This window comes from Solimonas variicoloris DSM 15731 (genome assembly GCF_000382285.1).
GTDB classification, from domain to species: Bacteria; Pseudomonadota; Gammaproteobacteria; order Nevskiales; family Nevskiaceae; genus Solimonas; species Solimonas variicoloris.
Genome location: NZ_KB907936.1, coordinates 56099 through 103265, shown reverse-complemented (window position 1 = coordinate 103265; position 47167 = coordinate 56099). Strand labels below are relative to the sequence as shown.

The window sequence follows — 47167 nt, the reverse complement described above, 5'->3', positions numbered from 1 at the left end:
TTCCTACGACAACGCGCTGGCCGAGACGATCAACGGGCTGTACAAGGCCGAGGTGATTCACCGGCGCTCGTGGAGGAACCTCGAAGCGGTCGAACTGGCCACGCTGGATTGGGTGGACTGGTTCAACCACAAGCGACTGCTAGGGCCGATCGGGAACATCCCGCCAGCGGAAGCCGAAGAGGCTTACTATCGGCAACAGGCCGCGCTGCCGCTGGCAGCGTGACTCAAACCAAACAGCCTCCGGAATTTCCGGGGCGGTTCAAACGGCTTCTGCATCCACATATTTCATACTCGAAGAGCCGGAACTTTACCTTCACCCCCAAGCACAGCGCGCACTATTCGATTCGCTGATATCCTTATCTGAGTCGAAGAATCAGGTGGTCATGTGTACCCATGCAAGCGCACTGATCGATGTCGAGCGCTACAAGTCTATCTGCATCGTCAAAAAGGATTCAGACGTAATCGGCACCCAAGTTTGCCAATGCACTGACGACATCTTTACGGGAGATAAGAGGAAGGACTTCAATCTCTCCTATTGGATCAATCCAGACAGAAGTGAACTCTTCTTCGCAAAGCGAGTGCTGCTGGTTGAAGGCCCTACAGATAAGACCCTGATTCCTCTGTTAGCCAAGCAGCTCGGTGTTTTTCGATTCGATCACACGCTTGTCGACTGCGGTTCAAAGGACAACATTCCCCTTTACTGTCAGCTCCTCAACAAATTCAGAATCCCTTACATAGCCATTTACGACAAAGATCATCAGGCAGCCAAAGGCGATGACGGAAAAGCATCAGCGGCCAAGAGTAGCAGCCTCATTGAGGCAGCAATCGATAAAGGAATTGGCACCAGTGTCGTCTTTGTGAACGATATTGAAGAAGAGGTCGGAATGATTGCGGGAGAAAAGAACAAACCATTTGTCGCGCTTACGCATATCGCGGCTCCCGGCTTTACGATCACTGCCGACCTAGCGGCGAAAATTACCTCGATGTACCAATGATGCGAAGCCCAACCCGTCATTCCACCGGACCTGCGCGAAAAGCCGCGCAGGTCCGGTGAATTCAAACGTTGCCTGAAGCCCCCATTCGCGACAGTCAGCTTCTGGCACAAAGAAAACTCTGATCATTCAGGCTGAATATCGACTTGTATCCCGCTGCGCCCGCCGCATCTCCAGCATCGCCCGCCGCGCCGGCGTCAAGGCCGCGACGCAATGCGGGCAATGGATGCCGGGCTCGTAGTCCGCTGATCGTTGTTCTTCCGGCGTGAGCGGTTCGCCGCAGGCGTCGCAGCGGCATGCCTTTCCTGGCTGCAAGCCGTGGCCGACGGCGACGCGGTCGTCGAAGACGTAGCACTCGCCGTTCCACAGGCTTTGTTCGGCCGGCACTTCTTCCAGGTATTTGAGGATGCCGCCGCGCAGGTGGTAGACCTGCTCGAAGCCACGTTCGCGCAGGTAGGCGGTGGCCTTCTCGCAGCGGATGCCGCCGGTGCAGAACATGGCGATCGGGCGCTTTTCCTGGCCGCGCAGTTCGCGTTCGACGTAGTCGGGGAATTCGCGAAAGCTGTGCGTGCCGGGCGAGACGGCGTTTTCGAACGTGCCGATCTTCACCTCGTAGTCGTTGCGCGTGTCGATGACGAGCACGTCGGGCTGGGTCAGCAGCTCGTTCCACTGCTGCGGATCGACGTAGGTGCCGACGATGCGTGCCGGATCGATGCCGGGCACGCCCATCGTCACGATCTCCTGCTTGAGCTTGACCTTCAGCCGCGCGAACGGTAGTTCCGTAGCCGGCGATTCCTTGTGTTCGAGCCCGGCGAGGCGCGGATCGGCGCGCAGATGCGCGAGCACGGCATCGATGCCGGCACGCGTGCCGGCGATCGTGCCGTTGATGCCTTCCGCGGCCAGCAGCAAGGTGCCGTGCACACCGGCCTGCCGGCAGACGGCCAGCAGCGGCTCGCGGAGTTCGGCGCAATCCGGCAGGCGCGCGAAGTGATAGAGGGCAGCGACAACGAACTGGGACATCGGCGGGAACGACAGATCCGGGGGCACGGATTGTAGTCGTTCGGGCACTGCACCTCAGCGGAGCCGCTCGTCATGCCGGAACGCCATTCTCGCCATCGGTTCGCCGCCCGCAGAACGTCATCCGACGTGTGCCTCGATGGGCGCCGGCCGCGCCGCGGCGCGGGGGGCGTATTCGCGTCAGGCCGGGCTTGGCGAGCATGCGGACGTCGCCGGCAAGACGAGGCCTCCGCCCCTCGTGACATCGTCGAGCGAACCAGCGGATTGGCCACGGGCGGCGACTCATTTCCCACCGCCTCGACGAACTGAACTGCAACTTTCGCACCGGAGCGTGTCGATTCATGCGGGCCCCGATCGACGTGCAGGTATCAGCCGGCTCTTCGGGCAGCATCGCTCGCTGCGAACCGGCCGGCTGCGGAACCTGAACTCAGGAGCATGACGATGACGATCACCATTACCGCCTTCGACCGTTCGCCCGACGGCGGTCGCGGGCTGGCGCGGGACACGCGCGTGCGCTGGGCACTCGAAGAAGTGGGTGCGCCGTACGAGGTGCGCCCGGTGGCCTGGGCCGAGATGAAGGCGCCGGCGCATCTGGCGCGGCATCCGTTCGGCCAGATTCCAACCTTCGAGGACGGCGATCTGACGCTGTTCGAGACCGGCGCGATCGTTTTGCACATCGCCGATCGCCACGCCGGCCTGCTGCCGGACGAGGCCGATGCGCGGGCTCGCGCGATCGCCTGGATGTTCGCCGCGCTCAACACGGTGGAGCCGCCGATCCTCGAAATCCAGACGGCCCTGTTCCAGGAGGGCGACCGGCCATGGACCCGGGAGCGCATGCCGCTGATGCACGAGCGCGTGCGCGGCCGGCTGCGGCAACTCGCCGCCCGTCTCGGCGACGCCGACTGGCTCGACGGCGCGTTCAGTGCCGGTGATCTGATGATGGTTTCGGTGCTGCTGCGCTTGCGCTCGTCAGGCCTGCTCGACGAGTTCCCCGCCCTCGCCGCCTACGTCGCGCGCGGCGAGGCACGGCCTGCGTATCAGCGCGCGTTCGAAGCGCAACGGGCGTTCAACACACGGCCGCCATCGCGTTGATCGCGCAAGGCCATCCGCACCCTGTGTGCCAATCAGCTGCGTCGGTGACACGATTCCGCGGCGCTTGATCCGGCGTCAGACCCTCGCGCCGCAGAGCCGCAGTTCGCGGGCGACCTTGGGAGCCCCAGACGATACGAGTGCTCCATGCCGGATGTACCGGCGGCGGTAAGCGCGCCCGTTCAGCGGCCGGGCGCCGGCCTGCCAGCGCGGCGCCGGGCGAGCCGTTCGCGCAGCGAGCGCGGTGCGGGCTTGAGCGGAGCGCGGCTCGCGGTCCAGCCGCCCTGCCAGGCCGGCGTCAGCCAGCGCAGCCGCGGCGCGAGCCATGCGAACAGCCGGTACAGCGCCGCGTGCGAATAGAGCACGCACCACAGACGCCAGGCCAGCACTTCGCCGGCACAGCGCACGCTGCCCTGACCGACCAGCGCCTGCGCCGGCGGCGTGATCGATTCGGCGACCGAATGGCGGCCCGCTTCGCGCAGCTTCATCAGCATGTCGGGGATCGGGATGCCGACCGGGCACACGTCGCCGCAGGCACCGCACAGACTCGACGCGGTCGGCAGATCGCGCGTCGACTTCAGGCCGAGCAGATGCGGCGAGATGATCGCGCCGATCGGGCCCGGGTACGTGGTGCCGTACGAAAGTCCGCCGACGCGCGTGTAGACCGGGCAGTGATTCATGCAGGCGCCGCAGCGGATGCACTGCAGCGTCGCGCGGAAGCGCGCTTCGCGGTAAGCCTGCGTGCGACCGTTATCGAGCAGGATCAGATGCATCTCGCGCGGGCCGTCCTTCTCGCCGGCGCGACGCGGACCGGTGATCAGGTTCAGGTAGGTCGTCACCGCCTGGCCGGTCGCGCTCTTCGGCAGCAGTGCGTACAGCGGCAGCACGTGCTCCAGCCTGTCGACGACCTTCTCGAGCCCGGTGATCGCCACGTGCACGTCCGGCACCGAGGTGCACAGCCGGCCGTTGCCCTCGTTTTCGACCAGCGCCAGCGTGCCGGTCTCGGCGACCATGAAGTTGACGCCGGAGACGCCGATCTTCGCGCTCGCGAACTTCTCGCGCAGCGCGCGCCGGCCGATCGCGATCAACTCGTTGACGTCGTCGCTCAGCGGCACGCCGTCGATGTGCTCGTGAAAGATCGCGGCGACGTCTTCCTTGGTCTTGTGGATCGCCGGCATGATGATGTGGCTGGGGCGGTCGCCGTCGAGCTGCAGGATGTACTCGCCCATGTCGGTCTCGATGCACTCGACGCCGTGCGCGGCCATCTCGTGATTGAGCCCGATTTCCTCGCTGACCATCGACTTGCCCTTGACCATCAGCGTCGCCGCATGGCGCCGCGCGATGTCGAGGAAGATGCGGTTGGCGTCGGCCGGCGTCTCGGCCCAATGCACCGCTACGCCGAGTTCGGTGAGCCGCGCTTCGAGCCGTTCGAGCAGATCCGGCAGCTGCGCGAGCGCGTGCTGGCGCACGTTCTCGCCGAGCTTGCGCAGCGTGTTGAAGGCCTGCAGGTCGGGAAACTGCAGCGCGCGGCGCTCGACGAGAAAATCCATCGCGCCGCGGAAGCTCTGGCGCAGATGCGCATCGTGCAGCGACTCGTGACTGCGCTGCCTGAAGTCTTCCGGGCGGACGCGCGCTGCGGCGTGCGGCGAGCTTGCGGCGCTCATGCGGCGTCTCCGTCGCGCAGCAGCAGGATCACCAGCTCGCGCGGGCCGTGCGCGCCGTAGACCAGCATGCGCTGGATGTCGGCCGTCTTCGACGGGCCGGTGACGAGCAGCGCATTGCTCGGCATGCGTGCGGCCCAGCCCTGCCCGGCCACGGCGTCGAACAGCGTTTCGTGCAGACCGCTTTCGCGCAGCACGGCGATGTGCAGCGGCGGCACCAGCGACAGCGTGCGCGGCTCGGCGGCATCCGGCCACAGCAGCAGGCTGCCGGTTTCGGCGACGGAGCCGAGCGTGGTCGTGATGCCGGCGTCGATCGCGCCGAACAGCTCGGCCTTGAAGCTTGCGAGCGGCGCGTCGTACCAGCGCAGGCGCCCGGCCGGCAGCCGCGCCGCCAGCGTGTCGGCGATCGACGTGCCGCGGCCGGCGAGCAGACGCTGCACGTTGCGGGCGTCGAGCACGGCGGCGAGCGCTGCCGGCCAGTCTTCGACGGTGGTCTCGATCACCTCGGCGCGCCAGCTGCGCGCGTTGCGCAGGAAGCGCTCGCGTCGCGACTCGCCGCTCGGCGCGGCGCGGTTCCGGTAGTAGCCGGCGACGTCCGGAATCGCAACCGGCTCGACGTCCGGCGCCGCACGCAGGCGCGCGAAGATCGCCGCGCGCGCGCGCTGTTCCGCAGCCACGCCGCTCACGACGCCGCTCCGTCCATCCGCGCGCGGACGAGGCTGGCGATGTGCTGGCCGCGCAGCGAGGCGCCGCGCTTGTCCAGGCTCAGGTTGAGGTTCAGCAGGCAACCGCAATCGGCGCTGACGAAGGACTCGCAGCCGCTCGCGGCGAGCGCATCGAGCTTGTCGGCCGCCATCGCCGCCGAGATTTCCGGATGCTTGACCGAGAACGTGCCGCCGAAACCGCAGCACTCGGCTTCGTGTTCGTGCTCGACGCGCTCGACGCCCGGCAGGCGCTCCAGCAGCGCGCGGCCGCAGGCGAGCGTGCCCATCTCGCGGCGCGCGCTGCACGAGGTGTGCAGGGCCACGCGCAGCGGCGCGCCCGATGCCGCCGGCGCATCGAGCCGGAAGCCGAGCGTGTTGACGAGGTAGTCGGTGAACTCGACGGTGCGCGAGGCGATCGCCTCGGCCTGCACGCGCCGCACCGGATCGTCGGCGAACAGGCGCGGCCAGTGCTGCTTGAGCATGCCGCCGCAGGAGCCGGACGGCACGATCACCGGCCACGGCTCGGGGAACAGATCGAGCTGTGCGGCGGCGACCTTGCGCGCTTCCTCGGGAAAGCCGGTCGTGTAGGCGGGCTGGCCGCAGCAGGTTTGCGCGGCTGGAAAATGCACGGTGACGCCGAGGCGTTCGAGCACCTCGACGACGTCGACGCCGACCTGTGGCGCGAACAGATCGATCACGCAGGTGGCGAACAGGTAGACCTGCCGGATCTCTGTGGACCCTGCGGCATGGGGGCTGGCGGACATCGGCTCCTCGCTGGCTTCGTGATGGCCGCAGTCTGGCGCGCGCATCCGCCACTGTTATATTGGTCAGACCAATTTTTCCGGCGCTCGCATGGCCCTGCCCGCCTCCGAACGCATCGCCCGCTCGCTCGAAGCCGCGATCCTCGCACGCCGCTACGAGCAGCGTCTGCCAGCCGAGCGCGAGCTGGCCGCCGCGCACGGCGTCTCGCGCGCGACGGTGCGCGAGGCGATCGGCCTGCTCGTCGCGCGCGGCCTGCTGACGCGCCGCCGCGGCGCCGGCACCTACGTCAACGACCGCAGCGACCAGCAGCTCGCCGGCATCTGGTCGGACATGGCCGGCCGCCATCCGCGCTTGCAGGAAAACCTGATCGAGTTCCGCGCCATGCTGGAGCGCGAGGCGGCCGGCCTAGCGGCCGCACGCCACGACGCCGCCGACACGCGCCGCCTGCGTCAGGCGCACGCCGAAGTCGAAGCGGCGTACTCGGGCAGCGACCGCGCCGCGCAGATTCGCAGCGACGTCGGCTTTCACCGCACGATCGCCGACGCCACCCATAACCCGGTGTTCGCCTATCTGATGGCGTCGCTGCTCAAGCTGCTGCACGAGCACGTGCAGCTGAGCCTCGCCGGGCTCGCGCCGCAGTCGGCGGCGGCAGCGCAGCTGCGCCTTCAGCACCGCGCGCTGCTCGACGCGATCCTGGCGCGCGACATCGCCGCCGCCGAGCGCGCCGCGTCCGGGCACATCGAGTTCGTGCGCGTGCACCTCAACGATCTCGGTCCCCGCCCCGCGGCGCGGCACTGAAGCCACCCGGCCGACGTCGTCGCGCGGCATCGGCGGCCGTCCGGCGCGACAGCCGTCCGGCGCGACAGCCGGACGCGAGCGGTGCAGTGACGACATTGCCGGGCCGATACGCGCTGTCGGCGACGAAGTCATGGCCGGTGAACCGCGGCGCGGCCACCGGCGGGCCGATGCAGCGCGGCAGCGGCTATGCCGGCCGCCGCGCTGAACGCGAGCGACCGGCGGCCTCAGCCGCGGCGGTAGACGATCTTCTTCTGGCCGCCTGCGCAGCTGCCGACGACCTTGCTTTCGGCTTCGGCGGCGGTGTCGACGATCTCCAGCGTGTACTTGGCCACGCCGTGCGACTGGATCTTGGCGTCAATCTCGGACTTCAGCTCCGCGCAGTCCTTGGCGGCCCAAGCCGGCGCGGCGAAGAGCGTCAGAACAGCGGCGAACAGGATCGGTTTCATGCGCAGCTCCCCATCGCTGGCGTCGGCCGCCGGACTGACGGCCGACGCCAATCTAGCGCGTCGGGGCGGGTCGCGCGACAGCGCCGGCGCGGCACATGATTCTCATGCCGCGTCCGGCGGCAGCGCTCAGTCCTCGAGCACGACGAGCAGATCCTTCGCCTGCACGGCGACGCCGGCGTGCGCGAGCACCTGCTTGACGCGCGCGGCGCGCGGCGCGGCGATCACCGTTTCCATCTTCATCGCCTCCAGCGAGACCAGCGGATCGCCCTTGGCGACCGTGTCGCCGACCTTGACCGCGACGCGCGAGACCATGCCCGGCATCGGCGCGCCGATCTGGTTCGGATCGGACTCGGCGGCTTTCGGCCGCTCCTGCTGCGCGTTCTTCGCATCGGCCTTGTCGACGCGCACGGCGCGCGGCTGGCCATTGAGTTCGTAGAACAGCTTCTCGTTGTCCTCGGCGTCGGCGCGGCCCTGCAGGCGGATGATCAGCGCCTTGCCCTGGTCGATGTCGACGCAGATCTCTTCCTGTTCGCGCAGGCCGTAGAAGAAGGTGGTGGTCGGCAGCTTGGAGACGTCGCCGTACAGCTTCACGTGCTCGGCGTAGTCGCTGAAGACCTTCGGGTACATCAGGTAGGACGCGAAATCGTGGTCCGACAGCTCCTGGCCGAGCGCCTTCTCGGCCTTGGCGCGCGTCGCGTCGAGATCGACCGCCGGCAGGCTCCGGCCCGGACGCTCGGTCAGCGCCGGCTTGCCCTTGAGGATCTTGTCCTGCAGCGCCTTCGGCCAGCCGTCCGGCGGCAGGCCCAGCTCGCCGCGGAACAGCTGCACGACGGATTCCGGGAAGTCGATCGGCCGCTCCGGATTCTCGACGTCCTCCGGGCGCAGATCGTTGCCGACCATGAACAGCGCCATGTCGCCGACGACCTTCGAGGTCGGCGTGACCTTGACGATGTCGCCGAACAGGCGGTTGACGTCGGCGTAGGCCTTCGAGACTTCCGCCCAGCGCGATTCCAGGCCGAGCGCGCGCGCCTGCTCGCGCAGGTTGGTGTACTGGCCGCCCGGCATCTCGTGGCGATAGACGTCGGCGGTGCCGGCGCGGATGTCGGCCTCGAACGGCGCGTAGAGGCGGCGCACGTCCTCCCAGTAGTCCGACAGCTGCTGCAAGGCATGAAGATCGATGCCCGGATCGCGCTCGGCGCCGGCCAGGCTCGCGGCGATCGCGCCGAGGTTCGGCTGCGAGGTCAGGCCGGACATCGCGTCGAGCGCGCCGTCAACGGCATCGACGCCGGCCTCGACCGCTGCCAGCACGCTGGCCGCGGCGATGCCGCTGGTGTCGTGCGTGTGGAAGTGGATCGGCAGGCCGACCTCGGCCTTGAGCGCGCGCACCAGCTCGCGCGCCGCGCGCGGTTTGCAGACGCCGGCCATGTCCTTGATGCCGAGCACGTGCGCGCCGGCTTTCTCCAGCGCCTTGGCCATGTCGACGTAGTACTTGAGGCTGTACTTGGGCCGCGCGGCGTCGAACAGATCGCCGGTGTAGCAGATCGTGCCCTCGCAGACGGCGCCAGCCTCGATCACCGCGTCCATCGCCACGCGCATGTTGTCGACGGCGTTGAGCGAATCGAAGACGCGGAAGATGTCGATGCCGTTGCGGGCCGCCTGCTGCACGAAGTAGCGCACCACGTTGTCGGCGTAGTTGGTGTAGCCGACCGCATTGGCCGAGCGCAGCAGCATCTGGAACGGAATGTTCGGGATCTCGCCGCGCAGCTGCGCGAGGCGCTGCCACGGATCTTCCTTGAGGAAGCGCAGCGCGACGTCGAAGGTCGCGCCGCCCCAGCATTCCAGCGAGAACAGATCCGGCGCCAGGCGAGCGTAGTACGGCGCGACCGGCAGCATGTCGGCGGTGCGCATGCGCGTCGCGAACAGCGACTGATGCGCGTCGCGCATCGTCGTGTCGGTCAGCAGCACGCGGCGCTGCTCCTTCATCCACTGCGCGAAGCCGGCCGGGCCGCGTTCGAGCAGCACCTGCCGCGTGCCGGCCGGCGCCGGCGACGCGAGGCTGATCTTCGGCAGACGCGGCTCGGGCAGCGGCAGCTTCGGCGGCTGACGGCCCTTCATCTCCGGATTGCCGTTGACGATGACCTCGCCGATGAAGCGCAGCAGCTTGGTCGCGCGATCACGCTTGGGCGTGAAGACGAACAGTTCCGGGCTGGTGTCGATGAAACGCGTCGTGCACTCGCCGGACTTGAACAGCGGATGGTTGATGACGTTTTCGAGGAAGGCGAGATTCGTCGACAGGCCACGAATGCGGAACTCGCGCAGCGCGCGGTCCATGCGCGCGATCGCGTCACCGGTGGTCGGCGCCCAGGTCGTGACCTTGACCAGCAGCGAGTCGTAGTACGGCGTGACGACCGCACCGCCGTAGGCGGTGCCGCCGTCGAGACGCACGCCGAAGCCGGCCGGGCTGCGGTACGCGAGCAGGCGACCGTAGTCCGGCGTGAAACCGTTCTCCGGGTCCTCGGTCGTGACGCGGCACTGCAGCGCGTGGCCGTCGAGCCGGACCTGCTCCTGCGTCGGCAGCGCCGGCACGTGCTCGTGCGCCGGATCGCCGATGCGCGCGCCTTCGGTGACGCGGATCTGGCTCTTGACGATGTCGACGCCGGTCACCTCCTCGGTGACGGTGTGCTCGACCTGGATGCGCGGATTGACCTCGATGAAATAGAAGCTGCCGGTGTCGGCGTCCATCAGGAACTCGACGGTGCCGGCGTGCGAGTAATGGACCTGCCGGCACAGGCGCAGCGCGGCCTCGCAGAGGGCGCGGCGCTGGTCATCGGCGAGGTACGGCGCCGGCGCGCGCTCGACGACCTTCTGGTTGCGGCGCTGCACCGAGCAGTCGCGCTCGTAGAGGTGGATCAGATTGCCGTGCGTGTCGCCGAGCACCTGCACCTCGACGTGCCGGGCGCGGCGCACCAGCTTCTCGACGTAGACCTCGTCGTTGCCGAACGCGGCCTTGGCCTCGCGCCGCGCGGTGTCCATCTGCACGGCCAGATCGGCTTCGGATTCGATGACGCGCATGCCGCGGCCACCGCCGCCCCAGCTCGCCTTCATCATCACCGGATAGCCGACTTCGGCGACCAGCTTCTTGCACGCCTCGAGCTCGTGTGGCAGCGCGGCGGACGCCGGCAGCACCGGCACCTGTGCGGCGATCGCCGCCTGGCGCGCCGCGACCTTGTCGCCGAGCGTGCGCAGCACCTGCGGCGACGGACCGATGAAGCGGATGCCGGCCGCGGCACAGGCCTCGGCGAAAGCCGGATTCTCGGACAGGAAGCCGTAGCCGGGATGGATCGCATCGACGCCCGCCTCGCGCGCGATGCGGATGATGTCGGCGATGTCCAGATACGCGGCGATCGGCTTCTGGCCCTTGCCGACCCGATACGACTCGTCGGCCTTGAAGCGATGCAGCGCGAAGCGATCCTCGTGCGCGTAGATCGCCACCGTGCGGATGCCCATCTCCGCCGCCGCGCGCATGACGCGAATCGAAATCTCGCCACGGTTGGCGACCAGCAGCTTGCGGATGCGGGGGGACGACGGCTCGCTCACGAATCTCTCTCCTTGGATGTGCGACGGCCGGGCCCCGCAGGCGATTGGCAGCGGGGCCCAGACACGACGAACCCGCGGCCAATGCTGCCGGCCGCGGGTTCGATTAGCGGCGAAGATTATCGTCTGAGGTCCGGGCTGTCACCTTCCCCCGCGGGCACGCCGGGCTGCAGCCCGGCCCGCGGCGCCCCTCATTCGAGGGCCTGGTAGACCGTGTTGCTGAAGCGCTCGAACAGCATCTTCGCATCGAACGGCTGACGCTGGGTCATCAGGATCATCAGTAACCGCTCTTTCGGATCGATCGATACGTAAGTCGTCGTCACGCCTTCCCAGCCGAAACTGCCCGGCGTGCCGAGCGCGTCGCTCATGCCGGCGTCGTCGAGCCGCACGCGCACGCCGAAGCCGAAGCCCTGCGGCACGAAACGGTCGCGCGGCCGCGGATTGAGGTAGCCGACCTGATTGCTGCGCATCATCTCGACGGTCTTGCGGCCGAGGATGCGCACGCCGTCGAGCTGACCGTCGTCGAGCAGCATCTGTGCGAAACGCGCGTAGTCGTGCAGCGTCGAGTACAGGCCGCCGCCGCCGCTCTGCAGCCCGGGTCCGGTGTGCACCGGGCTGGCGATCGGTGTCAGGCGGCCGTCGGCGGTTTCCCCGTACATCCGCGCCAGCGGCACGCCGGCCGGGGGCGTGAAGCCGGTATGGCGCATGCCGAGCGGCGCGAGCACGCGCGCGCGCATCGCCGCTTCCAGCGACTGGCCGGTGACGCGCTCGATGACAATGCCGAGCAAATCGGTGTTGATGCCGTAGCTCCAGGCCGCGCCCGGCTGATGCTTGAGCGGCAGCGACGCGGCGCGACGCACGAAGTCGGCCGCGTCGGCGCTGTTCCAGAGGTCGGCGCGGGCATAGATCGTCCGCCACGGTTCGCCGTCGAAGAAGCCGTAGCTGTAACCGGAGGTCTGCGTCAGCAGCTGGCGGATCGTCACCGGCCGCAGCGCCGGCACCGTCTGCGGCGCGTCGGCGTCGCCGCCGACCAGCACGCGCGGCTGCGCCAGTTCCGGCAGGTAGCGCGAGACCGGCTCCTCGAGGTCGAGCCGCCCTTCCTCGAGCAGCGTCAGCGCCGTCACCGTGGTGACGATCTTGCTCATCGAGGCGATCGCGAACGCGGTGTCCTCGCCCATCGGCGCGCGCGCTTCGAGATCACGGAACCCGACGGCGCCGTGCTGGACGACGTGGCCGTCGCGCGCGATCAGCCAGACGGCGCCGGCGTAGTCGCCGTCGTCGACGAGGCGCCCGAGCAGCGCCGGCACGCGCTGCAGGCGCGCCGCCGAGAAGCCGGCCGGCGCCGCGGCGCGCGTGCCGGCATCGGCATCGCCGCTTGCGGCGGCCCCACTGGCGCCGAACAGCAGGGCGCAGGCCGAGAACAGGAACGGCCGCAGCGTGCGGCGCAGGTCGCGGAAAGTCTTCATCGGCAAGCGGCTCGCAGGGAATCGGCTCAGCAGCCTTCGATCGTCGGCACGTACGGCTCGCGGCGCACGATCAGCGCCTCGGTCGCCTGCTGCGCCTGGCGCATCAGCTCGTTGACGTCGGCGCGCAGCAGGACGCCGTCGCGGACCAGCACCTGGCCGTCGACCATCACCAGGCGCACGTCGCTGCCGCGCGCCGCGTAGACGAGGTTGCTGACGACGTTGCCATAGGCGCCGTGGAGCACCGGCGTCAGGTGCGGACGCATGAAGTCGACGAGGATCAGGTCGGCCTTCTTGCCGCGCTCCAGCGAGCCGATCTCGTCATCGAGGCCGAGCGCGCGGGCGCCGTCGATCGTCGCCATGCGCAGCACCTGCGGCGCCGGCATCGCGCGCGCATCGAGCAGGCGCACCTTCTGCAGCAGCGGCACGAACTTCATTTCCTCGAGCAGATCGAGGTTGTTGTTCTCCTTGACGCCGTCCGAGCCGATGCCGACGGCGACGCCGGCGTCGAGCAGCTCCGGCACCGGGCAGATGCCGGACGCCAGTTTCATGTTGCTGACCGGGCAGTGCGCGACCGACGTGCCGGTGCGCGCCAGGATCTCGATCTCCTGCGGCTGCAGCCAGACGCAGTGCGCGAGCACGGTCCGCGGACCGAGGATGCCGCGCTCATGGAACAGCTCGATCGGCCAGAGCCCGGTCTCGGCATGCAGGCGCGACGCCATCTCGCGCGACTCCTCGCCATGCGTGTGGATGCCGACGCCGTAATGCTCGGCGAGACGCGCGGCCTCGCGGAACGCCGCCTCGGTGCAGTACGTCAGGTGCTCAAGGCCGAACCACACGCGCACGCGTCCCTGCGCCGAGCCGTGCCGCTCCTCGACCAGGCGGGCGTTGGCCTCCAGCGTCTCGAAGTAGGTGTACGGCGGCTGGTCGGCGACGTACGGCGCCAGCACCGCGCGCAGGCCGAGCTGTTCGGCGGCGTCGGCACAGCGGTGCATGTAGCGGTACATGTCGAGCACCGTCGTGGTGCCGGACAGCAGCGCCTCGGCGTAGCACAGGCGCGAGGCGGCGTAGGCATCGTCGGCGCTCAGCACGCGGTGCTTCGGATCGACGTGGCGCGCGAGCCAGGCGAACACCGGCATGTCCTCGGCGGTGCCGCGGATTAGGCCCGAGTGCAGATGCAGGTTGACGAGGCCCGGCAGCAGCACCTGGCCACGCGCGTCGTGGCGGTCGACGCCCGGCCAGCGCTGCAGCAGCGCCGCGCTCGGGCCGATGTCGGCAATGCGGCCATCCTCGACCAGCACCGCCCCGTCGGCGATGACCTCGTCGCTGGCGTTGACGGTCAGCACCGTCGCGCCGTGGATCAGCAGCGCGCTCATGCCGGCGTGTACTCCGAGAAGTCGCCCTTCAGCAGCGCGCTCAGCATGCGGTAGAAACCGCGGTAGTCGACCTCGTGGACGACCTCGGCATTGGGCTCGCCGCCCTGCCAGAACTCGTTCGGCTCCGGATGGAAGCGCGTGTCGACCGCGGTGTAGCCGCGCATCTGGTTGCTCTGGCACTCGACTTCGACGAAGTAGCGGCCGGACTTCTGCAGGATCGCCGGATTGATGCAGATCGCCGTCGTCTGCGAATCCGGATGGCTGATGCCGTCGAGGCCGCCGAGCTCGCGGTTGAACTTCAGCGCGGCGCTGTTGATCTGGTGATAGAAACGCGCCAGCGGCGTGTCGATCGCCTGCAGCGCGGCGAGATCCTCGCCGCCGACGATGCCGTAGCGGCAGCAGATCTCCCAGCCGACCATGACGATCGGAAAGCCGGCGCGGAACACCATGCGCGCCGCTTCCGGATCGGCGTAGACGTTGTACTCGGCGGCCGGCGTGATGTTGCCCTGGAAATGGCAGGCACCGCCCATGATCCACAGTTTCTTGATCTTGTGGACGATGCTCGGATCGAGCATGTACGCGACCGCGAGATTGGTCAGCGGGCCGTGCGCGACGATCTCGTACTCGCCCGGCGCGGCGTTGACGAAGCGCACCAGTGCCTGCGCGGCGTGCAGCGACTCGGCCTTGCCGCGCGGCGGCGCAAAGAAGCTGTTGCCCATGCCGTCCTTGCCGTGGACGAAGTCGGAATGGATCGCCGGCCGCATCAGCGGGCGGTCGCAACCGGCGAACACCGGCACCTCGCCGCTGCGGCCGGCGTGGTCGAGCGCGGTCAGCGCGTTACGCGTGCACAGCTCCAGCGGCACGTTGCCCATCACCGTGAAGATCGCGTCGAGCTGGACGCCGGGCCAGAGCAGGCCGAACAGCAGGGAGGTGACGTCGTCACCGGCGGTGTCGGTATCGATCAGCAGGCGTTTCATGGTGATCCGGTTGTGGAAAGGCAGGATGGAGAACGGTGCTCAGACGTGGCGGCGCAGCAGGCTGAAGTCGACGATGCCGGGCCGGTAGTGCTCGACGCAGGCGAACACCGGGCGGTTGTCGGCGCGATAGGCCGTGCTGGTGAACGACAGCAGCGGCGTGCCTTCGGCCAGATCGAGATCGCGGGCCAGACGCGCCTGCGCGAGCTGGGCGCTGACGCGCGAGAACGCGTAGTCGATCGGCGGATGACGATGCGCGGCGAGCACGTGGAAGGTGTCGTCGCGGCTCAGCTCGGCCGGATCGAAATCGTCGGGCAGCAGCGCGCAGGGCACGAAGTCCTCGCAGTGGATCGCCGGCTGGCCGTCGGCGAGGAACACGCGGCGCACGGCCCAGGCTTCGGCGCCGGGCTCGTGACCGAGCGCGCGGGCGATGTCGGCCGGCATCGCCCGGCGCTCGGTGCCGAGCACGCGCACCGAGGGCGCGAAGCCGGCCCGCGCGACCAGCGCGCTGAATTCCTCCCACAGCTCCAGCCGCGCCTCGATGCGGGCGGCGACCGGATTGATGAAGGTGCCGCGGCCGTGGCGGCGCTGGATGTAGCCGGCCGCCTCCAGTTCGCCGAGCGCGGCGCGCACGGTCGGCCGGCTGACGCCGAGCTGGGTCGCGAGCGCATCTTCGGACGGCAGGCGATCTCCGTCGGTCTCGCGAATCAGGGCTTCGAGCCGGCGCCTGGCTTCGGTGACGCGGGACGAGACGTTGGCGGCTTTCATGTCGATTCCTCGTTTATTCGTAAGACGTCAGACGTCTTACCTTTCTGGAAATCCTAGGCTATGCTCGGGGCACCGGTCAACGCCACCGAGCCTTCGATGCGCCCTTCCCGCTCCGCCGCCGTACCGATGCAGTGGCTCCGCCACGCCACCGACAACCGCGGCCGGCTGACGCTGGCCAGCTTCCTCGCCTACTTCGCGATGTCCGGCCTGCTGTCGCAGACCGGCGTCGTCACCGGCGCGCTCGCCGCGCACTTCAGCCTGCCGGTCGCGGACGCGGCGGCGCGCTTCTCATGGTTCACCGGCGGCATCTTCTGCGGCTCGCTGCTGAGCCTGTTCGGCTATGGCTGGCTGCCGCTGCGGCGCCTGTTCGCGGGCTCGTACCTGACGCTCGCGCTGCTGATCGGCGCGATCCTGCTGGTCGATGACTGGAACGCGCTGGCGCCGCTGCTCGGTCTGCTCGGCCTCGCCTGCGGCCTCGGCCTCGCCGGCGCGGCGATCACGCTGACGCTGATCTATTCCCCCGAGCGCCGCGCCGCGGCGCTGCTGTCGACCGACGTGTCCTTCAGCCTCGCCGGCGTGCTCTGTCCGCTGCTGGCCGGCGCCGCGATCGCCGCCGGCTGGCGCTGGAGCGCGGCCTACGCGGCGCTCGCCGCGGTGTCGCTCGCAGTCGTCGCGCTGGCGATGTCCTGCCGTTATCCGGCGGCCGGCGGATCGCAGAGCGACGGCGCCACGCGCTGGCCGCTCGGCGCCGTGCTCTGCGCCGTCGCCCTGTTCGCCTACATGCTCGGCCAGGTCTCGCTGTTCCTGTGGCTGCCGAATCATTTGCAGACCGCACTCGGCGCCGATCTGGCGGCCGGCGCGGACGTGGTGAGCCGCTACTGGACCGGCATGGCGATCGGCCAGATCGTGCTGGTCGGGTTGAGCCTGCGCTTCTCGCCACGCCTGCTGCTGAACCTGATCGTGCCACTCGCGGTGCTCGACTCGGCGCTGTTCTGGCTGCTGCACGGCGTCGCCGCGCTGCGCCTCAATGCGCTGGTGTTCGGGCTGATCAACGCCGGCATCCTCAAGCTCTGCATCAGCTACGCGACGAGCCTGCTGGCGCGGCCGCCGGCGCGCATGGTGTCGACGCTGATCTTCGCCGGCACGCTCGGCACGGCGCTGAGTCCGGCGCTGAGCGCGCGCCTCGTGGCGCTCGGCGACACGACGCTGGCGCTGCAGTTCGCGAGCGCCTGCTATCTCGCCACCGCCGTGCTCGTCGGCCTGGCTCAGAGCACGCGACGGCCGCAGGCCGCCGAGGCCTCCGCACCGGCGACGCCGGCCGGCTGAACGCAAAAAGCCGCGCCGCGGCAGGCCCGCGGCGCGGCTTTTCGTTTACGCCTTCAGCGTGCGAACTGCGCGGCGAACTGGCGCGCGAACTCCCCAAGCTGCGCCGCCGGCAGATCATTGATGCCCGCCGCCGCGGCACGGCCGCCGCCGGTCGGGAAGCGACGGCACAGCTCGTCGGCGCCCTTCTTGCGGTTCAGCGGCGCGCGCACGCTGATCAGATAGTGGCCGTTGGCCTTCTCGGTCAGCACGGCGTGCGCGCGATCCGGATACTGGTTGACCAGGTCGTTGCTGTAGACGCCGCTGACGCGGCGCGCCCAGGGCGCATCCGGCAGGATGAACAGCGCCGCGTCCTCGGTCGAGCCGGCCTGCGGGCGCATCGCCGCGGCATGGTCCATGTCGGTCCTGTAGCCGTCGGCGAGCTGCTCGAAGTACCGGCGGCCGTCGCCGGCGATGAACTCGAGCGGCGATTCGTGCCGGCTGACGAGGCGGAACAGCGCATCCGGCGCGAAGTGCAGATCGCCGACCGATTCGCCGTAGCCGTTGTAGTTGAGATAGGTGCCCAGCTCTTCGAGCTGGCGCAGCTGCGCCTCGCTGACGGACAGGCCGCGGGCCATCGTCTCGGCACTGCTCTTCAGGTTGTCGCCGAACGCGCCGACCACGGCCCAGGCCAGGTAGCGGTTCTTGAGATGCCCGTTGACGAGCAGGCTGGTGCAGACGTCCGGCGCCTCGTTGATGATCGCCGTCAGGCGCCCGCCCTGCGTGCCGGCGTCCGGAATGGCGCCGGCGAAGTGATGATCGACGTAGAACACCTCCGCGCCGGCGGCGAGCAGGCGCACGACGCCGTCGCGGTTCTTGTCGAGCGAGATGTCGAGCACCGTGACGCGATCGCCGGCCGAGGCTTCGACCTGGTCGAGCAGCTCGATGTCGCGCTTGACGCCGGTGACGAGCCGCGCGTCGCGCGGCTCGGCGAGATGCAGCTGTGTCAGCGCGCAGATGCCGTCGGCGTCGCCATTGAATACGTCGATGTAAGCCATTTCGTCCTCACGGCACCCGGCCTCGCCGGACCATCACCCACCCCCACGCGGGCGACCGGATCTGCGCGGCAGACCCGGCCCGGCGCGCGTCTCAGGCCTTCTTGGCGTCTTCGATCTGGTAATACTCCATCAGCACCTTCGCCACTTCCGGACGCGAGAATTCCGGCGGCGGCGCGATGCCGGCACCGAGCATCTGGCGCACCTTGGTGCCCGACAGCGCGACGAAGTCGTCGGGCACGTGATCCGGCGCCTCGCGCATCATCACGACGCGACCGAGCTTCTTGCTGAAGGCGGTGTTGTCGGCGCGGAAGATCTCGATCTGCAGCGCGCCCTTCGGCACCTTCTCGTCGAAGATCGTCTGCGCGTCAAAGGGACCGTAGTAGTCGCCGACACCGGCGTGATCGCGGCCGACGATCAGGTAATCGGCGCCCATGTTCTGACGGAACACCGCGTGCAGCACGGCTTCGCGCGGGCCGGCGTAGAGCATGTCGAAGCCGTAGCCGGTGATCATCACCGTGTTCTTCGGGAAGTAGTGCTCGACCATCGTGCGAATGCAGGCGTCGCGCACCGGCGCCGGAATGTCGCCTTCCTTGAGCTTGCCGAGCAGCATGTGAATGACGATGCCGTCGGTGCCGAGACGCTCGTGCGCCATGCGGCACAGCTCTTCGTGGGCGCGGTGCATCGGGTTGCGCGTCTGGAACGCCACAACCTTCTTCCAGCCGCGCTCGGCGATCTCGTTGCGGATTTCGACGGCAGTGCGGAAGGTGTCGGGGAACTCGGTCTGGAAATAGCTGAAGTTCAGCACGTCGATCGGGCCGGACAGCAGCGTGTTACCGAGCGACAGGAAGGTCTTCACGCCCGGATGCTTGTCATCGAGGTTGCCGAAGATCTCCTTGGCCATCTCGCGCAGCTGCTCGTCGCTGACCTGCTCAACGCCCTGCACGTCCATCACCGCGAGCACCGGGTGGCCCTCGACGTTCGGGTCGCGCAGGGCGATGCGCTGGCCAGCCTTGATGCCGCTGTCCCGGGTGAGATTGACGATCGGCACCGGCCAGAACAGGCCCGACGTGGTCTTCAGGTTCTTGGCGACGCTCAGCGCGTCGGCGAGGTTCATGTAGCCGGACAGCGGATTGAAGTAGCCGGCGCCGAGCATCACCGCATTGGCGGCGGCGGCGGAGTTCAGCAGCAGGCTCGGCAGCGTCTCGGCTTCCTTGCTGAGGGCCTCGTGCTTGGCGGTGTCGTAGACGAAACGCGGCTGCAGCGCGTCGGAACCGTGGGGCTTGATCATCGATAGGGCTCGGTAACGGAATTCGGAAGAACGGAAAGAATCAGGCAGCGACGATGCCGCGTGCGGCGAGCAGTTCGAGCAGGGCCTCGACTTCGGCTTCGAGGCTCATCTGGTGGCTCGGCAGCACCAGTTCCGGCTTCTCCGGCGCCTCGTACGGATCGCTGATGCCGGTGAAATTCTTGATCTCGCCGGCGCGCGCCTTCTTGTAGAGGCCCTTGGGGTCGCGCTTCTCGGCCTCTTCGAGCGGCACGTCGACGTAGACCTCGATGAAATCCATGCCGGCGTCCTCGTGCAGCTTGCGCACCAGATCGCGGTCGGCGCGGTACGGCGAGACGAAGCTCGACAGCACGATCACGCCGGCGTCGACGAACAGCTTGGCGACTTCGCCGATGCGGCGGATGTTCTCGGCGCGATCCTCGGCCGAAAAGCCGAGATTCTTGTTGATGCCCATGCGCACGTTGTCGCCGTCGAGGCGGTACGCGAGGCGGCCCTGCGCATGCAGCACCTTTTCGAGCGCCACGGCGACCGTGCTCTTGCCGGAGCCGGACAGGCCGGTGAACCAGAGGGTCGCGCCCTTCTGGCCGAGCAGCTTGCCGCGGTCGGCGCGGGTCACCTCGCCTTCGTGCCAATGGACGTTGGTCGCTTTCTGGATGGTCATGATCGTTCTGCAGGCGGTGGAAGCGTCGCGACGGCGACGAAGGCCGACATGATAGGCGCTGGCCTGACATGTTTAAAAGGCAATATATTCAAGCCTTCGTTCTCTTTTATTCATGGCAGGATCGACGTTCCATGAACCTCAATCACCTGGCGATCTTCCGCGCCGTCGCCGCCGCCGGCAGCGTCAGCGGCGGCGCGCGCGAACTGCACGTCAGCCAGTCCGCGGTATCCAAGCAGCTCGGCGAGTTCGAACGCACGCTCGGCGTCGCGCTGTTCCAGCGCCTGCCGCGCGGCATGCGCCTGACCGAGGCCGGGCGACTGCTGTTCGGCTACGCCAACCGCCTGTTCGCGATCGAAGCCGAGGCCGAGCAGGCGCTGCGCGACCTGCGCCGCGTCGCGCGCGGACGCATCGCGATCGGCGCCAGCCGCACGATCGGCGCCTACGTCCTGCCCAAGGCGCTCGCCGCATATCGTCGTGAGCATCCGGGCGTCGAGCTGAGCCTGCAGGTCGAGAACACCCAGGCGATCGAGGACAAGCTGCTCGCCGGCGAAATCGACATCGGCTTCGCCGAGGGCATCGAGCGCAGCGACGTGCTCGACTATCAGGTGTTCGCGCAGGACGAGCTGGTGCTGATCGCCGCGCCGCGCCATCCGGCGATCGGGCCGAAGCCCCTCACGCTCGCCGCGCTGGCGAAGCTGCCGCTGCTGATGCACGAAACCGGCTCGGGCACGCGCGCCGTCACCGAGCGGGCACTTACCGAACGCGGCCTCGTGGTACGCCCGGCGATGACGCTGGCCAGCACCGAGGCGATCAAGCACACCGTCGCGACCGGCGCCGGCGTCGCGATCCTGTCGGCGCTCGCGGTCCGCACCGAGCTGCGGGCGCGCACGCTGGCGGTGGTGCCGGTCAAGGACCTGCGCATCGTGCGGCCGCTGTATCGCGTGCAGCTCAAGAACATGTGGCCGAGCCCGTCGCTGGAAGCCTTCCTGCCATTCGTGCGACAGGCGGTACCCGCCACCTGAAGCGGGCTGTCGCGGCGACGCTTTCAGTCGGTGCGCGGATGCGCGCGGCGCCACTGCCACGGCGCCTGCGGCGACGGCTCCGCCCACAGGCCGCGTCCCGCCGAGCGCGCCGCCGCCTGCGCGGCACGGCAGGCCGCGCTCGGCCGCATCCCGCACCAGGCCTGGCCCTGCTCGACGAGACGCAGGCCGACCTCCTCGCCATCGACACGCAGCTCGGCGATGACGCGCTCGTAGCGATCGACGGCGCGCGACTGCACGCGCACCGTGCCGTGCGCCAGCAGCGCCGCCAGCGCGTCGCGCGACGCCGCGCCGCCAGCCTGATGCAGCTCCGGCGCATCGACCGACGCCAGGCGCAGCTTCACCGGCTTGCCAGACTCGCAGCGCATCGTGACGGTATCGCCGTCGTGCACGCGCAGCACCTGCGCCGCATCGCACTCCCAGGCTGCCGCCGGCCAGGCGCATAGCGCCAGCAGCAGCGCCCAGAACAGCGGCCGCAACGCAAAGAGCCCCGCGATGCGGGGCTCTTTGGCGTACACGGCACGCAGCTCAGGCAGCGCTTTCACGCGGCTTGGCTTCATTGTTCTCGTAGACGATGAACGGCTTGGCTTCGCCCTTGACGACCGCCTCGTCGACGACGACCTTGCTGACGTTCTGCATCGACGGCAGGTCGTACATGACGTCGAGCAGCATGTTTTCCATGATCGTGCGCAGGCCGCGGGCGCCGGTCTTGCGCTCCTTGGCCTTGCGCGAGATCGCACGCAGCGCGTCCTCGCGGATCTCCAACTGCACGCCTTCCATGTTGAACAGCTTGGCGTACTGCTTGACCAGCGCGTTCTTCGGCTCCTTGAGGATCGACATCAGCGCTTCCTCGTCGAGCTCCTCGAGTACCGCGCAGACCGGCAGACGGCCGATGAACTCCGGGATCATGCCGAAGCGGATCAGATCGTCCGGCTCGACCTTGGCCATCAGCTGGTTGACGTGCCGGCTGTCCTTCTCCGACTTCACCTCGGCGGAGAAGCCGATGCCGGTGCGTTCCGAGCGCTGCTGGATCACCTTGTCGAGGCCCGCGAACGCACCGCCGCAGATGAACAGGATGCCGGCCGTGTTGACCTGCAGGAACTCCTGCTGCGGATGCTTGCGGCCGCCCTGCGGCGGCACGCTGGCGATCGTGCCTTCGACGAGCTTGAGCAGCGCCTGCTGCACGCCCTCGCCCGACACGTCACGCGTGATGCTGGGGTTCTCGCTCTTGCGCGAGATCTTGTCGATCTCGTCGATGTAGACGATGCCGCGCTGCGCCTTCTCGACGTCGTAGTCGCACTTCTGCAGCAGGCGGGCAATGATGTTCTCGACGTCCTCGCCGACGTAGCCGGCTTCGGTCAGCGTCGTGGCGTCGGCGATCGCGAACGGCACGTCGAGCAGGCGCGCCAGCGTTTCGGCCAGCAAGGTCTTGCCCGAGCCGGTCGGCCCGATCAGCAGGATGTTCGACTTGGCGATCTCGACGCCGTCCGTACCCTTCAGCGACAGACGCTTGTAGTGGTTGTAGACGGCAACCGACAGAATCTTCTTGGCGGTGTCCTGGCCGATCACGTATTCGTCGAGGACCGCGCGGATTTCGTGCGGCTTCGGCAGGCCCTTGGTCTGCGGCTTGGCGTGGACCTCCTCGCGGATGATGTCGTTGCACAGGTCAACGCATTCATCGCAGATGTAAACCGAGGGGCCGGCAATGAGCTTGCGCACTTCGTGCTCGCTCTTGCCGCAGAAGGAGCAGTACAGAACCCGACCACTGTGGGTACCGCCGCTCCGCGTTTCGTTGGTCATCTCACATCCTCATCCGGGCGTTGATGCCCGGCGACTCCTGTATAGCACAGGGTCATTTTTCTGCAAAACTCGCCTCGCCGGGCGTCCTGACAACGCCGTTCAGGCGGCAGAACCGCCCCGCTGGACCAGGATCTGGTCGATCAGACCGTATTCCTTGGCCTGCTCGGCATTCATGAAATAGTCGCGCTCGACGTCGCGCTCGATCTTGTCGAGCGGCTGCCCGGTGTGCTCGGCCATCAGCTTGTTGAGCTTCTCGCGCAGGTAGAGGATCTCGCGGGCCTGGATCTCGATATCGCTGGCCTGGCCCTGCGCGCCGCCGGACGGCTGATGGATCATCATCCGCGCATTCGGCAGCGCGAAGCGCTTGCCCTTGGCGCCGGCGCCCAGCAGGAATGCGCCCATGCTGGCCGCCTGGCCGATGCACATCGTCGACACGTCGGGCTTGATGAACTTCATCGTGTCGTAGATCGACAGGCCGGCCGTGATCACACCGCCCGGCGAGTTGATGTAGACGTGGATGTCCTTGTCCGGGTTCTCGGATTCGAGGAACAGCAGCTGCGCCACGATCAGGTTCGCCATGTGATCCTCGATCGGTCCGACGATGAAGATCACGCGCTCCTTGAGCAGGCGCGAATAAATGTCGAACGAGCGCTCGCCGCGGGCAGTCTGCTCGATCACCATCGGGACGAGGTACTGGGCGCGGGTCACAATGTCGGTCATGGCGTTGCTCGGAAATCGGGGGTGGAGGATCGGAAGCGCGCGGGCTCCCAGACAGCATGGAGGCGGAGCCGCGCCGTTCAAGCCGGCGCGGCTCCGCCCGATGCCGAGACTACGTGAATCAGGCGCCGGCTGCCGCCTGCGGGTTGAGCAGCTCTTCGAGGCTCAGCGCCTTTTCGAGCGGCGTGACGCCGGCGACCAGAGCGTCGACCACCTGGTCCTCGAGCACCATCGCGCGCAGGCCCTGCAGCAGGTCCGGACGCGAGCGGTAGTAGGCCTTCACCTGATCCGGCTGCTCGTAGTCGGCGGCCATCGCATCGAGCGCGGCGTCGACACGCGCCGTATCGAGCTTGATGTCCTTGGCCTTGATGACTTCGCCGACCAGCAGGCCGAGCGCCACGCGCTGACCCGCCGTCTTCTCGAAAAGGGCGTCCGGCAGCAGCTGCGAACGCTTGGCCGGATCGAGGTTCGCCATGTTCATGCGCGCCGCCGCTTCCTCGCGCAGACGCGGGATTTCCTGCTGGATCAGCGCCTGTGGCAGTTCGATCGGATTGGCCTTCAGCAGCTGTTCGAGCGCCTGGCTCTTGAGGCGGTTCTGAATCGCCTTGTCGCGCTCCTTCTCGAGCGCCGCCTTGCACTTGGCGCGCAGGCCGGCCTCGCCCTCGGCTTCCTCGACCTGGTGGGCCTTGAGGAACTCGGCATCGATCTCCGGCAGCTTCGGCTCGCGGACTTCCTTGACGGTCACCTCGAACTGCGCCGTCTTGCCGCGCAGGTTCTCGGCGCGATAGTCATCCGGGAACTTGACGTCGACGGTGAACGTCTCGCCGGCCGCATGACCGACGATGCCGTTTTCGAGATCCGGCAGGAAACGTCCCTCGCCGAGCTCGAACTGCACGTCCTTGCCTTCGCCGCCGGCGAAGGCCTCGCCGTCGACCTTGCCGAGGAAGTCGATCTTGACCAGGTCGCCGTTCTGCGTCGCGCGGCTCACATCGTTGAACTCGCGACGCGCCTTGCGCAGATTGCCGATGAGGCGGTCGATGTCGGCTTCGGTCACCTCGACCGCCGGCTTCTCGATCTGCAGCGCATCGAGCGCGGTCAGCTGGATTTCCGGATAGACCTCGAAGTGCGCGACGTACTCGAAGGCCTCGCCCGCCTTCTCGGCGGTGATGTCGATCTGCGGCTGGCCGGCCGGATTGACGCCCGCCTGACTCAGCGCCTGCGGATAGGTCTGGTTGACCAGATCGGAGATCGCCTCCATGCGCGCCGAATCGCCATATTGCTGCTCGACGACCTTGCGCGGCGCCTTGCCCGGGCGGAAGCCCGGCAGCTTGGCACGGCGGGCCAGCTTGTTGAGACGCTCATCGACCGCCTTGGCGACCTGCTCGGCGGGCACACGGACACGCATCTGCCGGCGCAGTCCGCCCGGCGAATCGACATGAACTTCCATTTCTAACACTCTGAGGTCTTGTGAGTTTTGGCTTTCTTCGAAAGCGGCTCTGGTGCGAAAGGCGAGACTCGAACGCCCCGCATATCGCCGAACTTTCTTGATAAATCAGACGCTTGCGCACCACCTAAGCGGATGCGCCGGACCCATGCGGAGGACCACCTAGGCCGTAGCCGCGGGATTGTAGCGCAGTCGAGTGCAGAGCGAGACACGCAGTGCCCGCGATGTTCGGGCCGAAAAATCCGAGGAGGCAATACCGTTACGGCGGCGGTCGGCTTCCCCCCGTAGGGGGTGCCCGGTCGGCCAGCGGAACAACAGGGGTGGTCCGGCTGGCGCACCGCAGAGGGCTCCAGCGCTGTCCGAAACGGGTCCTTTTCGGACACCCGTCGGGACACCGTCCATAACCTAGGGTTGACAATAACGGACGCATGGGTAAGATGCGGACACCCATTTCGTACACTGGAGAACCGAACTTGTCCCGAGTCTTTGCCTACTGCCGAGTGTCCACTGCCGACCAGACCACCGAGAACCAAGTCAGGGAGATCAAGGCGGCCGGCTTCGATGTGCAGCCGCACCGCATCGTCGCCGAGACGATCAGCGGGTCGAGCCATGCCCGGCAGCGGCCCGGCTTGCGAAAGCTGCGCGAGAGACTGGAACGCGGGGACGTGCTCGTCGTCACCAAGCTGGACCGCCTCGGCCGTAACGCCGTAGACGTGCGCCAGACCGTCGAAGAGCTGGCGGAGCAAGGGGTGCGGGTCCACTGCCTTGCGCTCGGCGGCGTCGATCTGACGAGCGCAGCCGGGAAGATGACGATGCAGGTCATCAACGCGGTGGCCGAGTTCGAGCTAGACCTACTCAAGGAACGCACTCGCTCCGGGATGCAGCGAGCGGTCGCCCAAGGGGTCAAGGTCGGCCGCAGGGCCTCGCTGGATGCCGAGAAGGCCGCCAAGGTGCGCGCGCAGCATGCGGCGGGCGCGTCGGTGTCGACGCTGGCGAAGGAATACGGGACGAGCCGGCAGTCGATCTACCGGGCGCTTGCCGGGCCTGCCTGAGCCCCCTGAATGTGAAGGTTCGCTAGGTTGTGCATCCGGCTGTGAAGGTGAAAAGGGACTTCGGGACCGCTTCGGTCGGCCGCGTCGGGTCCGTTGCGCGCTACCCACCGAGGAACGAGACCAGGCGCTGGCGATGCGGTCCGCTCGCTGGCCGATCCGCGACATCGCCGCAGCCTTGGGACGACCGCACGCGACGGTGCGTCGGTTTGTAGCCAGCAACGGCTGGAGCCGATTACCGCCGATGGAGCCGCGGCCTGTCGTCGTGCGCTACGAGCGCGAGCGACCGGGCGAGATGCTGCACCTGGATACCAAGAAGCTCGGGCGGATCGAAAGGACCGGCACCGTGTCACCGGCGATCGGCGCGACCACCCGCGGGGTGCCGGCTGGGAAGTCCCGCACCTGGCCGTAGACGATCACAGCCGTCCGGCCTACACCGAAGTCCTCGCCGACGAGCGAAAAGCCATGACGACGGGCTGTCTGGAACGTGCGCTGGTCTGGTTTGCCGAGCACGGCACGCGGGCCGTGCAGGCGCGGCGCAAGGAGAACAGCGCGAGCATCAAAGAGACCGCCGAACACTTTGAGGCCAGCACGGCCACAGTTAAGCGGTACTGCACGGCGTAGAAAGCACGGAGCGCAGGACGTAACGAGAGCGCCCGCCAAGCGCGGGGCCGCGGCGGCAAATCAGTCGGCCGGCGCCTCAGCGACGATCAGCTCGCACACGCTACCAGCCCGCACCATGCCGTCGGCGGATGCCTCACAGCGGCGCTTCAAGTAGCCCCACCGCGAGGCGTTATCCAAGCTCGACCAGAAGTACGCGATGGCCAGCAGCACACAGACCACGAGCAGACCAAACGGTGGTCCGTCGCCGCGCGATGCGCGCCAGTAGCGGAAGTGCCACCAAGCGGCAAAGAGCGGCCCGAAAAAAGTCGCCAGCTGGAACAGGAACAGGCTGTTGAGCGCGTAGCCCGCCAACAGTAGCCCCAAGAAAGCGACCCAGCCGACGCGCTCCGCGAGTTCAGCCCTTGCGTAGAACCGCGAGTCCGTCGCAACAGCGTCCGAAGATTCCACAGCGCCCCCCTTTTTCAGAAGGTAACAGGCACGCACCGTCGCTGAAAACGGCGCCGTGTGCGTACAGGCGAGCGGTGCGCGCGCGGCTGCACACCATCCGGGCACAGCAGCGCCCGCCAAGCGCGCGTAACGCGGGTTTGTCTCTTTGATTCGGCACCACGGGGACGCCTACAGGGCACCTGACGGACATCCTAGTGAAATCAATCACTTGGAATTATGGCCCGTCTATGCACACGACCGGCCACCTGCCCCACACAAGGCAGCCCCTCGGTTGCCCCCTTTTTTGCAACTTAGAAGCCTTACCACCATGAGCACTTCCACATTGACCAAGCAGCCCTACGAACCCGCCTTCTGGCCGACCCTCCGCGCTGAATGCCGGAGCCTGATCCCGACGCCGCGCGGGCGTCCGGACCTCGACAAGCCCCTTCGATTCATGCGCCTGCGGGACCACGAAGCTGCGAAGCTCCAGATCGCCACGGCACTGGCCCAGCGCATGTACGGCGCCACGCTGTCACAAGCAGCAATGGAACGCGCCGCCGTGCGATTGCTGGCGAACGAGATCGCCGACGCGGTCGAGGACGAGCCGCGCGCGCGCGCTCTGCTGCCGTTCATCGTCGCGGCACACACCCATGCGGATCACCTGCGGGCACTCGAAGGGGCCTCGCGATGACCCGGCGGGCGAAACAGCAGGAGGACCCGCAAGTGCCCCAGAGCGCCCCCGAGGACGACGTGGCGCTGCTGCGGCGTCTTTGGCGGGCGGCGCTGAAGCACCACGTGCGGAACCTCGAAGCGGCCGGGGATGCCACTGCGGCCGAGCTGGTGGCGGCGCAGCGATTCCTCGCTGATTCGGGTGTCTCGCTAGCGACCCTCGGCAGCCTCGACATGCACAACCACGGCGCGGGGCTTAAGAAGCTGATGGAGGGCATCCCTTCCTTCGATGAGCCGGCGGGGGCACTCTGGTGAACGCCGGGGCCGCCGTCGAGCCCAAGCCGATCACGCTGGGTATCGCCGACGTCGCCGAGCTGCCGGCTTATCAAGTCCGCGAGGACGGCACTGACCCCCGGAAGGTCCGCGAATACGCCGAAGCGATGGCGCAGGGCGTGACCTTCCCGCCGATCGTTGTCACCGCGCTAGGCGGCGCCTACGTCCTACTGTCTGGCGCGCATCGGCTGGCAGCTGTCCGCAAGAACGGCGGGCACGAGATCAAGGCGCACTGCGTCGAAGGACTGAGCCACGCGGACGCGGTAAGGCTCGCGCTGGCGTCGAACATGACCCACGGCCTCGGACTGTCCAAGAAGGACCTACGCCGCTGCCTGTTGATGTTCGTAGACGCGAATGCCCATCGGAAAGGCCAGGGCCGCGTCATGTCGAGTCGTGAGCTTGCAGCAGGACCACTTGCCGGCAGGGTGTCCTACCGCACCGTGTTGAACTGGCTGGAGCAAGATCGGCCGAAGGTGCACGCCGAGATGACCAGCGGGGAACCCGGCGGGGATCAGGCGGCGCCCTTCGACCCCGCAGCGGATGCGAATCGGGCAGCGGTGGAGCGGGCACAGACGGCGCTTAGGGAGCTTCGTGCCGCCGTGCCCCACCTCAGCGACCGGCGGACACGCACGGCGCTCGCGCGGGAGCTGCAAGCAACCCTCGCAGCCATACGGAAAGGCCCCGCCGGCACACTGCCCGACGCTCAGTGGATGCAGGACACTGGCCACGCGTGAAAGCCGCTTCACAGCTACGTTTCCGAGCGGTTTGTGAAAATTTCACAGTCAGGTAGTACACGCGGCCCGGAGACCCGCATCACAGCTACGTTTCAGCCCTCAGTGCGCGAAAACTCATTGGCCAATAAATGACCAAGCCAGCACACCACCAAGGGGGCGGATCAACCCTCACCACACACAGGCCGCCGCAGGGCGGCTTCGTCATTTTTGGAGCACTGAATTGGCACGTAGGAAACCCGTAGGCAGCCGGCCCGACAAAATCGTCAAGGCCATGCAGCGAAGCGCCCACACTCGCTGCGCGGTCCCGAACTGCGGCCGCGATGTGGATCGCTTCGGCAGCTGGTGCCGTCGGCATCAAGATCGGCGCTCACGCCAAGGACACCCCACGGCGGCGGCCATCTCCAAGGTCGAGCTGAAGCCTTTTCTCGCACGTGCTGCGGCGTTCGTGATGGAACAGGACCGTGCCGGGCACGTCGGTGTTCGGGCGGCGCTCGGCTGGATCGAAGGTCAGCTGGAATCCTGCCGGAACGCCCCCGCCCTCGCCTTCTCCTCGGGCACCCCGATGGAGATGCGATGGCAGGCATGGAAAGGACGCGCGGCCCGCGAAGGCGTCACGCCGCAGCAGGTCCTGAGTGCCGCGCTGGCCGTGCATCTGTTCGGGAAGTACCAGCCGACGCGGCTACCTGATCGACGCTTTACGGATTATCAGGTCGGCGCCCACATCCTGCGGCTGGCCTGTCGTCGCGGCTACTACACCAAGGCCGGGCGGCGAGCTACGCGGACCATCGGCCACTCGTCGCAGCTGCGGCTTTATGCCGGCAGCCTCGTGAACAACACGCTGATCCCCCTGCTCGTTGCCGCCGCAGAGGCCATCGTGCGGCGAGCAGATCGCGAGCGCGAGCCGGTCCCCATCCACGCCATGCAGGCGCCATTCGTCGGCGCCGAAGGAAACCCAGCATGACCCTACGCACCTCGCGTCCGAAGCGATTCCCGAACCAAGCGTTCGGCGTCGCCTGGCACAACCAAGCGGCGGATGCCGCGATTCGGAAGTACGGCCCGCGCCGGTGGTGGCTGTATTCACCGAACGCAGCCAAGGCCCACCGCTTTTTTACGCAGCATCCTCACTGTCGCGATGACTCGCCGGAGCACCGGCAGGCCGTCGCAGCGAATCGCGACATCTATTCAACGGAGCAGCCAGCATGACCGATAAATTCACCGACTTTCACCGCGTCGAGATGTACCAGACGAACAGCCAGCGCGAAGGCGCGGCGGGCGTTGATGCGGCCGTACGCCGAGAGTCGAATGCGATCTCCGTGCGCGGCGGACACGAAGGCCCGGCACCGATCGTCCGCCCCGATCAGCAGCAGCAGCAGAGCAGCGAAGCGCGCAGCGTTGAGACGCGCGGCGCCTTCTCGAATGCGGTCTATGTCGACGCCCCGATGCCCGGCGATGGCCGCGCGGTCCTCGCGTCGGCCCGCAAGGCAAACGGTGGTCGAGCACTGGCCGCCTCCGAGATCGGGGCGGGCGACGTCGTGACCGTGGGCGGCATCGAGATGCGCGTCGCCGAAGCGGAGCGGCTGGGCTTCCTGAGCCGCGATGCCGGCGGCTTCTATCGCGAGACCGGCGCCACCGATGCGCGCGGCGGCATCGTTGAGGCCCCGCAGAGCGCGCAGGAGGCACCGAAGGCAGAACAGGCGGACGCCCCTAGCTTCCCTGAGCTTGACGAGCGCACGGAAGCGCTGCGTAGCGAATATGAAGGCGCCGCCGATGAGGCTGCGCGCGTCGCGCAGCAGTTCATTGCCGAGGGCAACGCGAGCGAGATGGCCGTCAATCAGCTTGCGGCCCGTCTCAGCAAGGAGCCGGCGGCGGTCCGGGAGCAGATCGCCACGATGCGGGCCGGGTACGAAGCGCAGGCCGCGCAGGTCGCCGAGCGCTGGGGCTTGCCTGCGGAACAGGTCTGGAAATTCGCTCGTGAGCAGAAACCCGGCGCTCTGAAGGACGCTATGCGCAATCAGGTCCAGCTCGGCAGCGTGGCCGGTTACGCCGAGCTGGGCCGCGCCGCGATGCTCGACTATCTCGGCAAAGTGAGCAGCGGAGCGGTGCCGGCTGAAGTCTCCGGCGTCGATGACATCTCGGTCCAGCGCCAAGGCGGCCGAACGCTCGTCACTGTGCCGGGCGTGGGACAGATGGAATTGCCCGCCGCCGTGCGCGCGGGGCTCGTCGAAGTCGTCGCGGTGAAGTAGCAAGCACCCCCCAAAAAACCCATCCGAAAGAGGATTCCTTTCATGCAGAACAACGAACTTCTGCCGATCCACCAGCTGCGCGAAGTCGTCACGATTCCGGCAGGCACCGCCGTTCTCGTCGACGGTGAATCGCGGACCACCGCCGAAGCGTTCACAATCGCTCGCAACGCACTCGGCGGCACCGTGGTACGGCTCGGCGCGACGCCGGTCTATGCGGACGGCCCGGATGCGCGGCACATCCATCTGCGTCTGCTCCACAACGCCGCGCAGCCGGAGTGATTCGATCCGGGAGCGGAATCAATCCCCTCCTGCGAATATCAGGCAGCTGATCGCTTTTGCGCGCCGCAGCGGCGTGTGAATACTCAGCAGTCGCCGACGCCTTGTCGGTCGACCTGAGACACAGCCATGCGCATCAAAGCCTTCGGCATCACCATTGAGCTGTCACGCCGCACCGTCTACGTCCAACTTCCCCCGGCAGGTGAACTCTGGATGGAGCGCGGCGCGGCGTGGCGGCTCGATTTCTGGAGGACCAGCGGGGCACTTTATTTCCACTTAGGCCCCGTCTTCGGGAACCTCTCGCGCCCCAGCCAGACCGCGCCGGCACTCCCTGAATCTGAGACGAACGACCACACGCACGCCGAGACAAACCGCACCGGCGAAATGCGCCGAACGCTCGAACTCATCATGGAAGCGGGGAAGCTCGGCGCCATTTACAAGGACGACCAGATCGCGACGACCGCGACAGGCCAGCCCCGCGCGGGGCACACGCCATGATCGCCCGGCTCCTGCTGCTTCTCGACCTCGGGCTTCCGCTGCGGATGCTACGTGCGGAGGAAGCCGAGGAATAGATACGGCGAGCGCACCGACGCGGAAGCGACGCACGCAAAACAGCACCTCCACCGGCCCGCCATGTGCGGGCCTTTTCTTTTTCTTTTTCCTCTCAAGTGCCCCCATGAAAACCAATGAACTCGCTGCGCCGCCGATCCCCGGCGCTGCCGTCCAGTACCTCAAGGCAAACCCGCAGCTCGCCGACAAGTTCGACGAGAAGTACGGCGTCGGACAGGCGCAGCGGGTTCTCGCCCCCGAGCCCCCGCGGGGGGCCGGCGGCTACGCGGCGGACGTCGGCCGGGCAGCCGTTCGCGGCGCCGGCAAGGCCGTGAAGGAGTCCGCGGAGTTCGCCGTGGATGCCTTCAATCGCGTGCTCGTGGACCCTGTCCGCGCCGTGGCGGGCCTTCCGGCGACGCCGCGGGCTGACCTGGAAGCGGCGGCACGTAACGACCTCGGCGACGCCGCGGTGGATGCGGTGACGCCGGCAGCGCCCGAAACGCTGCCCGGTCGGATCACCGAGGGGGCCGTGCAGTTCATCGGCGGGCTCGTCGGCCTCGGAAAGCTTTCGCGGCTTGCCGGCGCCGAGAAGGCCGTCGAGGGGCTGGCCGCCGCCGGTAAAACGGCGAAGATCGGCGTCGCCGCGGCGAAGTCCGCGACGGTGTCGGCGGTCGCGTTCGACCCGTACGACGGTAACGTGGCCAACTTCGTTCAGCAGTTCCCGTCGCTTCAGAACCCCGTCGCTGATTTCTTCGCGGCGCACGAAGACGACAGCGCCAGCGAGGCGCGTCTGAAGAACGCACTGGCCGACGTCGTCGTGGGCGTCCCGATCGACATGCTCCTCGGCGGCCTCAAGGCGCTGCGGGCGGCCAAGCAGGGCCGCGTCTTGGATGCGGAGAACCATCTGCACGCGCTGGCCGACGCCGATGCGGCCGAGGCGGTCAAGGCGACCACCGCCGAGGCGTCACGCACGAAGGTCACGAACTCCGCGACCGTCGACGCGTTGGTCCAGGACGTGACCGGCGCGGAGGGACGCAGCGCCAGCGTCGCACAGGTTGCCGCGGAGGCCCCGAAGGCTCCGGCGGTGCTGAAGAACCCGGCCGTTGTCCTGGACGACGCGAGCCGCGCCGACCTCGCGCGAACCATCGAGGACACGGTGATGGCGTCCGACGCTTCGGCCCCGAAGCTCGGCGACCCCTTCGACGCGTTCTTCAAGGCGAAGCACGACTTCAACGTCGACAAGATCATCCAGGCGGGCGGGGACGGTGTCACGACGGCGCTCCGCATCATGGAGGATATCGGCGAGAAGTACCGCACGCAGATCGACGCTGCGCGCGGCGGGGAGGTGCGCAGCTTCGAGACCGTGCGGGCCGCGGCCAACAACATGGCACGGATGACCGGCAATGATCCGGGGCAGTTCATCGCGATGCTCACGCAGGACGCCAAGAGCATGAAGGCCGTCGAGGCGCGGCTGTACGCCTACAAGAACTTCACGCTGTCCCTCGCGGACTCCGTGAAGCGCCTCGGGCAGATGATCGACAGCGAAACGCACGGCGCGGAGTTCAAGAACATGGACGAGGTGCGCGGCGAGTTCGCGCGACGCGCTGAGTTCCTGGCGAACGTTCAGGCAATGACGAAGGCTGTGCAGTCGGGGACGGCCCGCGCGGTGTCCGCCGGGCGCCTCGGTGCCCGCCTGAGCCCGGCCATGACCAAGGCGATTGAGGCGGGGAACTTCTCCGGTGTGTCGCAGATGGACGCCGCGGCGGTCAAGAAGCTCGCCAAGGTGGTGATTTCCGGTACGCCTGAGCAAGTCTTGGCGGCCTCGCGCCTCTCGCGGTTCGACCGCGCGGGGGAGCTGGTCACGCGCTACTGGATCAATGCGATCCTGTCCGGGCCGGCCACACACATCGTCAATGCGACGTCCAACTTCGTGCGCGGTGCGGTACAGGCCGGCGAGGACTACCTCGCGGGCGTCTACTCGGGCAATGCGACGCAGCGCAGGGTCGCCGCCCAGACCTTCGCGGAAATGGCACACCAGACCGTCGCCGCATGGCAGCTAGCGCGCAAGGCGCTGAACACCGGCGACAACATCCTCGACGCAAAGGCCACGAGCCGGGACACGCAGAGCTACCGGCAGGTGTCAGCGGAAGCACTGGCGCAGGCGATCGAAAACGGACAGTACGCGGCGGCGATCATCAAGGCCGGCGACGCACTGCTGAACTACCCTACCCGCCTACTCGGCACGACTGACGAGTTCTTCAAGCAAGTCGTCTACCGGGCTCGTGTCACGGCCAAGGCACAGGCCGAGGGCATGGAAGCCGGGCTATCCGGCACCGACCTTCAAGACTTCGTAAGCCGCAAGATGAATGCAGCTGTCGACCCCGCAACGGGGTCCGCTTACGACGCCCTAGGCAGGCCGCTGGACGCGGACGCCCTGCGGTATGCGCAGGAAGCGACGTTCACGCAGCCGCTTACGCCGGGCAAGCTAGGGGCCAGCATTCAGGCCCTCGCCAACGTGAACCCGTGGATGCGGCTTGTGCTGCCCTTCGTCAAGACGCCCTCCAACGTTATCGCCGACTGGGCCTATCGGTCGGGACTGCACGCGGAGCTGTATCGAGACCTTGCCGCAGGCGGACAGCGCCGGGCGATGGCGGCGGCGCGTCTCACGACGGGCGCGGCGTTCTACAGCGTCGCGGCGCTGCTCGCCGAACAAGGACGCGTCACCGGCATGGGTCCACAGAACGCCGAGACGAAGAAGCTATGGGTCAACGCCGGGTATCAGCCGTACAGCATCAAGATCGGCGACGCGTGGGTGTCATACAACCGCATGGACCCGTTCGGGATGTTCTTCGGCATCGCGGCGGACCTTGCAGACCTCGGGCGGATGATCCCTCAACGAGAAGCGGACGACCTCGCTCAGATGGCCTTGGTAGCGTTCAGCCGCAACCTCTCGAACCGCTCCTATCTCCGCAGCATCGCGGACGTAATGGGGGCGCTGTTCGACGGTAGCGAGGGCGGCGCGGATCGCTGGAAGCGCGTCATCAACAGTTACGCGTCGGGCTTCGTGCCGTTCTCGGGATACCTCAACGGACTGAAGGATGACCCGTACATGCGCGAGGTGCGCTCGGTGACCGACGCAGCGCTGAATCGCGTCCCCGGCTTCAGTGACCAGCTCGACCCACAGCGGAACATCCTCGGCGAGATCACGCAGGCGTCCGACGTCGGTGGGGTCCTGCCGTGGGCGATCCGACACGAGAAAGGAGACCGACTCGGCGACGAACTTGTGCGGCTACTCAACGTGACCGGGGAGAAGCTGACGAGGCCCCCGAAGGTAACGGGGCGCGTCGACTGGACGTCCTACAGGAACGCCAAGGGGCAAAGCGCCTATGACCGCTTCCTTGAGCTACACAGTGAACTAGGAATGCGTGACCGACTGGCGCAGGCGATGACGTTGCCAAGCTACGAGCGCCTGAGCGATGCCGGCCGCGTGGAAGTCGTCCGGTCGGTCGCCAACGGCGTGCGCTCGATGGCGCGGGCGCGGGTGCTCCAAGAGTTCCCGGAGCTACGGGCGGCGTGGGTGCAGTACAGGCGCGACGAGATGCTGCAATTGATCCGGCAGCCCGGCGGTGATGCAGTAGCGGCGCGGTAGGTATGCGGTACTAATTGCCGGGCGTCTCCTTCGGGGGCGCTCGGCGATTTTTTCACAACGCCAGTGGCGGCGCCGGAGCGTCAACCGCCGCGGTCTAGCAGTGCAGCCACCACACGCACATCCAGCAGCGACGGGATGCGCTCGACGGCTTCATGCTTCCTTTGCAGCGCGTGGCCGTCGCCGTAGCCGCGCGCAGACTTTCCATCCTCGCGGCCTTGAATGTCCAAGCGCAGTTCGCTGTCCTGCGTCGCTTCACGGAGAAGGTCTTCGAAGCTGTGCCTAAACGAGTGGACGGGTGCGTGCTCTTTCCCCTTCGCGCCGGAGACCACGCGCAGCCACTCGCGCATCGTCTGCACGGGGCGGCCTTGGTTGTCCCCGCCGTCCGCCCTCGGAGCAATGCGGGGGAACAGCAAGGCACCAGCAGGCAGCGAGTCCACGTACGCAAGGAACCCCTCGGCGATCACGTCACGATGCAGCGGCACGTCACGCACCGATGCCGACTCGTGGCCGGGCTTCCCCTTCACGCGCTTGTGGGCGTGGTCGGTGTTCACGTCGACGTAGTGGATGCCGTCGCGCGTTCGGATGTCTTCCTTGACCAGCTGGGCGGCCTCACGGTGCCGCAGACCGGTGTAGGCCATGAGCCAAGGGAACCAGCGCAGTTCAGGACGAGACTCGCGCCGCGCAGCCTTGAGGATCGCAGACAACTCGGCGGTGGTGTACGGACGCCGCTTCGTGCTGTCGGAGAACACGCGGCCCTGATACCACGCCCCGTCGACCGGGTTTGCGGACAGCCTCCCCCTACCCGTCCCTTGTGATGCCGCGTAGACCGCCGACAAGGCCGCAAGCATCTTTTTCTGTACCGTCGCAGTCCTGAGACCGCGAGCCTTCAAAGCGTCGCGCCACCGCTCTACGTCGTGCGTCTCGACCCGCGCAGGATCGTCATGACCGACGAAGGCGGCGAAGTCCTGCACAGCGTTGCGGTATTCCCGGACCGTTTTAGGGGAGCGCTGCGCGCGCTTGTCCCAGCGGGAGAGCATCCCCGCGAAAGTCAGGCGGTCGGGGTCCTGCTGCGCGGCCCCTGCGGGCACCGCCGGGGTCCATGCGGGGAACTGCTGCACGACCGGGTCGGGGCTGTAGTCACCGAGCATGCGGACGTTCAGCCGACGTAGTAGATCGCCAAGGCGAACGGTCAGCCGCTCACACAGACGCGCATGCGACGCCTCGTCCACAAGCAAGCCCTCGGCGGCGACCAGTGCGTCCACTTCGGGGCCGATGAAGCCCCGGCGGAGATCGTCGGGCGTCGGGCGGACCATGAGGGACGCCAGCACGTGGCCGCGCGCGTTGATGCCGGCGGACCACTGGATGAATTCGGGGAGGCCCGCGAGGGGCCGGGGATCACGTGAGAAAGCGTCCAGGCAGGCGGTGTACCACTTGCCTACCAGGCCCTCTACTTCGGCGCTGGTGAGCGTTCTAGGCCCCTGCCGGACACCCTCGACCCATGCGGTGAAGACGGCCAGTGCGTCCGGGTAACGGCGGCGAGCTTCGGCGCGGTCCTTGGTGCCGAGAGATCGCTTGTAGGTCGCCTTCCCGACCCGCTGTCGCACGTCCTCGGGCACCGGTTCGCGGAGGTAAAAAACGCCGTGGGTCGGGTGTTTCCAGACGCTCATGACGCGGGGCATTTTGGGGCTCGTTTGGACCACCTGTATGGACTCAGGGGGACCACGCAAGCCCTTGATATACCGTAAGTTCTTGATCCAGAAGAAAACGGGACTGGTGCGAAAGGCGAGACTCGAACTCGCACGCCTTGCGGCGCTGGAACCTAAATCCAGTGCGTCTACCAATTCCGCCACTCTCGCGAAGCGCGTGAGTATATCAGTGGCTCAGGCCGCGGTGGCTCGGGGCAGGATCCGCCGGCAAGCGGGAGCGGCGGCGCCCATCATCCTCATTGACTATCAAATGATAATGATTATCATTTGAGACTCATCCCAGGAGAGACGCCATGGACGACTTCCGCGCCACCCCGCCGAGCACCCCGATCATCCCGAGCCGCGACGGCCTCGCGCCGCGCGTGCGCAGCGACGAACTGCTGCGCGGCTCGCGCGAGCTGGTCATCGAGCATCGCGGCCAGGAGTACCGGCTGCTGCGCACGCGCAATGACCGCCTGATCCTCAATAAATAGGCCGGCGAGCGAAGCGGCTGGCACAATGCCGGCCGCAATGATTCCCGCCTTCCGTCTCACGCCGCTGCGCTGCGGCCTGTTGCTCGCCGCCGTCGCCGTCGCGGCCTTCGTCTGGGCGCTCGCGAGCGGCCCGCTGACGATCCCGGCCAGCCACGTGCTCGCCGGCCTGTTCCGTCCCGACACGCTCGATCCGACCGAGCGCACCGTGATCCATGCACTGCGCCTGCCGCGCGCGCTGGCGGCGATGCTGGTCGGCGGCGGCCTGGCGATCGCCGGCTGCAGCTTCCAGGCGGTGCTGCGCAATCCGCTCGCCGACCCGAGCTTCATCGGCGTCTCCGGCGGCGCCGCGGTCGCCGCCGCCGCCTGCCTTGCCCTGCTCGGCTCGCAAGCCGCCGGGCCGTTACCGGCGCAGGCCCTGATCGGCCTCGCGGCGCTGCTCGGCGGCCTGGCCAGCGCCGCGCTGGTGCTCGGCATCGCGCGCGTCGACGGCGATCCGCAACCGGTCACGCTGCTGCTCGCCGGCCTGGCGGTCAACGCCTTCGCCGCCGGCCTGCTCGGCCTGATCGCCTACGCCGCCAACGATCCGACGCTGCGCGCGATCACCCTGTGGCTGTTCGGTTCGCTCGGGCGCGCCGGCTGGGCGGAGCTCGCGATCGCGGCGCCACTGATCATCGCCGCTGCGCTGCAGCTGTGGCGCGACGCCCCGGCATTGAACGCGCTGCTGCTCGGCGAAGCCGAAGCCGCGCACATCGGCGTCGACGTGGCGGCGCTGAAGCGCCGCGCGATCGCACTCGGCGTGGTCTGCACAGCGCTCGCCGTCGCCGTCGCCGGCGTCATCGGCTTCATCGGCCTGATGGTGCCGCACATGCTGCGCATGCGTCTCGGCCCCGACCATCGCGCGCTGCTGCCGCTGTCGTTCCTCGGCGGCGCCGCCCTGCTCGGCTGCGCCGACACCGTCGCCCGGCTCGCGCTGCAGCCGACCGAGGTTCCGGTCGGCATCGTCTGTGCGCTGCTCGGCGCGCCGTTCTTTCTCGCCCTGCTGCTGCGCTGGCGACGTTCGCCGGATCTGGCCTGATGCTCGAAACCTGCGATCTCGGCCACGCGCGGCACGGCCATGACCTGCTGGCCGCCGTCAGCCAGCGCTTTGCGCCGGGCCGCCTGCACGCCGTCATCGGCCCGAACGGCGCCGGCAAGTCGACCCTGCTGCGCCTGCTCGCCCGCGAGTGGCCGGCAACGCAGGGCAGCGTGATGCTGGGCGGCCGCCCGCTCGCCGACTGGCCCGCCGCCGAACTGGCGCGCCGCCGCGCGCTGCTGCCGCAGCAGCACGGCCTCGCGTTCGCGTTCAGCGCGACGGAAGTCGTCGCGCTGGGCCGCCTGCACGCACGCCGGCGGACGCCGCCAGCCGAGCGCGCGATCGTCGCGGCGGCTCTGGACTCCGCCGGCGCCGCGCACCTGGCGGCGCGTCGCTATCCGGAGCTGTCAGGCGGCGAGCGCGCCCGCGTGCAGCTGGCGCGCGTCCTGGCCCAGATCTGGGACGAGGCGGAGGGCCCACGTTACCTGCTGCTCGACGAGCCGACCGCACATCTCGACCTCACCTTCCAGCACGCCTGCCTGCGCCTCGCGCGCGCCTGGGCTGCGCGCGGCGTAGGGGTGATCGCCGTGCTGCACGATCCGAATCTGGTGCTGGCTTACGCCGACGAGGTCAGCGTCCTGCGCGGCGGGCGCCTGTTCGCGCACGGCGAGCCCCGCACGATTCTCGATCCGGCGCTGATGCGCGAGGTTTACGGCCTGGCCACGCAGCGCATCGACGGCAGCGACGGCCAGCGCTGGCTGGCCGTCGCCCGTGACTGAGGCCGGCTACGACAGCTGGCGCCGGTAGGCCAGCGGGCTGGCGCCGCTCCAGCGGCGGAAGGCGCGGCTGAACGCGCTCGGCTCGGAATAGCCGAGCAGATAGCCGATCTCGGTCAGCGGCAAATGGCCCTGCTGCAAGTAGCGGCAGGCGGTCTCGTAGCGCAGCTGCTCGACGAGCTGCTGGAAATTCAGGCCCGCCTCCTGCAGCCGGCGCTGCAGCGTGCGCTCGCTGAGTGCGAGCTGCTCGGCGATCGCCTCGATCGTCACGCCGCCCTGCGGCAGTGCGCGCAGGATGCGTCCTTTGAGCGCGGCGACCAGATCGGGGGCGCTTTCGGTGCACGGCAGCACCGTGCCAGCCGCCTCGCCGGCGCCGAGACCCTCGGCGCCACGCATCGGCGCCTCGAGCAGCGCGCGGTCGAAGATCAGCGCATTGCGCGGCTGCGAAAAATGCACCGGCGCGCCGAACAGGCGGCGCTGCGCCGACGGATCGGCCGGCGCCGGATGTTCGAAGTGCACCTGCGCCGGCGCCCAGTCGGCGCTGGGCCCGAGCCGCCGCGCCGCCGACAGCATCTTGCCGATCGACAGTTCGGCGTCCTGCGCATATTCAATGCCGTGCAGATGGCGGATCGAATACGACAGGCTCGCCCAGCGGCCGTCGACTTCGAGCGCGATGCGGACCCCGTCCTGGTGCAGCGGCAGATCGGCGATCAGGATGCGGACCGCCTCGCCGAAGCTGCGCGCGCGGCTCATGCGCACCGCGCCCGGACCGATCGAACTCAGCGGTTGGGTGTAACCGAGGCGCAGGCCCAGCGCAGCGTTGCCGCTGACCCTCGCGGCGTCTTCGAGCAGGTCCACATAGCGGCCGACCGGCAGGCGGGCGTCGGCATTGTCGAGCAGCGCCGGATCGACGCCGCGCCGCTCGCACAGCGGCTCCGGCTGCAGTCCGCGCGGCGCCAGTGCCGCCCTGATTCCGGTCAGTGCCCCGGCGCGTATCGTTGCGCCGGCATCGTTCCATCGCGCTTGCATGGCATCTCCTCACCATCGGCTGCGGTCTTCCGCCATTGGAAGGCCGCGTTCGCATGCTCGTGCACGCATTTTCTATGCCGACCAGACGGTACAGTAATTGAACTGCGCAGCGAGTTCCAGTCAGGGTTTGCGGCTGGCGTCTTCTGTCAAGCACGAAAATGGCGCGACGCCTACCTTCACCGCCATGAAGAAAGCCTCCGGCCCCGGACGTCCCAGCTCGCGCGATGCCATGCTCGACGCCGCAGAAGCTGTGGTCGTCGAACACGGCGCGGTGCGCCTCACGCTCGACGCCGTGGCCCGCGCGGCCGGCGTCAGCAAGGGCGGCGTCATGTATCACTTCCCGAGCAAGAAGGCGCTGCTCGAAGCCCTGGTGACGCGCGCCATCGAACGCTCGCACGCGGCGCGCGAGGCGCAGCTCGGCAAGCTGCCGGAGAGCCCGGGCAGCGCGCTGCACGCCTATGTGCGCGCCTCGATCAACGACCCGCTGCACAACGATCGCGTCAGCAGCGCCCTGCTCGCGGTCGTCGCCAGCGATCCGAAGCTGATGTCGCCCGTCCGCGACTTCTTCGCGCAGCGTCTGCCGGCGATCAGCGCGGGCGTACCCTTCGAGCGCGCCGCGCTGGTGCATCTGGCGACCGAGGGCCTGTGGCTGATGGAGCTGTTCCGCGTCAGTCCGTTCAACAAGACCCAGCGCAGCCGCATCAAGCAGCTGCTGGCCACGCTCGCCGCCGAAGGCGGCACGGTGCCATGAGCCGAAGATTCCGTTTCACCGCCGCACAGGGGACCACCACGATGCTTCGAATTCCAGCGCTGACGATCGCCGCGCTCGCGCTGCTGGCTGTCGCCGGCTGCGGCAAGCAGGAAACGGCCGAGCCGTCGCCGGGCAGCGCTGCGGTCGCCGCGCGCCCGGCCGACCCGGCGCTCGCCGAGGTCTACGACGGCAGCTGCAAGCTCTGCCATGCCAATCCGGCTGCCGGCGCGCCGCTGTCGGGCGATCACAAGGCCTGGGCGCCGCGCATCGCGCAAGGCACCGATACCCTGCTCGACCACACGATCAACGGCTACCAGGGCATGCCGCCGATGGGCCTGTGCATGCAGTGCTCCGAAGAGGAACTGATCGCCCTGATCGAATTCATGTCGGGCGCCAAACTGGATCCGTGAGCAGGACACGAGGACACACCATGCAAGTCACCAGACGGGACCTGATCCGCCAGCTCGCCGCCGGCGTCGCACTCGGCGCCGGCGGCGGCTGGAACGCGCTCGCCGCCGCTGCCGCGCCGACGCACCGCATCATCCCGTGGCGCAACTGGTCGGGCGGCCAGGCCTGCATCCCGTTCGCGCGCCTCGCGCCGAAAACCGAGGATGAACTGAGTGCACTGATCCGTGGCGCGACCACGACGATCCGCCCGGTCGGCGCCGCCCACTCGTTCAGCCCGCTGGTGCCGACCGACGGCACCATCGTCTCGCTCGCCCACCTGCGCGGCCTGCTCGGCCACGATGCCGGCAAGCTGCAGTCCGAGTTCGGCGGCGGCACGCCGATGTCGACGATGGGCGAAGCGCTCAAGGCCGTCGGCCTGGCGCTGCCGAACATGTCCGACATCGACTACCAGACGCTGTCCGGCGCGATCTCGACCTCGACGCACGGCACCGGCGTCAGCTTCGGCTCGTACTCGACGCAGGTCGCCGGCCTGCGCCTGGCCACCGCCAGCGGCGAGCTGATCGACTGCGACGCCGAGCATCACCCGGAGATCTTCAACGCCGCGCGCTGCGGTCTCGGCGCGCTCGGCATCATCACGCGCGTGCGCCTGCAGAACCGCAAGGCCTTTCGTCTGCGCGAGCGGATGTGGATCGCCAAGACCAACGATCTGCTCGACGACGTCGACCGCCTGACGCGCGAGAACCAGCACTGGGAGATGCAGGTCATCACCCATTCCGACTACGCGGCGGCGATCGCGCTGAACGAGACCGAGGATCCGCCAACGCCGGTCGCCGATCCGGCGGCCGAGGGCGGCAACGAGTACGTCAAGGCGATCGAGAAGCTCGACAAGTACGGCAGCGACTGGCCGGCGGCGCGCTCGGCGATCCTCAACCTGATCGCGCGCACGGCGAGCTTCGACGACCGCGTCGGCGACTCGTACGCGATCTTCGCCAACGTGCGCAATGTGCGCTTCAACGAGATGGAATACTCGGTGCCGGCGGAAGCGGGTCCAGCCTGCCTGCGCGAGATCCTCAAGAAGATCCACGACAAGCAGCTGCCGACCTGGTTCCCGCTCGAATACCGCTACGTGCATGCCGACGACATTCCGCTCAGCATGTTCGAGGGCGGCCCGCGCTGCGCGATCTCGATCCATCAGCATTACACGATGGACTACCACAACTACTTCGCGGCGATCGAACCGATCTTCTGGAAGTACGGCGGCCGTCCGCACTGGGGCAAGCTGCACACGCTCGGCGCGCGCCAGCTGGCACCGCTCTACCCGCGCTGGAAGGAATTCACCGACGTGCGCGCCGCGCTCGACCCGCAGGGCCGCTTCCTGAACGGCCATCTGCGCACCGTGTTCGGCGTCTGACGGCGGCACGGGGGGAGAACACATGAACAGACGCAAGTTCCTGCTCGGCACGCTGGGCGTCGGCGCCGTCGCGATCGGCGGCGGTGCGGCGCTCAAGCCGGGCGACAAAGGCGCGCCGTACGATGACTATTTCCGTGCCCTGAACGACGAGTTGAAGCAGAACGGCCCGATGCGGCCGAGCGTGCTGATCGATCTCGACCGGCTCGACCACAACATCGCCGAGCTCAATGCCTTCACCGCCGCCAGCGGCAAGCACTACCGCATCGTCGAGAAGTCGCTGCCGTCGCTGCGGCTGATGCAGTACATCGCGCAGCGCACGAACACGAACCGGCTGATGTCCTTCCACCAGCCGTTCCTGAACCACGACGCCGAGAACATGCCGGAGGCCGACATCCTGCTCGGCAAGCCGCTGCCGGCGCGTTCGGCGCAGCTGTTCTACGAGCATCACAAGGGCAGCTTCGATCCCGCCCGGCAGCTGCAGTGGCTGATCGACACCCCGCACCATCTCGGCCAGTACCTCGACGTCGCGCGCGGGCTCGGCACGAAGATGCGCATCAACGTCGAGCTCGACGTCGGCCTGCACCGCGGCGGCGTCCGCGATCTCGCCGCGCTCGGCGAGCTGCTCAAGACCATCGCCGCGAATCCCGAGCATCTGGAGTTCGCCGGCTTCATGGGCTACGACCCGCACATCGTCGCGATCCCGTCGATCGTCGCCTCGCGCGAGGCGCTGCTGCAGCGCGTGCTCGACCAGTACCAGGCCTGCGTCGACTTCACGCGCCGCGAGTACGCCGCGCTGTGGCACGACGGCCTGACACTGAACACCGCCGGCAGCCCGTCGTACCAGCTGCATCGCGACGAAAAGATCAGCAACGAGGTGTCGGTCGGCACCGGCCTGCTCAAGCCGACGCACTACGACATCGACACGCTCGCCAATCACGTCCCGGCCGCCTATATCGCCACGCCGGTGCTGAAAGCCACCGGCCCGACCGAACTGCCCGGCCTCGACGAGAAGTCGGCGATCCTGTCGTGGTGGGACCCGAATCAGCGCGAGACCTACTTCATCTACGGCGGCAACTGGATGGCCGACTACGAGTCGCCGAAGGGCCTGCAGTTCTATTCGAGTTTCGGCCACAGCTCGAATCAGGAAGGCATCAACGGCTCGCCGGCGACCGGGTTGAAGGTCGACGATCAGGTCTTCTTCCGGCCGCAGGTCGTCGAGGAAGTGCTGCTCGAGTTCGGCGACCTGCTCGCGCTGCGCGGCGGCAAGATCGTCGATCGCTGGCCGGTCTACCGCCAGTAGCTGGCGAGCGGGTCGCGCTCAGGCGGCGACGCCGACCAGCGCCGCCAGCGCGTCCGGATCGCGGATCAGGATGCGTCCGTAGTCGAGTCCGATCCAGCCGCGCGACTCGAAGGCGCGCAGTTCCTTGCTGATCGTCTGCCGCGAGGTGCTCAGCATGTGCCCGAGCTCTTCCTGCGGCAGGTGCAGCTTGATCAGCACCGCGCCGTCCGCCTGCGTCTCGCCGTAATCCCGCGCCAGCTCGAGCAGACGCGCGGCGATGCGCGCCGGCATCGGCAGGAATGCCGCGTACTCGATCCACGCGAAGCTGCGCCGCAGCTTGCCGCACAGCAGGCGCATGAAGTGCGGATACAGCGCCGGGTGCCCGGCGAGCAGCGCGTGAAACCGTGCGCGCGGAATCAGCAGCAGCGTCGACGCGCCGATCGCGCAGGCGTTGTGCGTGCGCGGCAGCCCGTCGAACATCGAGATCTCGCCGAACCAGCTGCCCGGCTCGAACAGCTGGACCACCAGATCCCGACCGTCCGCCGTCGTCGCGCTGATCCGGATGCGCCCGGAGATCAGGCCGTACAGACCGTCGGCGGCATCGCCCTTGGCGAACAGCAGCGCGCCGTCGTCGAGCTGCCGCGGCACCGCCAGCAGCGCGAGCTGCTCCAGAGCCGGCGGCGGCAGGTCATGAAACCACTCGCTTTGCGCGATGAACGATCGGATCTCGGCGGGCGTCATGAGGGGCGGGCGAAAGTGTCGGCAACTTGACAGAGTCCGGGCACCGGCGCCGAGACAATGGCCGCACCTTATCCGACCGGAGCGCGCCATGCGCAAGCTGCAGACCTTCCTCGACGCCTACGCCGAGCACCACCGCCATCCGCTGAACGCACTCATCCACTGCGTCTGCGTGCCGCTGATCACCTTCACCAGCCTGGCACTGCTGTGGCTGGTCCCGGTCGGCCGCTGGCTCGGCGTCGCCGCGCCGCTCGCGCCTTACGTGAACCTGGCGACGCTGCTGGCCTTGCCGATCTTCGTCTTCTACATCCGCCTGAGCGTGCTCGCCGCGCTGCTGATGGCGCTGTGGTTCTTCGCGTCGGTGGCGGGGATCATGGCAATCCAGGCGGCCGGCCTGCCGCTGCTGGCGATCAGCGCCGGGCTGTGGCTGCTGGCCTGGGTCGTGCAGATCTATGGCCACAAGATCGAAGGCAAGAAGCCGTCCTTCTTCGACGACCTCGTGTTCCTGCTGATCGGCCCGCTGTACGTCAACGACAAGCTGTTCGTGCGCCTGGTCCGCAACTAGAACGCCGCCGCGGACGCCGCGCAGGCCGCGCCATCCGCCAAGCGGAGGGCGCTGCCTGCGCCGACCGTTCAGGCGCGCTGGGCCTGCTGGCGCGCGAAGAAGGTGATCAGCGGCTGGTAGAGCGCCGGCAGCAGGCGCACCACGATATCGAGGAACTTCGCGTCCGGGCCGACCAGCACGCGCCGCTTGTTGCCCTCGACGGCCTTGAGGATGATGCACGCCGCGCGATTCGCCGAGGTGATGAACAACTTGTCGAAGTTCACTTTCGCCGAATCGATGTCGCGCGCCAGCACACCCTCGATGCTCTTGCTGGTGCGCGCGGCCTTGGCGATGCCGGTCTTGATGCCGCCCGGATGCACGCTGGTCAGGCTGACCGGCGCCTTCATCAGCTCCAGCTCCTGGCGCAGGCACTCATTGAAGCCGCGCACCGCGAACTTGCTGGCGTTGTAGCAGCCGTTGCCGGGCACCGCGAACAGCCCGAAGATGCTCGAGGTGTTGACGATATGGCCCTCGCCCGACGCGCGCAGATGCGGCAGGAAGGCCTTGGAACCGTAGACGACGCCCCAGAAGTTGATGCCCATGATCCATTCGAAATCGCCGTAGTCGGCACCTTCGAGCGTCGTCGCCAGCGCCACGCCGGCGTTGTTGAAGATCAGGTTGACCTTGCCGTGGTCGGCGACGACCTTGTCGGCCCAGGCGTAGACCGCGTCGCGATCGGCGACGTCCAGCTTCTGCGTGGTGACGCGCACCGGATAGCGCTTGACTATCTCGGCGGTCTGCGCAAGACCCGCTTCGTTGACGTCGCTGATCGCGACGTGACAGCCGCGCTTGGCGAGTTCGATCGCCAGTTCGCGGCCCATGCCCGAGCCGGCGCCGGTAATCGCGGCAACCTTGTCCTTGAAGGACTTCATGTGTCTCCCCTCTTTGAAGTTCGAAGAAATCTGTGCGATCAGGTGCGCGCCGGCGTCGCCGTGGCCGAGGCGGCCAGGCGCTCGACGAGATAATCCTGCAGGCGGAAATGCCGCGTCTGGCGCCGGAACATGAAGGTGAAACCCGGCCAGATCGTGGTATTGCGGCCGCGCGCGTCGAGGTACCAGCTCTTGCAGCCGCCCGAGTTCCAGACCGCGGTGTTGACGTTGCCCTGCACGCGCTCGTTGAAGCGCTGCTGCACGTCGGCCCGCACCTCGACCGCGCGCAGCCCCTGGGCCCGCATCTGGCGGATGGCGTCCATCACGTAGGCGATCTGCGACTCGATCATGTAAACCTGCGAGGTGTGGCCGAGGCCGGTGTTCGGCCCCATCAGCATGAAGAAGTTCGGGAAGCCGTGGACGCTCGCGCCCAGATAGGCCTCGACGCCGTGATCCTTCCAGGTATCCCAGAGATCGCGGCCGCCGCGGCCGAAGATCGCGCCGCGCGGAATCGGGTCCTGCACAGTGAAGCCGGTGCCGAGGATGAT

The 47167-nt window shown here is 68.0% G+C and carries 48 protein-coding genes and 1 tRNA gene (1 of these 49 only partly in view); 25 read left to right on the top strand and 24 right to left on the bottom strand.

Features of this window, described 5'->3' with window-relative positions; translation table 11 throughout:
- Positions 1-223 (top strand): integrase core domain-containing protein (locus H149_RS0113775; RefSeq protein WP_020650350.1); only part of this gene is annotated, 223 nt, incomplete at its 5' end.
- A complete protein-coding gene (locus H149_RS22800; RefSeq protein WP_083930977.1) occupies positions 189-995 on the top strand; it encodes an ATP-dependent nuclease in 807 nt (268 codons plus the stop codon). The genes H149_RS0113775 and H149_RS22800, both read left to right, overlap by 35 nt.
- Positions 996-1121: 126 nt before the next feature.
- On the opposite strand, the gene trhO is transcribed toward H149_RS22800, so the two are convergent.
- Entirely contained in the window at positions 1122-2012 is an 891-nt protein-coding gene (trhO, locus tag H149_RS21055) for an oxygen-dependent tRNA uridine(34) hydroxylase TrhO (protein WP_020650349.1), read from the bottom strand.
- Positions 2013-2450: 438 nt separating this feature from the next.
- Here trhO and H149_RS0113765 point away from each other — a divergent pair, with 438 nt between their 5' ends.
- Entirely contained in the window at positions 2451-3101 is a 651-nt protein-coding gene (locus H149_RS0113765) for a glutathione S-transferase family protein (RefSeq protein WP_026353165.1), read from the top strand.
- A gap of 179 nt (positions 3102-3280) precedes the next feature.
- Here the strand turns inward: H149_RS0113765 and H149_RS0113760 are convergent, their stop codons facing one another.
- Genes H149_RS0113760 through H149_RS0113750 form a run of 3 tightly spaced genes read right to left on the bottom strand, consistent with a single transcriptional unit; the run spans position 3281 to position 6227 of the window.
- Positions 3281-4762, bottom strand: a complete 1482-nt coding sequence (locus H149_RS0113760) for a LutB/LldF family L-lactate oxidation iron-sulfur protein (RefSeq protein WP_020650347.1) — start codon at positions 4760-4762, stop codon at positions 3281-3283.
- Positions 4759-5445: a LutC/YkgG family protein gene (locus tag H149_RS0113755; protein ID WP_020650346.1), complete on the bottom strand. Its 687-nt coding sequence runs from the start codon at positions 5443-5445 to the stop codon at positions 4759-4761. The genes H149_RS0113760 and H149_RS0113755 overlap by 4 nt, the downstream gene beginning before the upstream one ends.
- A complete protein-coding gene (locus H149_RS0113750; protein ID WP_026353164.1) occupies positions 5442-6227 on the bottom strand; it encodes a (Fe-S)-binding protein in 786 nt (261 codons plus the stop codon). Before H149_RS0113750 ends, H149_RS0113755 begins: the two co-directional genes overlap by 4 nt.
- 88 nt (positions 6228-6315) lie before the next feature.
- On the opposite strand from H149_RS0113750, the gene H149_RS0113745 reads away from it, so the two are divergent.
- Positions 6316-7023: a FadR/GntR family transcriptional regulator gene (locus H149_RS0113745; RefSeq protein WP_020650344.1), complete on the top strand. Its 708-nt coding sequence runs from the start codon at positions 6316-6318 to the stop codon at positions 7021-7023.
- A 224-nt stretch (positions 7024-7247) separates the two neighbouring features.
- Here the strand turns inward: H149_RS0113745 and H149_RS0113740 are convergent, their stop codons facing one another.
- The 6 genes from H149_RS0113740 to H149_RS22275 form a co-directional block, all read right to left on the bottom strand.
- A complete protein-coding gene (locus H149_RS0113740) occupies positions 7248-7469 on the bottom strand; it encodes a DUF1161 domain-containing protein (RefSeq protein WP_026353163.1) in 222 nt (73 codons plus the stop codon).
- A gap of 126 nt (positions 7470-7595) precedes the next feature.
- Entirely contained in the window at positions 7596-10994 is a 3399-nt protein-coding gene (locus H149_RS0113735) for a pyruvate carboxylase (RefSeq protein ID WP_051101869.1), read from the bottom strand.
- Positions 10995-11254: 260 nt separating this feature from the next.
- Positions 11255-12529, bottom strand: a complete 1275-nt coding sequence (locus H149_RS21050; RefSeq protein ID WP_020650341.1) for a serine hydrolase domain-containing protein — start codon at positions 12527-12529, stop codon at positions 11255-11257.
- Between the two features lie 26 nt (positions 12530-12555).
- Positions 12556-13902 carry an amidohydrolase gene (locus tag H149_RS0113725; RefSeq protein WP_020650340.1) on the bottom strand — a complete coding sequence of 449 codons (1347 nt, stop codon included), beginning with the start codon at positions 13900-13902 and terminating at the stop codon, positions 12556-12558.
- Positions 13899-14879 (bottom strand): nucleoside hydrolase, encoded by a 981-nt coding sequence (locus H149_RS0113720; protein WP_020650339.1) that lies wholly within the window; start codon positions 14877-14879, stop codon positions 13899-13901. The genes H149_RS0113725 and H149_RS0113720 overlap by 4 nt, the downstream gene beginning before the upstream one ends.
- Before the next feature lie 39 nt (positions 14880-14918).
- A complete protein-coding gene (locus H149_RS22275; protein WP_020650338.1) occupies positions 14919-15644 on the bottom strand; it encodes a GntR family transcriptional regulator in 726 nt (241 codons plus the stop codon).
- Between the two features lie 96 nt (positions 15645-15740).
- On the opposite strand from H149_RS22275, the gene tsgA reads away from it, so the two are divergent.
- Positions 15741-16970 carry an MFS transporter TsgA gene (gene tsgA, locus H149_RS21040; protein ID WP_169518354.1) on the top strand — a complete coding sequence of 410 codons (1230 nt, stop codon included), beginning with the start codon at positions 15741-15743 and terminating at the stop codon, positions 16968-16970.
- A 53-nt stretch (positions 16971-17023) separates the two neighbouring features.
- Here the strand turns inward: tsgA and H149_RS0113705 are convergent, their stop codons facing one another.
- The 3 genes from H149_RS0113705 to cysC all read right to left on the bottom strand — a co-directional run bounded on the left by H149_RS0113705 (position 17024) and on the right by cysC (position 19950).
- Positions 17024-18004, bottom strand: coding sequence for a hypothetical protein (locus tag H149_RS0113705; protein ID WP_020650336.1), 981 nt, complete (start codon positions 18002-18004; stop codon positions 17024-17026).
- Between the two features lie 91 nt (positions 18005-18095).
- A complete protein-coding gene (gene sat, locus H149_RS0113700; protein WP_020650335.1) occupies positions 18096-19292 on the bottom strand; it encodes a sulfate adenylyltransferase in 1197 nt (398 codons plus the stop codon).
- 40 nt (positions 19293-19332) lie between these two features.
- The gene (gene cysC / locus H149_RS0113695) at positions 19333-19950 is read right to left on the bottom strand and encodes an adenylyl-sulfate kinase (protein ID WP_020650334.1); all 618 of its coding nucleotides are present in this window, start codon (positions 19948-19950) and stop codon (positions 19333-19335) included.
- A gap of 131 nt (positions 19951-20081) precedes the next feature.
- On the opposite strand from cysC, the gene H149_RS0113690 reads away from it, so the two are divergent.
- On the top strand, positions 20082-20972 hold the full coding sequence (locus tag H149_RS0113690; RefSeq protein WP_020650333.1) for a LysR family transcriptional regulator: 891 nt from the start codon (positions 20082-20084) through the stop codon (positions 20970-20972).
- 23 nt (positions 20973-20995) lie between these two features.
- On the opposite strand, the gene H149_RS21035 is transcribed toward H149_RS0113690, so the two are convergent.
- The 4 genes from H149_RS21035 to tig all read right to left on the bottom strand — a co-directional run bounded on the left by H149_RS21035 (position 20996) and on the right by tig (position 24954).
- A complete protein-coding gene (locus tag H149_RS21035; RefSeq protein WP_154654811.1) occupies positions 20996-21535 on the bottom strand; it encodes a thermonuclease family protein in 540 nt (179 codons plus the stop codon).
- A complete protein-coding gene (gene clpX / locus H149_RS0113680; RefSeq protein ID WP_020650331.1) occupies positions 21519-22790 on the bottom strand; it encodes an ATP-dependent Clp protease ATP-binding subunit ClpX in 1272 nt (423 codons plus the stop codon). Before clpX ends, H149_RS21035 begins: the two co-directional genes overlap by 17 nt.
- Before the next feature lie 99 nt (positions 22791-22889).
- Positions 22890-23510, bottom strand: a complete 621-nt coding sequence (gene clpP, locus H149_RS0113675; RefSeq protein ID WP_020650330.1) for an ATP-dependent Clp endopeptidase proteolytic subunit ClpP — start codon at positions 23508-23510, stop codon at positions 22890-22892.
- Between the two features lie 118 nt (positions 23511-23628).
- Positions 23629-24954, bottom strand: a complete 1326-nt coding sequence (gene tig / locus H149_RS0113670; protein ID WP_020650329.1) for a trigger factor — start codon at positions 24952-24954, stop codon at positions 23629-23631.
- Between the two features lie 470 nt (positions 24955-25424).
- Here tig and H149_RS0113665 point away from each other — a divergent pair, with 470 nt between their 5' ends.
- The gene (locus tag H149_RS0113665) at positions 25425-26003 is read left to right on the top strand and encodes a recombinase family protein (protein ID WP_026353161.1); all 579 of its coding nucleotides are present in this window, start codon (positions 25425-25427) and stop codon (positions 26001-26003) included.
- A gap of 462 nt (positions 26004-26465) precedes the next feature.
- Positions 26466-26624 carry a hypothetical protein gene (locus tag H149_RS23285; RefSeq protein ID WP_020650327.1) on the top strand — a complete coding sequence of 53 codons (159 nt, stop codon included), beginning with the start codon at positions 26466-26468 and terminating at the stop codon, positions 26622-26624.
- A 60-nt stretch (positions 26625-26684) separates the two neighbouring features.
- Here the strand turns inward: H149_RS23285 and H149_RS0113650 are convergent, their stop codons facing one another.
- Complete coding sequence (locus tag H149_RS0113650) at positions 26685-27071, bottom strand: hypothetical protein (protein ID WP_020650326.1); 387 nt, start codon at positions 27069-27071, stop codon at positions 26685-26687.
- A gap of 307 nt (positions 27072-27378) precedes the next feature.
- Here H149_RS0113650 and H149_RS22270 point away from each other — a divergent pair, with 307 nt between their 5' ends.
- The 9 genes from H149_RS22270 to H149_RS0113615 all read left to right on the top strand — a co-directional run bounded on the left by H149_RS22270 (position 27379) and on the right by H149_RS0113615 (position 35503).
- Positions 27379-27741: a hypothetical protein gene (locus tag H149_RS22270; protein ID WP_020650325.1), complete on the top strand. Its 363-nt coding sequence runs from the start codon at positions 27379-27381 to the stop codon at positions 27739-27741.
- 32 nt (positions 27742-27773) lie between these two features.
- Entirely contained in the window at positions 27774-28034 is a 261-nt protein-coding gene (locus H149_RS22265; RefSeq protein WP_154654809.1) for a hypothetical protein, read from the top strand.
- A complete protein-coding gene (locus H149_RS0113640) occupies positions 28031-28786 on the top strand; it encodes a ParB/RepB/Spo0J family partition protein (protein WP_020650323.1) in 756 nt (251 codons plus the stop codon). Before H149_RS22265 ends, H149_RS0113640 begins: the two co-directional genes overlap by 4 nt.
- A 220-nt stretch (positions 28787-29006) precedes the next feature.
- Entirely contained in the window at positions 29007-29747 is a 741-nt protein-coding gene (locus H149_RS0113635; RefSeq protein ID WP_154654808.1) for a hypothetical protein, read from the top strand.
- Entirely contained in the window at positions 29744-29989 is a 246-nt protein-coding gene (locus tag H149_RS23280; protein ID WP_154654807.1) for a hypothetical protein, read from the top strand. Before H149_RS0113635 ends, H149_RS23280 begins: the two co-directional genes overlap by 4 nt.
- Complete coding sequence (locus H149_RS0113630) at positions 29986-31029, top strand: hypothetical protein (protein WP_020650321.1); 1044 nt, start codon at positions 29986-29988, stop codon at positions 31027-31029. Before H149_RS23280 ends, H149_RS0113630 begins: the two co-directional genes overlap by 4 nt.
- 42 nt (positions 31030-31071) lie before the next feature.
- A complete protein-coding gene (locus H149_RS0113625; protein WP_020650320.1) occupies positions 31072-31308 on the top strand; it encodes a hypothetical protein in 237 nt (78 codons plus the stop codon).
- Positions 31309-31434: 126 nt separating this feature from the next.
- Positions 31435-31803, top strand: coding sequence for a hypothetical protein (locus tag H149_RS0113620; protein WP_020650319.1), 369 nt, complete (start codon positions 31435-31437; stop codon positions 31801-31803).
- Between the two features lie 178 nt (positions 31804-31981).
- Positions 31982-35503, top strand: coding sequence for a hypothetical protein (locus H149_RS0113615; protein WP_020650318.1), 3522 nt, complete (start codon positions 31982-31984; stop codon positions 35501-35503).
- Between the two features lie 80 nt (positions 35504-35583).
- Here the strand turns inward: H149_RS0113615 and H149_RS0113610 are convergent, their stop codons facing one another.
- The gene (locus H149_RS0113610; protein ID WP_169518352.1) at positions 35584-37170 is read right to left on the bottom strand and encodes a DUF6538 domain-containing protein; all 1587 of its coding nucleotides are present in this window, start codon (positions 37168-37170) and stop codon (positions 35584-35586) included.
- Positions 37171-37274: 104 nt separating this feature from the next.
- Positions 37275-37359, bottom strand: a tRNA-Leu gene (locus tag H149_RS0113605).
- A 143-nt stretch (positions 37360-37502) separates the two neighbouring features.
- On the opposite strand from H149_RS0113605, the gene hemP reads away from it, so the two are divergent.
- From hemP to H149_RS0113585, 3 genes are read left to right on the top strand one after another with little or no spacing between them, the layout of a single operon-like run.
- The gene (hemP, locus tag H149_RS0113595) at positions 37503-37682 is read left to right on the top strand and encodes a hemin uptake protein HemP (protein ID WP_020650316.1); all 180 of its coding nucleotides are present in this window, start codon (positions 37503-37505) and stop codon (positions 37680-37682) included.
- 37 nt (positions 37683-37719) lie between these two features.
- Positions 37720-38757: a FecCD family ABC transporter permease gene (locus tag H149_RS0113590; protein WP_020650315.1), complete on the top strand. Its 1038-nt coding sequence runs from the start codon at positions 37720-37722 to the stop codon at positions 38755-38757.
- Positions 38757-39533 carry a heme ABC transporter ATP-binding protein gene (locus tag H149_RS0113585; RefSeq protein ID WP_020650314.1) on the top strand — a complete coding sequence of 259 codons (777 nt, stop codon included), beginning with the start codon at positions 38757-38759 and terminating at the stop codon, positions 39531-39533. Before H149_RS0113590 ends, H149_RS0113585 begins: the two co-directional genes overlap by 1 nt.
- A gap of 6 nt (positions 39534-39539) precedes the next feature.
- On the opposite strand, the gene qhpR is transcribed toward H149_RS0113585, so the two are convergent.
- Positions 39540-40559, bottom strand: a complete 1020-nt coding sequence (gene qhpR, locus H149_RS21020) for an AraC-like transcriptional regulator QhpR (protein ID WP_020650313.1) — start codon at positions 40557-40559, stop codon at positions 39540-39542.
- A gap of 229 nt (positions 40560-40788) precedes the next feature.
- Between qhpR and H149_RS0113575 the strand changes: the two genes are divergently transcribed.
- From H149_RS0113575 to H149_RS0113560, 4 genes are read left to right on the top strand one after another with little or no spacing between them, the layout of a single operon-like run.
- Positions 40789-41310 (top strand): TetR/AcrR family transcriptional regulator, encoded by a 522-nt coding sequence (locus H149_RS0113575; RefSeq protein WP_154654816.1) that lies wholly within the window; start codon positions 40789-40791, stop codon positions 41308-41310.
- A 41-nt stretch (positions 41311-41351) separates the two neighbouring features.
- A complete protein-coding gene (locus tag H149_RS0113570; protein ID WP_020650311.1) occupies positions 41352-41720 on the top strand; it encodes a c-type cytochrome in 369 nt (122 codons plus the stop codon).
- 20 nt (positions 41721-41740) lie between these two features.
- Entirely contained in the window at positions 41741-43129 is a 1389-nt protein-coding gene (locus H149_RS0113565) for a D-arabinono-1,4-lactone oxidase (protein ID WP_020650310.1), read from the top strand.
- 22 nt (positions 43130-43151) lie between these two features.
- A complete protein-coding gene (locus tag H149_RS0113560) occupies positions 43152-44429 on the top strand; it encodes a DSD1 family PLP-dependent enzyme (protein WP_020650309.1) in 1278 nt (425 codons plus the stop codon).
- 18 nt (positions 44430-44447) lie between these two features.
- Here H149_RS0113560 and H149_RS0113555 read toward each other — a convergent pair whose 3' ends face one another.
- The gene (locus H149_RS0113555; RefSeq protein WP_020650308.1) at positions 44448-45149 is read right to left on the bottom strand and encodes a Crp/Fnr family transcriptional regulator; all 702 of its coding nucleotides are present in this window, start codon (positions 45147-45149) and stop codon (positions 44448-44450) included.
- Between the two features lie 88 nt (positions 45150-45237).
- On the opposite strand from H149_RS0113555, the gene H149_RS0113550 reads away from it, so the two are divergent.
- The gene (locus H149_RS0113550; protein WP_020650307.1) at positions 45238-45711 is read left to right on the top strand and encodes an Mpo1 family 2-hydroxy fatty acid dioxygenase; all 474 of its coding nucleotides are present in this window, start codon (positions 45238-45240) and stop codon (positions 45709-45711) included.
- Between the two features lie 68 nt (positions 45712-45779).
- On the opposite strand, the gene H149_RS21015 is transcribed toward H149_RS0113550, so the two are convergent.
- Both H149_RS21015 and H149_RS21010 read right to left on the bottom strand, forming a co-directional pair.
- Complete coding sequence (locus H149_RS21015; protein WP_020650306.1) at positions 45780-46622, bottom strand: SDR family NAD(P)-dependent oxidoreductase; 843 nt, start codon at positions 46620-46622, stop codon at positions 45780-45782.
- A gap of 38 nt (positions 46623-46660) precedes the next feature.
- Positions 46661-47167 carry the 3' end of a flavin-containing monooxygenase gene (locus tag H149_RS21010; protein WP_020650305.1) on the bottom strand. The gene runs 1017 nt beyond the window's last position, so only the last 507 of its 1524 coding nucleotides appear in the window; its start codon lies off the right edge, out of view; its stop codon occupies positions 46661-46663.

Coding starts and splice junctions, on each gene's coding strand:
- trhO (WP_020650349.1), bottom strand. CDS start 2,012: ATGTCCCAGTTCGTTGTCGCTGCCCTCTATCACTTCGCGCGCCTGCCG.
- H149_RS0113765 (WP_026353165.1), top strand. CDS start 2,451: ATGACGATCACCATTACCGCCTTCGACCGTTCGCCCGACGGCGGTCGC.
- H149_RS0113760 (WP_020650347.1), bottom strand. CDS start 4,762: ATGAGCGCCGCAAGCTCGCCGCACGCCGCAGCGCGCGTCCGCCCGGAA.
- H149_RS0113750 (WP_026353164.1), bottom strand. CDS start 6,227: ATGTCCGCCAGCCCCCATGCCGCAGGGTCCACAGAGATCCGGCAGGTC.
- H149_RS0113745 (WP_020650344.1), top strand. CDS start 6,316: ATGGCCCTGCCCGCCTCCGAACGCATCGCCCGCTCGCTCGAAGCCGCG.
- H149_RS0113740 (WP_026353163.1), bottom strand. CDS start 7,469: ATGAAACCGATCCTGTTCGCCGCTGTTCTGACGCTCTTCGCCGCGCCG.
- H149_RS0113735 (WP_051101869.1), bottom strand. CDS start 10,994: ATGCGCGCGGCGGCGGAGATGGGCATCCGCACGGTGGCGATCTACGCG.
- H149_RS21050 (WP_020650341.1), bottom strand. CDS start 12,529: ATGAAGACTTTCCGCGACCTGCGCCGCACGCTGCGGCCGTTCCTGTTC.
- H149_RS0113725 (WP_020650340.1), bottom strand. CDS start 13,902: ATGAGCGCGCTGCTGATCCACGGCGCGACGGTGCTGACCGTCAACGCC.
- H149_RS0113720 (WP_020650339.1), bottom strand. CDS start 14,879: ATGAAACGCCTGCTGATCGATACCGACACCGCCGGTGACGACGTCACC.
- H149_RS22275 (WP_020650338.1), bottom strand. CDS start 15,644: ATGAAAGCCGCCAACGTCTCGTCCCGCGTCACCGAAGCCAGGCGCCGG.
- tsgA (WP_169518354.1), top strand. CDS start 15,741: ATGCGCCCTTCCCGCTCCGCCGCCGTACCGATGCAGTGGCTCCGCCAC.
- H149_RS0113705 (WP_020650336.1), bottom strand. CDS start 18,004: ATGGCTTACATCGACGTATTCAATGGCGACGCCGACGGCATCTGCGCG.
- sat (WP_020650335.1), bottom strand. CDS start 19,292: ATGATCAAGCCCCACGGTTCCGACGCGCTGCAGCCGCGTTTCGTCTAC.
- cysC (WP_020650334.1), bottom strand. CDS start 19,950: ATGACCATCCAGAAAGCGACCAACGTCCATTGGCACGAAGGCGAGGTG.
- H149_RS0113690 (WP_020650333.1), top strand. CDS start 20,082: ATGAACCTCAATCACCTGGCGATCTTCCGCGCCGTCGCCGCCGCCGGC.
- clpX (WP_020650331.1), bottom strand. CDS start 22,790: ATGACCAACGAAACGCGGAGCGGCGGTACCCACAGTGGTCGGGTTCTG.
- clpP (WP_020650330.1), bottom strand. CDS start 23,510: ATGACCGACATTGTGACCCGCGCCCAGTACCTCGTCCCGATGGTGATC.
- tig (WP_020650329.1), bottom strand. CDS start 24,954: ATGGAAGTTCATGTCGATTCGCCGGGCGGACTGCGCCGGCAGATGCGT.
- H149_RS23285 (WP_020650327.1), top strand. CDS start 26,466: ATGACGACGGGCTGTCTGGAACGTGCGCTGGTCTGGTTTGCCGAGCAC.
- H149_RS22270 (WP_020650325.1), top strand. CDS start 27,379: ATGAGCACTTCCACATTGACCAAGCAGCCCTACGAACCCGCCTTCTGG.
- H149_RS23280 (WP_154654807.1), top strand. CDS start 29,744: ATGACCCTACGCACCTCGCGTCCGAAGCGATTCCCGAACCAAGCGTTC.
- H149_RS0113630 (WP_020650321.1), top strand. CDS start 29,986: ATGACCGATAAATTCACCGACTTTCACCGCGTCGAGATGTACCAGACG.
- H149_RS0113625 (WP_020650320.1), top strand. CDS start 31,072: ATGCAGAACAACGAACTTCTGCCGATCCACCAGCTGCGCGAAGTCGTC.
- H149_RS0113620 (WP_020650319.1), top strand. CDS start 31,435: ATGCGCATCAAAGCCTTCGGCATCACCATTGAGCTGTCACGCCGCACC.
- H149_RS0113615 (WP_020650318.1), top strand. CDS start 31,982: ATGAAAACCAATGAACTCGCTGCGCCGCCGATCCCCGGCGCTGCCGTC.
- H149_RS0113610 (WP_169518352.1), bottom strand. CDS start 37,170: ATGAGCGTCTGGAAACACCCGACCCACGGCGTTTTTTACCTCCGCGAA.
- hemP (WP_020650316.1), top strand. CDS start 37,503: ATGGACGACTTCCGCGCCACCCCGCCGAGCACCCCGATCATCCCGAGC.
- H149_RS0113590 (WP_020650315.1), top strand. CDS start 37,720: ATGATTCCCGCCTTCCGTCTCACGCCGCTGCGCTGCGGCCTGTTGCTC.
- H149_RS0113585 (WP_020650314.1), top strand. CDS start 38,757: ATGCTCGAAACCTGCGATCTCGGCCACGCGCGGCACGGCCATGACCTG.
- qhpR (WP_020650313.1), bottom strand. CDS start 40,559: ATGCAAGCGCGATGGAACGATGCCGGCGCAACGATACGCGCCGGGGCA.
- H149_RS0113575 (WP_154654816.1), top strand. CDS start 40,789: ATGCTCGACGCCGCAGAAGCTGTGGTCGTCGAACACGGCGCGGTGCGC.
- H149_RS0113570 (WP_020650311.1), top strand. CDS start 41,352: ATGCTTCGAATTCCAGCGCTGACGATCGCCGCGCTCGCGCTGCTGGCT.
- H149_RS0113565 (WP_020650310.1), top strand. CDS start 41,741: ATGCAAGTCACCAGACGGGACCTGATCCGCCAGCTCGCCGCCGGCGTC.
- H149_RS0113560 (WP_020650309.1), top strand. CDS start 43,152: ATGAACAGACGCAAGTTCCTGCTCGGCACGCTGGGCGTCGGCGCCGTC.
- H149_RS0113555 (WP_020650308.1), bottom strand. CDS start 45,149: ATGACGCCCGCCGAGATCCGATCGTTCATCGCGCAAAGCGAGTGGTTT.
- H149_RS0113550 (WP_020650307.1), top strand. CDS start 45,238: ATGCGCAAGCTGCAGACCTTCCTCGACGCCTACGCCGAGCACCACCGC.
- H149_RS21015 (WP_020650306.1), bottom strand. CDS start 46,622: ATGAAGTCCTTCAAGGACAAGGTTGCCGCGATTACCGGCGCCGGCTCG.